Origin of the sequence: Pseudomonas sp. NBRC 111138 (assembly GCF_001320835.1) — a bacterium.
In the GTDB taxonomy this organism is placed as follows: domain Bacteria; phylum Pseudomonadota; class Gammaproteobacteria; order Pseudomonadales; family Pseudomonadaceae; genus Aquipseudomonas; species Aquipseudomonas paracarnis.
This window is the reverse complement of sequence record NZ_BCBO01000097.1, coordinates 1-56,607: the sequence shown is the minus strand read 5'-3', so window position 1 is coordinate 56,607 and position 56,607 is coordinate 1. Positions and strand designations below refer to the sequence as shown.

The 56,607-nt window shown below is 59.7% G+C and carries 49 protein-coding genes and 1 tRNA gene (1 of these 50 only partly in view); 18 read left to right on the top strand and 32 right to left on the bottom strand.

What is annotated here, in order from left to right:
- The 9 genes from pqqF to rpsU form a co-directional block, all read right to left on the bottom strand.
- Positions 1-2,279: the 5' portion of a pyrroloquinoline quinone biosynthesis protein PqqF gene (gene pqqF, locus APH41_RS18930; protein ID WP_082430470.1), read on the bottom strand. The gene continues 97 nt to the left of window position 1, outside the view; only the first 2,279 of its 2,376 coding nucleotides appear in the window; its start codon is at positions 2,277-2,279; its stop codon lies beyond the left edge, outside the window.
- Positions 2,280-2,327: 48 nt separating this feature from the next.
- Positions 2,328-3,122, bottom strand: a complete 795-nt coding sequence (locus APH41_RS18925) for a carbon-nitrogen hydrolase family protein (RefSeq protein WP_054896786.1) — start codon at positions 3,120-3,122, stop codon at positions 2,328-2,330.
- A 10-nt stretch (positions 3,123-3,132) separates the two neighbouring features.
- Complete coding sequence (locus tag APH41_RS18920; RefSeq protein WP_034128835.1) at positions 3,133-4,836, bottom strand: NAD(P)/FAD-dependent oxidoreductase; 1,704 nt, start codon at positions 4,834-4,836, stop codon at positions 3,133-3,135.
- A 147-nt stretch (positions 4,837-4,983) separates the two neighbouring features.
- Positions 4,984-5,430 carry an Lrp/AsnC family transcriptional regulator gene (locus APH41_RS18915; RefSeq protein ID WP_003194755.1) on the bottom strand — a complete coding sequence of 149 codons (447 nt, stop codon included), beginning with the start codon at positions 5,428-5,430 and terminating at the stop codon, positions 4,984-4,986.
- Positions 5,431-5,542: 112 nt separating this feature from the next.
- A tRNA-Ile gene (locus tag APH41_RS18910) sits at positions 5,543-5,619 on the bottom strand.
- 15 nt (positions 5,620-5,634) lie between these two features.
- Positions 5,635-9,378 (bottom strand): bifunctional diguanylate cyclase/phosphodiesterase, encoded by a 3,744-nt coding sequence (locus APH41_RS18905; protein ID WP_054920703.1) that lies wholly within the window; start codon positions 9,376-9,378, stop codon positions 5,635-5,637.
- A gap of 134 nt (positions 9,379-9,512) precedes the next feature.
- Positions 9,513-11,360, bottom strand: coding sequence for an RNA polymerase sigma factor RpoD (gene rpoD, locus APH41_RS18900; RefSeq protein ID WP_054896790.1), 1,848 nt, complete (start codon positions 11,358-11,360; stop codon positions 9,513-9,515).
- Between the two features lie 67 nt (positions 11,361-11,427).
- A complete protein-coding gene (dnaG, locus tag APH41_RS18895) occupies positions 11,428-13,398 on the bottom strand; it encodes a DNA primase (RefSeq protein ID WP_032895025.1) in 1,971 nt (656 codons plus the stop codon).
- Between the two features lie 442 nt (positions 13,399-13,840).
- Positions 13,841-14,056 (bottom strand): 30S ribosomal protein S21, encoded by a 216-nt coding sequence (rpsU, locus tag APH41_RS28345; protein ID WP_002551877.1) that lies wholly within the window; start codon positions 14,054-14,056, stop codon positions 13,841-13,843.
- A 203-nt stretch (positions 14,057-14,259) separates the two neighbouring features.
- On the opposite strand from rpsU, the gene tsaD reads away from it, so the two are divergent.
- Positions 14,260-15,285 carry a tRNA (adenosine(37)-N6)-threonylcarbamoyltransferase complex transferase subunit TsaD gene (gene tsaD / locus APH41_RS18885; RefSeq protein WP_003194748.1) on the top strand — a complete coding sequence of 342 codons (1,026 nt, stop codon included), beginning with the start codon at positions 14,260-14,262 and terminating at the stop codon, positions 15,283-15,285.
- 31 nt (positions 15,286-15,316) lie between these two features.
- On the opposite strand, the gene plsY is transcribed toward tsaD, so the two are convergent.
- Positions 15,317-15,886: a glycerol-3-phosphate 1-O-acyltransferase PlsY gene (gene plsY / locus APH41_RS18880; protein ID WP_034128830.1), complete on the bottom strand. Its 570-nt coding sequence runs from the start codon at positions 15,884-15,886 to the stop codon at positions 15,317-15,319.
- A 74-nt stretch (positions 15,887-15,960) separates the two neighbouring features.
- On the opposite strand from plsY, the gene folB reads away from it, so the two are divergent.
- On the top strand, positions 15,961-16,314 hold the full coding sequence (folB, locus tag APH41_RS18875) for a dihydroneopterin aldolase (RefSeq protein WP_054896792.1): 354 nt from the start codon (positions 15,961-15,963) through the stop codon (positions 16,312-16,314).
- On the top strand, positions 16,305-16,823 hold the full coding sequence (gene folK / locus APH41_RS18870) for a 2-amino-4-hydroxy-6-hydroxymethyldihydropteridine diphosphokinase (protein WP_054896793.1): 519 nt from the start codon (positions 16,305-16,307) through the stop codon (positions 16,821-16,823). Before folB ends, folK begins: the two co-directional genes overlap by 10 nt.
- A 134-nt stretch (positions 16,824-16,957) precedes the next feature.
- Here folK and APH41_RS18865 read toward each other — a convergent pair whose 3' ends face one another.
- The 11 genes from APH41_RS18865 to APH41_RS18815 form a co-directional block, all read right to left on the bottom strand.
- Positions 16,958-18,187 (bottom strand): multifunctional CCA addition/repair protein, encoded by a 1,230-nt coding sequence (locus APH41_RS18865; RefSeq protein WP_054920700.1) that lies wholly within the window; start codon positions 18,185-18,187, stop codon positions 16,958-16,960.
- Between the two features lie 63 nt (positions 18,188-18,250).
- Entirely contained in the window at positions 18,251-19,816 is a 1,566-nt protein-coding gene (locus tag APH41_RS18860) for a SpoVR family protein (protein ID WP_003194736.1), read from the bottom strand.
- Positions 19,813-21,084, bottom strand: coding sequence for a YeaH/YhbH family protein (locus APH41_RS18855; protein ID WP_034116083.1), 1,272 nt, complete (start codon positions 21,082-21,084; stop codon positions 19,813-19,815). Before APH41_RS18855 ends, APH41_RS18860 begins: the two co-directional genes overlap by 4 nt.
- 113 nt (positions 21,085-21,197) lie before the next feature.
- Positions 21,198-23,120, bottom strand: coding sequence for a PrkA family serine protein kinase (locus APH41_RS18850; RefSeq protein WP_003194732.1), 1,923 nt, complete (start codon positions 23,118-23,120; stop codon positions 21,198-21,200).
- Between the two features lie 285 nt (positions 23,121-23,405).
- Positions 23,406-23,735, bottom strand: coding sequence for a thiosulfate sulfurtransferase GlpE (gene glpE / locus APH41_RS18845; protein ID WP_034128825.1), 330 nt, complete (start codon positions 23,733-23,735; stop codon positions 23,406-23,408).
- 9 nt (positions 23,736-23,744) lie between these two features.
- Complete coding sequence (locus APH41_RS18840; protein ID WP_054896796.1) at positions 23,745-24,596, bottom strand: symmetrical bis(5'-nucleosyl)-tetraphosphatase; 852 nt, start codon at positions 24,594-24,596, stop codon at positions 23,745-23,747.
- Positions 24,596-24,976 (bottom strand): Co2+/Mg2+ efflux protein ApaG, encoded by a 381-nt coding sequence (gene apaG, locus APH41_RS18835; protein WP_003194726.1) that lies wholly within the window; start codon positions 24,974-24,976, stop codon positions 24,596-24,598. Before apaG ends, APH41_RS18840 begins: the two co-directional genes overlap by 1 nt.
- Before the next feature lie 232 nt (positions 24,977-25,208).
- Positions 25,209-26,021 (bottom strand): 16S rRNA (adenine(1518)-N(6)/adenine(1519)-N(6))-dimethyltransferase RsmA, encoded by an 813-nt coding sequence (rsmA, locus tag APH41_RS18830; RefSeq protein ID WP_034128823.1) that lies wholly within the window; start codon positions 26,019-26,021, stop codon positions 25,209-25,211.
- Positions 26,018-27,007 carry a 4-hydroxythreonine-4-phosphate dehydrogenase PdxA gene (gene pdxA / locus APH41_RS18825; protein WP_054920698.1) on the bottom strand — a complete coding sequence of 330 codons (990 nt, stop codon included), beginning with the start codon at positions 27,005-27,007 and terminating at the stop codon, positions 26,018-26,020. The genes rsmA and pdxA overlap by 4 nt, the downstream gene beginning before the upstream one ends.
- A complete protein-coding gene (locus APH41_RS18820) occupies positions 27,004-28,338 on the bottom strand; it encodes a peptidylprolyl isomerase (protein ID WP_136624693.1) in 1,335 nt (444 codons plus the stop codon). The genes pdxA and APH41_RS18820 overlap by 4 nt, the downstream gene beginning before the upstream one ends.
- Complete coding sequence (locus tag APH41_RS18815) at positions 28,319-31,159, bottom strand: LPS-assembly protein LptD (protein ID WP_054920695.1); 2,841 nt, start codon at positions 31,157-31,159, stop codon at positions 28,319-28,321. The genes APH41_RS18820 and APH41_RS18815 overlap by 20 nt, the downstream gene beginning before the upstream one ends.
- A 130-nt stretch (positions 31,160-31,289) precedes the next feature.
- On the opposite strand from APH41_RS18815, the gene APH41_RS18810 reads away from it, so the two are divergent.
- The 3 genes from APH41_RS18810 to APH41_RS18800 are packed head-to-tail and all read left to right on the top strand — an operon-like array spanning position 31,290 to position 33,755.
- On the top strand, positions 31,290-32,315 hold the full coding sequence (locus tag APH41_RS18810) for an aminoglycoside phosphotransferase family protein (protein ID WP_054920693.1): 1,026 nt from the start codon (positions 31,290-31,292) through the stop codon (positions 32,313-32,315).
- Positions 32,312-32,986, top strand: coding sequence for an N-acetylmuramate alpha-1-phosphate uridylyltransferase MurU (murU, locus tag APH41_RS18805; protein ID WP_054920691.1), 675 nt, complete (start codon positions 32,312-32,314; stop codon positions 32,984-32,986). The genes APH41_RS18810 and murU overlap by 4 nt, the downstream gene beginning before the upstream one ends.
- A gap of 1 nt (position 32,987) precedes the next feature.
- Positions 32,988-33,755 carry a TerB family tellurite resistance protein gene (locus APH41_RS18800; RefSeq protein WP_054920689.1) on the top strand — a complete coding sequence of 256 codons (768 nt, stop codon included), beginning with the start codon at positions 32,988-32,990 and terminating at the stop codon, positions 33,753-33,755.
- A gap of 168 nt (positions 33,756-33,923) precedes the next feature.
- On the opposite strand, the gene APH41_RS18795 is transcribed toward APH41_RS18800, so the two are convergent.
- Complete coding sequence (locus tag APH41_RS18795; RefSeq protein ID WP_054920687.1) at positions 33,924-34,898, bottom strand: alpha/beta hydrolase family protein; 975 nt, start codon at positions 34,896-34,898, stop codon at positions 33,924-33,926.
- A gap of 213 nt (positions 34,899-35,111) precedes the next feature.
- Here APH41_RS18795 and APH41_RS18790 point away from each other — a divergent pair, with 213 nt between their 5' ends.
- The 4 genes from APH41_RS18790 (at position 35,112) to trpE (ending at position 39,385) form a co-directional block, all read left to right on the top strand.
- Complete coding sequence (locus APH41_RS18790) at positions 35,112-36,260, top strand: iron-containing alcohol dehydrogenase (RefSeq protein WP_003194705.1); 1,149 nt, start codon at positions 35,112-35,114, stop codon at positions 36,258-36,260.
- An 84-nt stretch (positions 36,261-36,344) separates the two neighbouring features.
- A complete protein-coding gene (gene rpe / locus APH41_RS18785; protein ID WP_003194703.1) occupies positions 36,345-37,019 on the top strand; it encodes a ribulose-phosphate 3-epimerase in 675 nt (224 codons plus the stop codon).
- Positions 37,016-37,834 carry a phosphoglycolate phosphatase gene (locus APH41_RS18780; protein ID WP_044269436.1) on the top strand — a complete coding sequence of 273 codons (819 nt, stop codon included), beginning with the start codon at positions 37,016-37,018 and terminating at the stop codon, positions 37,832-37,834. The genes rpe and APH41_RS18780 overlap by 4 nt, the downstream gene beginning before the upstream one ends.
- A 69-nt stretch (positions 37,835-37,903) precedes the next feature.
- Positions 37,904-39,385, top strand: a complete 1,482-nt coding sequence (gene trpE / locus APH41_RS18775) for an anthranilate synthase component I (protein WP_034128814.1) — start codon at positions 37,904-37,906, stop codon at positions 39,383-39,385.
- Between the two features lie 122 nt (positions 39,386-39,507).
- Here trpE and estP read toward each other — a convergent pair whose 3' ends face one another.
- Positions 39,508-41,430, bottom strand: a complete 1,923-nt coding sequence (gene estP / locus APH41_RS18770; protein WP_054920684.1) for an esterase EstP — start codon at positions 41,428-41,430, stop codon at positions 39,508-39,510.
- A 411-nt stretch (positions 41,431-41,841) separates the two neighbouring features.
- On the opposite strand from estP, the gene APH41_RS18765 reads away from it, so the two are divergent.
- The 4 genes from APH41_RS18765 to APH41_RS18750 all read left to right on the top strand — a co-directional run bounded on the left by APH41_RS18765 (position 41,842) and on the right by APH41_RS18750 (position 45,161).
- On the top strand, positions 41,842-42,435 hold the full coding sequence (locus APH41_RS18765) for an aminodeoxychorismate/anthranilate synthase component II (protein WP_032895052.1): 594 nt from the start codon (positions 41,842-41,844) through the stop codon (positions 42,433-42,435).
- A gap of 9 nt (positions 42,436-42,444) precedes the next feature.
- The gene (gene trpD, locus APH41_RS18760) at positions 42,445-43,494 is read left to right on the top strand and encodes an anthranilate phosphoribosyltransferase (protein WP_003194694.1); all 1,050 of its coding nucleotides are present in this window, start codon (positions 42,445-42,447) and stop codon (positions 43,492-43,494) included.
- Positions 43,491-44,327 (top strand): indole-3-glycerol phosphate synthase TrpC, encoded by an 837-nt coding sequence (gene trpC, locus APH41_RS18755; protein ID WP_054920682.1) that lies wholly within the window; start codon positions 43,491-43,493, stop codon positions 44,325-44,327. The genes trpD and trpC overlap by 4 nt, the downstream gene beginning before the upstream one ends.
- Before the next feature lie 138 nt (positions 44,328-44,465).
- Positions 44,466-45,161 (top strand): lipoate--protein ligase family protein, encoded by a 696-nt coding sequence (locus APH41_RS18750; protein WP_054920679.1) that lies wholly within the window; start codon positions 44,466-44,468, stop codon positions 45,159-45,161.
- On the opposite strand, the gene crp is transcribed toward APH41_RS18750, so the two are convergent.
- On the bottom strand, positions 45,158-45,802 hold the full coding sequence (gene crp, locus APH41_RS18745) for a cAMP-activated global transcriptional regulator CRP (protein ID WP_054920677.1): 645 nt from the start codon (positions 45,800-45,802) through the stop codon (positions 45,158-45,160). The two genes, APH41_RS18750 and crp, sit on opposite strands and share 4 nt — an antisense overlap.
- A 247-nt stretch (positions 45,803-46,049) precedes the next feature.
- On the opposite strand from crp, the gene APH41_RS18740 reads away from it, so the two are divergent.
- Complete coding sequence (locus APH41_RS18740; RefSeq protein WP_054920675.1) at positions 46,050-46,472, top strand: OsmC family protein; 423 nt, start codon at positions 46,050-46,052, stop codon at positions 46,470-46,472.
- Between the two features lie 47 nt (positions 46,473-46,519).
- Here APH41_RS18740 and coq7 read toward each other — a convergent pair whose 3' ends face one another.
- The 6 genes from coq7 to hemJ form a co-directional block, all read right to left on the bottom strand.
- Entirely contained in the window at positions 46,520-47,167 is a 648-nt protein-coding gene (coq7, locus tag APH41_RS18735) for a 2-polyprenyl-3-methyl-6-methoxy-1,4-benzoquinone monooxygenase (RefSeq protein WP_054920673.1), read from the bottom strand.
- Positions 47,168-47,252: 85 nt separating this feature from the next.
- A complete protein-coding gene (locus tag APH41_RS18730) occupies positions 47,253-47,591 on the bottom strand; it encodes a histidine triad nucleotide-binding protein (protein ID WP_003194682.1) in 339 nt (112 codons plus the stop codon).
- A gap of 45 nt (positions 47,592-47,636) precedes the next feature.
- Entirely contained in the window at positions 47,637-48,425 is a 789-nt protein-coding gene (locus APH41_RS18725) for an SDR family oxidoreductase (RefSeq protein ID WP_054920670.1), read from the bottom strand.
- Between the two features lie 61 nt (positions 48,426-48,486).
- Positions 48,487-49,443, bottom strand: a complete 957-nt coding sequence (locus APH41_RS18720) for a DUF805 domain-containing protein (protein WP_054920668.1) — start codon at positions 49,441-49,443, stop codon at positions 48,487-48,489.
- Positions 49,444-49,511: 68 nt separating this feature from the next.
- Positions 49,512-50,474, bottom strand: a complete 963-nt coding sequence (locus APH41_RS18715; protein WP_054920666.1) for a nitronate monooxygenase family protein — start codon at positions 50,472-50,474, stop codon at positions 49,512-49,514.
- A gap of 24 nt (positions 50,475-50,498) precedes the next feature.
- A complete protein-coding gene (gene hemJ / locus APH41_RS18710) occupies positions 50,499-50,927 on the bottom strand; it encodes a protoporphyrinogen oxidase HemJ (RefSeq protein ID WP_003194674.1) in 429 nt (142 codons plus the stop codon).
- A 134-nt stretch (positions 50,928-51,061) separates the two neighbouring features.
- Between hemJ and argC the strand changes: the two genes are divergently transcribed.
- Positions 51,062-52,096, top strand: a complete 1,035-nt coding sequence (gene argC, locus APH41_RS18705) for an N-acetyl-gamma-glutamyl-phosphate reductase (protein WP_034128805.1) — start codon at positions 51,062-51,064, stop codon at positions 52,094-52,096.
- A gap of 165 nt (positions 52,097-52,261) precedes the next feature.
- Positions 52,262-52,612 carry an iron-sulfur cluster insertion protein ErpA gene (erpA, locus tag APH41_RS18700; protein WP_003176443.1) on the top strand — a complete coding sequence of 117 codons (351 nt, stop codon included), beginning with the start codon at positions 52,262-52,264 and terminating at the stop codon, positions 52,610-52,612.
- 64 nt (positions 52,613-52,676) lie between these two features.
- Here the strand turns inward: erpA and APH41_RS18695 are convergent, their stop codons facing one another.
- The gene (locus tag APH41_RS18695) at positions 52,677-53,768 is read right to left on the bottom strand and encodes an anhydro-N-acetylmuramic acid kinase (RefSeq protein ID WP_054920664.1); all 1,092 of its coding nucleotides are present in this window, start codon (positions 53,766-53,768) and stop codon (positions 52,677-52,679) included.
- Between the two features lie 3 nt (positions 53,769-53,771).
- Positions 53,772-55,184 (bottom strand): peptidoglycan DD-metalloendopeptidase family protein, encoded by a 1,413-nt coding sequence (locus tag APH41_RS18690; RefSeq protein WP_054920661.1) that lies wholly within the window; start codon positions 55,182-55,184, stop codon positions 53,772-53,774.
- 209 nt (positions 55,185-55,393) lie between these two features.
- Here APH41_RS18690 and tyrS point away from each other — a divergent pair, with 209 nt between their 5' ends.
- A complete protein-coding gene (gene tyrS / locus APH41_RS18685) occupies positions 55,394-56,599 on the top strand; it encodes a tyrosine--tRNA ligase (protein WP_054896812.1) in 1,206 nt (401 codons plus the stop codon).
- Positions 56,600-56,607: the final 8 nt, after the last annotated feature.

Below are 56,607 nucleotides of genomic sequence, written 5' to 3'. Positions count from 1 at the left end.
ACATCCTCGCGTGTGCACGCTTGGATCAACTGTTGAAGCTGATCCAGATAACCCGACGAATGGCCTGCCAGGTGCGCATGCCAGAGCAAGTCGGCAGCTTCGTTGATAGGCAGCGTCTGGGCCGCGAACTGCTGTGCGAGGGCCTGGTTACCCAAGTCGGGACTGCGCTCGATCAACGACGGCAGTTGCCCCAGGAAGGCCCGCAACTGTTGGACGATGCCGTCTAGGGAGAGGGTGGGCGACTGCACCCCAAACAACAGGCCTGTTTGGCCATTGATCTGTCGGATGCCGCTGAACACGGCGTAGCCGATTTGCAGTTCGACTCTCAAGCGCTGGTAGAACGGCCCCTGGAGCACGTGCCCGAGCAACCGCCAGTTGGCTTCATCGGCTAGGGATTGAGTCGGCGTCGGGCAGAATAACAGTAGCGCTGCTTCGCTTGATTCGGTGCTGACTGCGTGCCAGCGCTTTTGTCCGTCAAGGACGTGAGGTGTATAAGGCACGCTTGCCGGTTGCCCAGGCAGCCGGGCCGCTGCGGCTTTGTTCGCGGCTTCACAGGCGGTGGGCAGGCCAGCGCCCAGCGCCTGCCAGCGCGCGGTAGCCCATGATGCTGTTGTCTCCTGAGGCTGGGGCTGAACACCCGCGCAGCAAGCGGGCAACGCCTTGAGCAGTTCCCGGATGGCGATCATCGGCACGGGAGCGGTCGGTGGCAAAGGTTCATCCGAGTTACTCAGACACCGCGCCAACGCTTCGAGCACCGCCGGCATGGGCTCGTGGAGGCCGTGCATCTTCACCAGCCAGTCAGTGGCGATCGTTTCGCAAGACAACTCGACGCCCGCCTGCCGTGCCTGTTCGCGCAACGGCCGCAACAGGCTTTCCAGCCCGGTGGGTACCGCCGAGTCAAACCGCCAGCGCAGGTACAGCGCGCCTTCGCCAGTGTCATCCGCCAAAGCCTGGCTGAAGGTCAACGCTGACAGTTCCCGTCGGCCCCGTGAGCGATCCTGAGCAAAGGTACGCAAGCCACGGTGGGCGCTGGTTTGGCCGCGAATCAGGCCGGCGCGTTCTTCCTTGGCGGGCGCACGAAGCAAAGGGTTATTGGGCGGCAGTTGCCAAGGGTGCCGTGAGGCGGGCAGGTGCAGTGAGTCGAGCATGGCCTTGAGGACTGCGGCGCCTTGTTCCGACAGGTCTTGGGCATCGTTGCGCGCCAACGCCAGGGCGCCTTGGACCTGTTGCTGGCGAGCATTGAGTAAGGCGAACTCTTCGCGTAATGCTGTCCAGTCGCTGTGTGCGAAGAAACTCAGCCAGTCGTGCAGCAACTCTTCGATCGACGTGGCCGGTTCGCGCGCGCTGCCGAGAGTGAAGTGGATATCCAGCACGGCTTGATCCGCGAATTGGTACAGCACGGACGCCTGCAGCGCGGTGGCCAGTCGTCGTGCTTGCAGCTCGGCGAGCAACCCACCGGCGGCCGAGGCGTTGAGCCAGGTGCAGAGAAACGCCAGCGCTTCCCGTGGCGCGTTACAGGTAATGACCTGATGCAGGTGTTGGCCGGCGACGTGCTGATAACGGTGTGCCGGGCCATGCATCAAGGCCGGTGGAGCGGCCTGCGGGTGCAATGGGCCGGGCGTCAGTTGGTCACTGAACTGCTGGGCCAAGGCCTGCAGGTCGGCCAGCGATTGTGGACCGGCGAGGCTCAAGGTCATCTGCCCGCTTTGATAAAAGCGTGTATGGAACCCTCGCAAGGCATGCTGAAAGTCGTCGCTTTCCACCGGCAGGCTGTCGCGGTTGCCGGCATGAAAACCGCGCAAGGGATGATCCGCCGCCAAGCCTTGCAGCAGCGTCACTTGCTGTTGGGCCTTGGCATCCTGGGACCAGGCGATGAACTCCGCCTCCAGCACTTCGCGTTCACGTTGTTGATCGTCGAGGGCCAGGCGCGGGTGAGCCAGCATATCCGCCAAACGCGCCAGCCCGTCTGCAAAAACCGGCACCGGCAGTTCAAAGAAGAACTCGGTGGTGCGCTCACGGGTGCTGGCGTTGACCTGCCCACCGTGGCGCTGCACGTAGGCCATCAGCCCTTCGCCGGCTGGAAAACGCTCGGTACCGAGAAACAACAAGTGCTCAAGAAAATGCGCCAGCCCAGGCCAGGCCAATGGCACGTCATGGCTGCCGGCAGCCACGTGTAAAACGGCGGCGCAGCGTTTCAAGCGTGGCGCATGGCGCAGGCAAACCCGCAGGCCATTGGCGAGGGGCAGGTGAAGGGGATGAGGGTGAACCGGCGCAGGCATGGGCACTTCCGAGGCGTGGGAAGTGCCTATGCTAGCAAACCCAATGGGTCAGGGCTTGTGCAGTGCGCCGTAGAGTTCGGCGCGACGGTCTTGCAGGTAGTGGTTGGCGGCGCGGGCGTCGACAATAGATTGGCGATCCAGGGTGCCGACGATCAAGGCTTCATCCAGGCCGGCCTGGGCAATTCGCTGGCCGTCCGGCGCGGCAATGCTGCTTTGCCCGCAGTAGCGAATCTCGCCTTCGTGCCCGCAGTAGTTGGCATAGGCTACAAAACACTGGTTTTCAAAGGCTCGCGCCCGCACGGTGACGTCGGCAACAAAGTCGAACGGCACCATATTGGCGGTGGGCACCAGAATCAGTTCGGCACCGGCGAGGGCCAGGCGCCGGGTGTTTTCCGGAAACTCCAGGTCGTAGCAAATCAGCATGCCCACCTTCCAACCGTTCAATTCCACCACCGGAAAATCATCGGAGCCGGCGCTGAACATCGAATGGTCAAGATCGCCAAACAAGTGGGTCTTGCGGTAGTTGCACAGGCGCGTGCCCTGGGCGTCGATCAACTGCACGGCGTTGTAGACCTGGCCGTCTTCGGCCCGTTCCGGGTAGCCATACAGGATCGCCAGCCCGGCACTTTGCGCCAGTTCGGCAATCGCCTGCGCCGATGGCCCATCCTGTGCCTCGGCCAGTGCGCCAACGGCTTCGGCGCCAATGTTATAGCCGGTGAGGAACATCTCTGGCAGCACCAGCACATCGGCGCCGTGTGCCTCATGGGCCAGTTGATGCAGGCGCTGCAGGTTGGCGGCCACATCCAGCGGCAGCGGCGGGCATTGGTACAGGGCGACACGCATGCTCAACTCCTTATTCTGCCAGGGCGATTGGCCCTATTTCATCGAACACGTCGCCTGGGCCTGGGTTCTCCGGGTGGGTGCTGCCACCGAAGTGGTTCATGATGCCCCATACCGCGTTGAGCGAGGTTTGTACCGCGCCTTCGACCCAGGCAGGCGTCCACGATACATCATCACCCGCGATGAAGATCCCGCGTTGTTCGGCGGGCATATCCTTCTGCATGAAGTGCGCATACATCCGTTGGTTGTAACGATAGTGACCGGGCAAGGCACCTTTGAAGGCCCCGAGGAAATGCGGGTCGGCCTCCCAGGACACGGTGATCGGGTCGCCGATGATGCGCGCCTTGATGTCGACTTTGGGGTAGATCTTCTTCAGTGCATCCAGGGCCAGTTTCACCCGCTTGTCGATGGGCTGGGGCAGCATCTTCAGCGCGTCGCTCATCCACGAGTAGGACAGGCAGATCACCCCCGGCTTGTCGTCGCCGTTATCGAATAGGTAGGTGCCACGGGTCAGGCGGTCGGTGAGGGTCATGCTCATCAGGTCGCGACCGGTTTGCGGGTCTTTGTCTTTCCAGAATGGGCGGTCAACCATCACGAAGGTTTTCGAGGACTGCATGTAGCGAGTGCGATCCAGGGCCATCCACATTTTTTGTGAGAACAGGGTTTCGTCGCATTCGATCTGGGTGGTCAGCAACCAGCTTTGGCAGGTGGTCAGCACCGCCGCGTATTCACGGGTGTCGCCATAGTTGTCGGTAACGGCGAAACGGCCATCGGCGGCGTGGGCGATGCGCTTCACGCCGGCCCGTGGCGCACCTCTATGCAGCGAGCTCAGGCTGGTACCGGCCGGCCAGTGGGCGCAGCGTTCCGGCACATGGCGCCAGATGCCCATGGGCACTTGGGCCACGCCACCGACGATCAAGTGTTGATGATCATCGCAGTTGGTCATCACCACGCGGAAAATTTCCAGCATGGAGTTGGGGAAGTCAGAGTCCCAGCCGCCGGTACCGAAACCGACCTGGCCAAACACCTCGCGGTGGTGGAACGACAATTTGGCGAAGGCTTTGGAGGTGGCGACGAAGTCGTAGAAGGTACGGTCATCCCACAGCGGCACGAGCTTGTTCCACAACTCTTTGAGGCGCGGCACGTCGCGGTCGCGGATCGCCTGCTGGATATCGCCGAACTGCGAACCGGCCTCCAAGGCGTCGGCCCAGGCATCGGCGACTTCCTGGAACAGTGCCGGTAAATCGGAAAGTTTTTGCGCGTAGTGAGTCTGGCCTTCCAGATCGATCACAGTGCTGCCGGACGCCGGCGTCAGCGGGTTGGGAAAGGGCTTGGTTTCCAGTCCCAGCTTGTCCACGTAATGGTAGAACGCCGTGGACGACACCGGGAACCGCATGCCGCCCAGCTCGGCGATGATGCCTTCGGCGCCTTCAAAGGCCTGCGAGCGCAAGCGGCCTCCCATCTTCGAGGCTTCATACACCACGGGCTTGAGCCCGAGTTTCATCAGCTCGTAGGCCGCGACCAGGCCCGCGATCCCGGCGCCGACGATCGCCACTTCGGCGCCGTGATTAGCCGCAGGAATACTGCCCAGCCCGGCGGGGTGTTCGATCCAGTCATCAAAGGCAAACGGGAAATCCGGGCCGAAGATGGTGATGGGTTTCTTGCCATCGCCCGGGTGGCGATTGGGCTTGCTGAGAGTGCTGGACGGAATGCTCATGGCTGACCTTACTGACGGCTCGGCGGGAGGAGGGCCCGTTGAGTATAGGAAAAGATGGCAGCCAGTTTAGGGAACGTTACGCGCGTTAATAAGACGCAATCTGTCGTCGGATTGCGCTAGTTTTAGTCAATGTGACGAGCTAAGTGGTCAGATTGGTTGTCCGCGATCCAATTTGTTACTGAGGATGATCGAGGTGGTGGTTTTCTCCACGCCGTCGACACTGCCGATCTGGTCCAGCAATTGGTCCAGTTGCTCCGGCGAATCGGTGCGCAGCCAAGCCACGTAATCGAACTCCCCACTCACCGCGCACAGCTGCTGCACTTGCGCCATGGCGCTCAGCCTGCGCAACACCTCTTTGCCGGAGCGGGGTTGCACGGTAATGCCCACGTAAGCCTGCAACCCACCATCCGCAACGCGCTGGCCCAGGCGCACGCCGTAACCGGTGATGACCTGGGTTTTCTCCAGGCGGGCCAGACGCGACGTGACGGTGGTGCGGGCGATGCCCAACTGCCTGGCGAGCATGGCCACGCTTTCACGGGCGTTGAGCTGCAGGGCGGCGATCAGTTGGCGGTCGATTTCGTCTAGGGCGGGCAAGGGGAGAGCTCCAGTGCGGGAGGGCAATGGGCAAGCATGGTACAGGCTTGGCCTGGCTGAAAGAACCGTGATGCCAGATACGCAAAAGCCGCGCAGTGCGCGGCTTTGAGTATGGTGGGCCCAGTAGGACTCGAACCTACGACCAAGGGATTATGAGTCCCCTGCTCTAACCAACTGAGCTATAGGCCCTCAGTAGGTCGCGGATTATAGCGATGGTTTGTTCACTGTGCCATCCGAAAAATCCTTGTGCCGTGTACGAAGGAAGCTGGCGGCAAAAAGCTCCGGCGGCAGGGGCAGGCTGACGATGTAGCCTTGCATCTGTTCACACCCCTCGCTTGCGAGGAATGCTTGTTGTGCCGGGGTTTCTACGCCTTCGGCGATGATGGTGAATTGCATGCTGTGGCCAAGGGCGATGATGGCGCGCACGATGGCTGCATCGTGAGGGTCGTCGGGCAAGCCGCGGACGAAGGATTGATCGATCTTGAGGAAGTCCAGCGGCAGGCGTTTGAGGTAGCTGAGGGACGAGTAGCCGGTGCCGAAATCATCGATTGCCAGCTGTACGCCCAGGCGCTTGAGTTGGTGCAACACCGCCAGTGCTTCTTCGGCTTGGCTCATGATGAAGTTTTCGGTGATCTCCAGCTGCAGGCAGCCGGGTTCGAGGTGGTAATCGCGCAGCAGTTGTTCGATGCGTGACAGCAGGTTGGGGTGACGCAGTTGCGCGCCTGCGAGGTTGACCGAGAGGGGGCCGAAATCCTCGAAAGCCGCTTGCCAGGCGTGCAGCTGCCGGCACGCCTGTTCCAGTACCCAGTCTCCGATTTGCAGGATCATGCCGTTCTCTTCGGCCAGGGCAATAAAGTGTTCGGGCGGGACCTCGCCCAAGGTCGGGTGGTGCCAGCGGATCAAGGCTTCGGCACCGATCAGTTGTTGGGTGACCAGGCTGCGTTTGGGTTGGTAATACAGGCTCAATTCTTCACGTTCGATGGCGCGGCGCAGTTCGTGCTCCAGCGCTACGCGTTCATTGGCCTGGGCGGTCAGGTCGCGGGTGTAGCGCTCGACCCGGTTGCGCCCCTTGGCTTTGGAGCGATACATCGCGGCGTCGGCATTTTTGACCAGGGTGGCGACGTCGGTACCGTCTTGCGGATACAGACTGGTGCCGATACTCGCGCTGATGAAGAACTCATGCTCGCCGGCCTGGAATGGCGGGGTAAAACAGTCGAGCAGTTTGTTCGCCAAGTGCTGGGCGTCGCTGGCCTGTTGCAAGCCGGGCAGCAGGATGATGAATTCGTCGCCGCCCAGGCGAGCAACGGTGTCCACGTCCCGCAACTGCTCCTTGAGGCGTACGGCGATGTCTTTGAGCAGCAGGTCGCCGACCGGGTGGCCGAGGCTGTCGTTGATGTGCTTGAAGCGGTCGAGGTCGAGAAACAGCACCGCGCCCTGTTTACCACTTTCCTGCTGGCCGTTGAGTGCGGCCTGCAGCCGGTTTTCAAACAGGGTGCGGTTGGGCAGGCCAGTCAATGGGTCGTGGTGGGCCTGATAATCCAGGCGGGCCTGGGCCAGCTTGAGGCTGGAGATGTCGGCAAACACAGCAACGAAGTGCGTGACCAATTGCTCGCGGTTACGCACAGCGCTGATGGTCAGCCAGCTCGGATACACCTCGCCGTTCTTGCGGCGGTTGGAGATCTCTCCTTGCCAGTGGCCATGGCTCGTCAACTGGTGCCACATCGCCGCATAGAACGCGCTGTCGTGCAGGCCGGAGGCGAGCAAGCGCGGGGTATGGCCAAGGGCTTCAACCTCGCTGTAGCCGGTTATCTCCGTGAAGGCGCGGTTGACGGCGCTGATGTTCTGTCGTGTGTCGGTGATCAAGACGCCTTCGGCGGTGCTTTCGAACACCGTGGCGGCCTGCTGCAGTTTTTCCTGCATCAACTGGCGTTCGGTGATGTCCCGGGCGATGGTCAGCATGCAATCTTCGTCGCCAATCGGCAGTGGGCGGCTGGACACTTCGCACAGGCGAATCTGGCCGTCGGCACGACGGATATGACAGATGAAATCGCGGACAAAGCCGTCGCGTTGCATCAATTCCAGCATGTGCTTGCGTTCGTTGAGGTCGACCCAGATGCCCAGGTCCAAGGCAGATTGGTCGAGTGAAGAGGCGCTGGTGAAGCCGGTCAGGTGGCTGAAACCTTCGTTCACTTCAATCAGCAGGCCATCCCTTTGGCGACTCAGTAGTAAACCGTCGGGGGAAGCATGGAATGCCTTGGCGAATTTCTCTTCGGAGGTTTGCAACTGCTGTTGGGTTTCCTTGAGCTCGGTGATATCGCGCACCACCACCACTAGGGCTTCAGTGGTATCGAGTTGGAACGGCTCAGCTGAGATCAGCCCGGTAAATGCCTGACCATTGCTGCGCAGAAAGGACATTTCCAGGTTACGGATACTGGTGGTCTGTACCCGCTGCAGCAAATCCGGACCGACGCCCTGAATGCCCCATATATTCAGATCTGAGGCGGTTTTTCCTACCACCTCGTCGGCGCGCAGCCCAATCTGGTCCTCGAATGCCTTGTTGACCTCCAGCAGGCAGCCATCAGACATCCGGGCAATCACCAGGATGTCCGGGCACTGCTGAAACACCGAGGCAAATTTCTGCTCGGACAATTGCAGGGCTTCTTCGGTGCGCTTGGCTTCGCTGATATCGATCATCAGGCCGCGCAGCACTGGCTCGTGGCCGTGTTCGATCAGGCTGACAATGTCACGTACCCACAGGCAGCGGCCATCAGCGGTGATGACCCGGTAATCAATACTGTGATCACGGTTGGCACGAGTTTCCCGATAGCAATAGGCCTCGGCGCGGGTCAGGTCAGCGGGATGGATGATGTTGCGCCAGAAGCCTGGAATCAGCCAATGGGCGCGGGGATAGCCAAGTAGGTCTTCGGCATGGGGCGACACATAGCTGTAGGTGAAGTCGCTGATGCTTGCTTCCCAGGCGATGGCGGACAAGCTCTCCACCAAGCCGCGATAGTGGTACTCGCTGCTTCGCAGTTCTTGCTCAAGGGCGACCCGACGGGAAATTTCCGAGCTGAGCCGGCGATTGATCCGAATGACGATCGCCAGCACCGTACTCAACAGCAGCACCGCTGGCAGGCCGTACGTGAGCAGGTCAGCCCAGAAGGTACGGTGATCGGTGAAGCTGCCGACCCAGTGTTGCTGGATCGCATCAGTTTCCGCTGAACTGAGATCGGCGAGGACTTTGTCCAGGATGCCCACCAGGATTTTCTCATCCCGCGGCACGCCCATCGCCAGTTGGTAGCGGTAGGGCGTTTCGCCGCTAACGTACAGGCCGTCGAGCTTGAGTTGGCGCAAGCTCCAGACGCTGGAGGCGAGGTCGCCGACCACGGCATCCACTTCATCGGTGGCCAGGGCTTGCAGCGTCGAACTGACGTTGGGCAGGGCGACCAGATTCAGGTCCGGATGGTGGGTGCGGAGCAATTCATGGGGGGCGTAGTTCTCCACCACGGCAATTTTCAGCCCGTACAAATCCTTGAGGCTGCGTGGTTTCGCGCCGCCTTCATGGGCCAGGATGACGATGGGAAAGTCGAGATAGGGGCGTGTGAAGGCCAGGAAGTTTTGGCGTTCGGGGGTGGACATAATGCCCGGCAGCAGGTCGAGCTGATTATTGCGGGCTTGTTCAAGCACTGCGGTCCAGTTAACCGGTTCGATCAGTTTGATTCGCACACCCAGGCGGTCCTGGAGCAGGCGTACGTAATCGGCTGCCAAGCCCTGATATCGGCCATTTTCATCGCGATATTCAAAAGGTGGCCAAGACGCATCCACGCCTAGGCGCAGCTCCTGATGGTCCGCCAACCAGCTACGCTCATCATCCGTAAGAGTCAACGCGCCAGCCGTTGCGGTCCAGGTCAGCAGCGACAGCAGTATCACGGTCGGCAATCTGGGCATAACGGTCTCGTTATGGCACGGGGAATGTCTCGAGTGTAGACGGGCATTGCGAGGGTGGGGTGGTGCGGGGCAGTTAATCTGTCAAAGCAATCGGTAGAAAGCAAAACCCCCGGCCTGGGCCGGGGGTTCTGGTATCACTCGTCGAGGAAGGAGCGCAGATGCTCGCTTCGCGTCGGGTGGCGCAACTTGCGCAGCGCCTTGGCTTCGATCTGACGGATCCGCTCACGGGTCACGTCAAACTGCTTACCGACTTCCTCAAGGGTGTGGTCGGTATTCATGTCGATGCCGAAACGCATGCGCAGTACCTTGGCTTCACGGGCAGTGAGGCCGGACAGTACGTCGCGAGTCGCTTCTTTCAAGCTCTCAACAGTGGCGACATCGATTGGCGACTGCATGGTCGAGTCTTCGATGAAGTCGCCCAGATGGGAGTCTTCGTCATCACCAATCGGCGTTTCCATGGAGATCGGCTCTTTAGCGATCTTCAATACCTTGCGGATTTTATCCTCAGGCATTTCCATGCGTTCGCCCAGCTCTTCCGGAGTCGGTTCGCGACCCATTTCCTGCAACATCTGCCGGGAAATTCGGTTGAGCTTGTTGATGGTCTCGATCATGTGCACCGGAATACGGATGGTGCGGGCCTGGTCGGCGATCGAGCGAGTGATCGCCTGACGGATCCACCAGGTGGCATAAGTCGAGAACTTGTAGCCGCGACGGTATTCGAACTTGTCCACCGCCTTCATCAAGCCGATGTTGCCTTCCTGGATCAGATCAAGGAACTGCAGGCCACGGTTGGTGTACTTCTTGGCGATGGAGATCACCAGACGCAAGTTCGCTTCAACCATCTCTTTTTTCGCGCGGCGGGCCTTGGCCTCACCGATCGACATGCGACGGTTGATGTCTTTGATTTCTGCAATCGTCAGGCCGGTTTCGGTCTCAAGCGCGGTCAGCTTCTGCTGGCAACGGATGATATCGGGCTGCAGGCGACCTATGGCTTCGGCGTATTTCGCCTTGCCCTTGGCCAGTGCGTCGCTCCAGCTTTCGTCAACTTCGTTGCCCGGGAACTGGCGCAGGAAATCGGTACGCGGCATGCGCGCATCACGCACACAGAGCTGCATGATCGCACGCTCTTGGGCACGCAGACGCTCAAGAGCACTGCGAACACGCTCAACCAGGCCTTCGAATTGCTTGGGCACCAGCTTGATCGGCATGAACAGCTCAGCCAGAGCCACCAGCTCGGCAATTGCCTGCTTGTTGCCGCGACCGTGCTTCTTCAGGGCCTTGCGGGTGATTTCCATTTGATCGGAAACCGCACCGAAGCGCTGGGCCGCGATGACCGGGTCTGGACCGCTTTCGGCTTCTTCTTCGTCGTCGCTGCTTTCAGCTTCGTCGTCGTCGGAGTCGTCGTCCGCTTTTGCGGCTTTCGCATCAACAGGCGGCGGTACTTCGGCGGCAGGCGGCGCAATGCCGTCGTCCGGGTCGATATAACCGCTCAGGACGTCGGACAGGCGGCCACCTTCGGTGGTGACGCGGGTGTACTCGGCGAGAATGTGGTCAACCGTGCCAGGGAAGTGCGCAATGGCGCCCATCACTTCACGGATACCCTCTTCGATACGCTTGGCGATTTCGATCTCGCCTTCGCGTGTCAGCAGCTCGACGGTACCCATTTCGCGCATATACATGCGCACAGGGTCTGTCGTGCGGCCGATATCGGTCTCTACTGCAGCCAGCGCGGCAGCAGCTTCCTCAGCGGCGGCCTCGTCGGTATCAGCGTCGGCCAGCATAAGGGAATCCTTATCTGGCGCGACTTCGAATACGTTGATCCCCATGTCGTTAATCATGCGGATGATGTCTTCCACCTGCTCAGGATCTGAAATATCCTCAGGCAGGTGGTCGTTGACCTCCGCGTAAGTCAGGTAACCCTGCTCACGACCAAGAAGTATCAACTCTTTGATACGAGACTGCTGTTGCGCTTTTCCGGACATAACACCCTATCCACTGAAGGTCTTGGCGGGCAAAAAACAAGCCGAGGATTATACCCGAGCTATGACCTCACACGCCAGCTGAGGTCGGGTTTGATGCGTAAACATTCTGTTTTAAGAGGTCGCGCATCTGTTTTGCTATCTGAATCTGCTCTTCAGCCGATAATCCCGGCTGCCTTGCTCTCTTGATAAGTTCATCGAGGGTCTGAGTGTGTTGACCCGCGGATAACCTATTAATGGTGTCTAAAAACTGTTGTTCAAGGTTGTCGCCGTCAATTAGCCACTCCTTTTCCGCCAGTGCCCGCAATAAACGGCCCTGTTCCGTGCCATGCCAGCGAGCCATCAACTGGATTGAGTTTAGCTTAGGGTTTTTCTGCACGGCTTCGATCAGTGCGATAAGCACCTGAGCATAGGTATTGCTCTCGTTGGCAAAGTGGTCGGCACTTTCAACCTTACCGGCCAATTGCGGGTGATGAATCAGTGTGCGCAGTGCAATCAATGTGGGGGCTTCCACCGCTACGGGCGTGCGTGGTGCGTAGGCTTCATCGCGATCACCGCGTTTGCCGTTTTTGCTCCAGGGCTTTTTGTCCCACTTCTTGCCGCCGGCGCCGGGCTTCTTCGGCGTCCATTCCTGTTGGGGGGCGAAGGCCTCCTGAGGTTGGTGGAAGTCGGCATAGTCCGGCATGGCGTCGTAATCCATGCCGGGGTCGTAGGCTGGCGGTGCATCCTGCGGGGCGCTGTGCACCAGCTGGCTTACGGCTTCACCGCTTAAACCAGTGATCTCCAGCAGGCGCTGGCGCATCAGCGTGCGCAAATTAGCGCCCGGGACTTTGTCGATCAGCGGCGCCGCGAGGGTGGCCATATGGGCCTTGCCTTCGAGGGAGCGCGGGTCGGCTTCTTCGGTCAGCTGCTGGAAAAAATAATCCGCCAGCGGCTGCGCATGTTGATTGATACGTGCGCGGAACGCGTCGGTACCTTCCGAGCGCACCAGGGTGTCCGGGTCTTCGCCTTCAGGCAGGAACAGGAAGCGTGCGCGGCGCCCATCCTGCAGGCTCGACAGCGTGGCTTCGAGCGCGCGCCAGGCGGCGTTGCGGCCCGCCTGGTCGCCGTCGAAGCAAAACAGCACGCTGGGCACGACGCGGAACAGGCGCTTCAAATGTTCTTCGCTGGTGGCGGTGCCGAGGGTCGCGACCGCGTTGCGCAAGCCTTGTTGGGCCAGGGCGATCACGTCCATATAGCCTTCAACCACGATGATCTCGTCGAGGTTGCGGTTGTTCTTGCGCGCCTCGAACAGGCCGTAGAGTTCCTGGCCCTTGTGGAACACCGGGGTCTCCGGAGAGTTCAGGTACTTGGGCTTGTCGTCCCCGAGTACACGGCCGCCGAAGGCGATGATGCGGCCACGGCTGTCGCGGATCGGGAACATCACCCGGTCGCGGAAGCGGTCATAGCGCTTGCCGGTCTCGGCGTTTTCCACCAGCAGGCCGGCATCGATCATGGCCTTTTGCTGGAGGGTGTCGCTGCTCAGGTGTTTATACAGATTGTCCCAGCCCGGCGGAGCGAAGCCGAGGCCGAAGTCCCGAGCGATTTCGCCGGTGAGGCCGCGCCCTTTAAGGTAATCGACAGCGGCCTTGCGCTGCGGATGGCTCTTGAGTGCCTGGCGGTAAAAGTCGGCAGCAGCGGTGAGCAGCGGATACAGCGGCGAATCGGTGGGTTGCCGCGGTTTGTGCGGCCGGCCACTTTCTTCGCGGGGCACTTCCATGCCGGCGGCTTTCGCCAGGTCCTCGACAGCCTGGGGGAAGTCCAGGTTGTCGTGGTCCATCAGGAAGCCCAGGGCATTCCCGCCCGCCCCGCAACCGAAGCAGTAATAGAACTGCTTGTCGGGGCTGACGCTGAAGGATGGGGTTTTTTCTTTATGAAAAGGGCAGCAGGCGGTGTAGTTTTTGCCGGCTTTTTTCAGCTGTACGCGTGAGCTGACAACATCGACGATGTCGGTGCGGTTCAGAAGGTCGTCAATAAAGCTCTGGGGAATCAGCCCGGCCATGGCGTTCTCGTCATCACTGCGTGTAAATGAGGGCCCGTGACGTGTTCAAGCGCACGTAAGGAGTGCTCGATCATCATCGTCTGCATGGGTCATCAGGGAGTGTATCTGCCGAATATTTACTGAGGATAGTTTCTGATCAGTCTTCGGCATGGAAATGTTGCCCGGGCGTCCGGTCTAGGCCAATGGCGGCCTCGGAAACGCATCGTTGGGCACAGCCGATACAGTTGATCGTCTGTTTGAAGAATAGGTGTGCTCGTCAGTAGCCTTGTTAGGCTCGTCAGAAGAGACGTGCACCGCTGGCAAAAGAGCCAGCCCTGACGTGTGAAGCAGTGTCTCGGTCGCATGTGCGGCGTCGACGGTGAAGCATCAAGCGATATCCGCAAATGCCAACAGCCCGGCTGAGGGCCGGGCTTGGCAGAAGCTTGCTACGAACGTCTGTGTATTAGTACAGACGAACGGCGCGGCGCTGTTCGCGCTGAACTTTCTTAGCGTGACGCTTAACAGCGGCTGCTGCTTTGCGCTTACGCTCAGAAGTTGGCTTCTCATAAAATTCGCGGCTACGAACTTCAGCCAGAACACCGGCTTTTTCGCAGGAGCGCTTGAAACGACGCAGAGCTACGTCGAAGGGTTCGTTCTCTTTTACTTTGACGGCTGGCATCCAGAGCTACCTTCTTTCATTACCGGGAATCAACGTTCTCGTCGCAAAAAATTCGCGGCTGAGGTCGTCGGTTTTTAAGGGTTGCGGATGTTAACCCCTCATTGCCCGGAATGCAAAGCCTCTGATCGAAAACCGCTAGTCGGGAGGGGGAGTGGCGACTATTATGCGCGCCTTCGAATTCAGCCTCTACAAGGCGCAAACCCATGCTAGTACTGGGACTTGAAACCTCCTGCGACGAAACCGGAGTCGCACTATACGACAGTGAACGCGGGCTTTTGGCCGATGCACTGTTCAGTCAGATCGACCTGCATCGCGCCTATGGCGGCGTGGTGCCGGAGCTTGCCAGCCGCGATCACGTCAAGCGCATGCTGCCGTTGATCCGCCAGGTGCTGGATGAAGCCGGCTGTGTGGCAACCGAGATCGATGCCATCGCTTACACCGCCGGCCCCGGATTGGTCGGAGCCCTGCTGGTTGGGGCCTCTTGCGCCCAGGCGTTGGCGTTTGCCTGGGGTATTCCTGCCCTTGGTGTGCACCATATGGAAGGCCATTTGTTGGCGCCCATGCTGGAAAAAACACCGCCGGAGTTCCCGTTCGTCGCTTTGTTGGTTTCGGGGGGGCATACGCAGCTGGTTCAGGTGGACGGGATCGGCCAATACACACTGTTGGGCGAGTCGCTGGACGATGCCGCCGGTGAAGCGTTCGACAAAACCGCGAAGATGATGGGACTTAATTATCCGGGTGGTCCGGAAATCGCCCGCCTTGCCGAGAACGGCGTTGCCGGTCGCTACACCTTCCCGCGGCCGATGTGTGATCGTCCTGGCTTGATGTTCAGTTTCAGCGGCTTGAAAACCTCTGCCTTGAACACCTGGCAGCAGAGCGTCAGCGCCGGGGACGACGGCCAGCAAGCCCGTTGCGACATCGCGCTGGCGTTCCAGCAGGCTGTGGTGGAGACTTTGACCATCAAGTGCAAGCGCGCCCTGAAACAGGCGGGCATGAAGCGGCTGGTGATCGCAGGCGGCGTCAGCGCCAACAAGGCGTTGCGCAGTTCCCTGGAAAAAATGCTCGGCGACATGAATGGCAATGTGTTCTACGCACGCCCTGAGTTCTGCACTGACAACGGCGCAATGATCGCCTATGCCGGTTGCCAGCGCTTGCAGGCCGGACAGCACGAAAGCCTGGCGATCAGCGTGCAGGCGCGCTGGCCGATGGAACAATTGCCGCCGTTGTAAGGTTCAAGGGCGCCGAGTCCAGGCGGGATATTTAAAAATGCCGTTCGCGCCCGGCAAACAGGTCGCGTAGATTGCCGCGGTGGCGCCAGACGATCAGCAGTGTCAGCACGCTCATCGGTAACAGCGCTTGCGGTTCCTGCCAGGCCAGCAACGGCAGGGTCAGCGGCGTAGCAATCAGCGCGGCCAGCGAGCTGGTACGGGTCAGGTAGAACGTCAGCAGCCAGGCGAGCATGGCCAGTAACGCCGCAGGGGGGTAAATACCCAGCAGCATGCCGGCCGCCGTGGCTACGCCCTTGCCGCCGCGAAAACGGAAGTACAACGGGAACAGGTGGCCCAGGACGGCACATAGGCCCACCCAGGCTTGCTGCTGCAAGCCAAGGCCGACGAGGCTGGCGATCAGCACGGGCAGCAGGCCCTTGCAAACGTCGCCCAGCAAGGTCAGGACGGCGAGTTTCTTGCCGGCCAGGCGCAACATATTGGTGGCGCCGGCATTGCCTGAGCCACTCATTCGCGGATCGGGGTTTCCCGTCAAGCGGCTGAGCAAAATGGCGAAGGACAGCGAGCCGAGCAGGTAGGCGAAAATCGCCAGTGACCAAAACATGCTAACTATTCCGGGCGAGGACGCCCTGATTCTAACGGGGCATCGCGCCCTTGTCGTGCTGCGGAGAAAAGTGCTTGGACAGAGTGTTTATCGAAGGCCTGGAAGTCGACACCGTGATCGGGGCTTACGACTGGGAGCGCGGAATCCGGCAATGCCTGCGCCTGGACCTGAGCTTCGCCTGGGATAATCGCCCAGCTGCGGCCGGTGATGACCTGACCCTGGCACTGGATTACGCCAGGGTGTCTGCGCGTATCCAGGCCTTTGCCGAGCAGTCCCAGTACCAACTGGTGGAAACCTTTGCCGAGCGTCTGGCCGAAGTGCTGATGAGTGAATTCCAGATTCCCTGGCTGCACCTCAAGTTGACCAAGCCCGGCGCGGTGCCGGCTGCCAAGGGCGTGGGCGTGGAGATCGAGCGCGGATGTCATTGACTCAGGTTTACCTCGGGCTTGGCAGCAATATCGACCGCGAGGCTCGTCTATGTGCCGGCTTGGATGCGTTGGCCGGTTTCTTGACGGATATGCGCTGTTCGGCGGTGTTCGAAAGCCAGCCGGTGGGGATCAAAAGTGGGCCGTTTTTCAATCTGGTGGTGTCGGCTTATACCGACCTGCCGTTGATGGAGTTGGATCGTCGTTTGAAATCCATCGAGGCTGACAATGGCCGCTACGCGCCAGACCGCAAAGGCCTGCCGCTGGATATCGATGTGTTGTTGTATGGCGATCTGGTGGGCAATTTCGATGGCTTGATCTTGCCGCGAGCCGAAATCCTGAAAAACGCCTTTGTGTTGTGGCCGCTGTCGATGATGGCGCCGGACCGTATGCACCCTGAGGCTGGCAGGACAATGGCCGAATTATGGCGAGACGCGCAGATTGATCAGGTATTGGCACCGGTTGCGTTCGAATGGCAGGGTCAGCCACTCACGCCACGAGCTGTTTTGTAGGAGCCGAGCTTGTTGTGGCGAGGGAGCTTGCTCCCGCTGGGCTGCGCAGCAGCCCCATTATCTTGGGAGCGCTTCGCACTGGAGCGCCAGCCCGGTCCCGCGGGAGCAAGCTCCCTCGCCACAACGGCCATCGCCTAAGGAGAGGGGTTTTCCTTGTAGGCTTTCAATGCGCTTAACCGTTCGCGCTTGAGCGCATCGCCCAGTTCGGGACCTTTGAAACCCTTTTCTAGCAGCGGCGCGACCGGCACTTCGCGTGCAGCCTTTGCCGCTCCGCGCAAATAATCGGCCTGTGGATAACTGCGCTGTTCAAAACCCTTGCGGCCACGAGCGTCCATTTCGCAGGCCACCACGAACTCCTCAAAGCATTGCGGCCGACGGTACACGTCGAAGCTTTGCAGCAACTCCAGCAATGTCGAGGCCTTGAGTTCAAGCGCTCGATGCCCGTGAGTATGATATTGCCCCACCAGCAAGGCCAACTCCTGGCAATCCCTCGGCACCTTGAAACGCTCGTTCACCGCTTTGATCAGCTTCAAGCCGCGATGTTCGTGGGCAATGTGCTGCGGCAACTTATCCACAGGTGTCAGGCCTTTGCCCAGGTCGTGCAGCAGGCAGGCCCAGCGCACGCTCAGCGGTTGCTTGTGCAGGGCAGCTTGTTCCAGCACGCTCAAGGTGTGCACGCCGGTGTCAATTTCCGGGTGGTGAGCTGCGGGCTGCGGCACGCCGAACAGCGCATCCACCTCCGGCATCAAGGTTTTCAGCGCGTGGCAGTCACGCAGTACATGGATAAATACCTGGGGTTGATCTTCCATCAGCGCCCGTGAGATTTCCTTCCAGCTACGCTCGGGGGTAAGGGCCTCCAACTCGCCGGACTCACTGAGTTGGCGCATTAACTCCAGGGTCTCAGGGGCGACTGTGAAGCCAAGAGGCGCATAGCGCGCGGCGAAACGCGCAACGCGCAGTACACGGAGGGGATCTTCGGCGAACGCCGGAGAAACATGCCGTAAAATATGCGCTTCAAGGTCGCGTTGGCCCTGATAAGGATCGGTCAGGTTACCCTCGTCGTCCTCCGCCATGGCGTTGATGGTCAGGTCACGCCGAATCAGGTCTTCTTCCAGCGTAACGTCGGGGCTCGCATGGAATATAAAGCCGCCGTAACCCCGGCCATTCTTGCGTTCGGTGCGAGCAAGGGCGTATTCGTCACCGTTCTTCGGGTCGAGAAATACCGGGAAATCGGCGCCTACCGGTTTATAACCCTTGGCGAGCATCTCTTCGGCCGTCGCGCCAACGACGACGCGGTCTATATCGGTGACCTTGATGCCCAGTAGGCGATCACGCACGGCGCCGCCGACTTTGTAGATTTTCATGAAAAAGCCTCCATTAGCGGCACAGGATAACGCCTGAGCTTGGCCAATGGAGGCTTTGCTGTTTCAGAGATGAACGACGGCCATGTCGAGGCGGCCGTAGTCGTTGTCGTTATGATCGCTGCGCGGTGGCACATGATGGGTTTTCATCACTTGGTCGCCCTGAAGGGTTTCCAGATGAATATCAAAGCCCCAGAGCCGATGCAGATGCTTGAGCACTTCCTCAGTGGATTCGCCCAAGGGTTTGCGGTCGTGCTGCTGGTGACGCAAGGTCAGCGAACGGTCGCCACGCACATCGATGCTGTAGATCTGCACGTTAGGTTCGCGGTTACCGAGGTTGTATTGCGCGGCCAGGGTTTCGCGAATGATGCGGTAGCCGGGTTCGTCGTGGATGGCGGGTACGACCAGATCGTCCTTGAGGTCGTCGTCCAGGATACTGAACAGCTTGAGGTCGCGGATCACCTGGGGCGACAGGTACTGCAGGATGAAACTCTCATCCTTGAAGCTGCTCATGGCGAACTTGATGGTCGAGAGCCAGTCGCTGCCGGCGATTTCCGGGAACCAGCGGCGATCTTCCTCGGTGGGGTGCTCGCACATGCGGCGGATATCGCGGTACATGGCAAAACCCAGTGCATAGGGGTTGATGCCGTTGTAATACGGGCTGTCGAAGCCTGGCTGGAAGACCACGCTGGTATGGGACGTGAGGAACTCCATCATAAAGCCGTCAGTGACCAGGCCCTCGTCGTACAGGTCGTTCATCAGGGTGTAATGCCAGAAGGTTGCCCAGCCCTCGTTCATCACCTGGGTTTGGCGCTGTGGATAAAAATATTGCGCGATCTTGCGTACGATCCGCACGATTTCACGCTGCCAGGGCTCCAGCAGCGGTGCGTGTTTTTCCAGGAAATACAGGATGTTTTCCTGAGGTTCGGCGGGGAAGCGTGCATTGTCTTTGTCGCTGTTCTTGTCGGCGCGCTTGGGGATGGTGCGCCACAGGTCGTTGATCTGTTTCTGCAGGTGCTCCTCGCGTTCCTTCTGGCGCAGGCGCTCCTCTTCGGCGGAAATCGGATAGGGGCGTTTATAGCGGTCAACGCCGTAATTCATCAGCGCATGGCAGGAGTCCAACAGGTCTTCTACCGCATCGATACCGTGGCGCTCCTCGCACTGCATGATGTATTGCTTGGCGAACACCAGGTAATCAATGATCGAACTGGCATCGGTCCAGGTTCGAAACAGGTAGTTGCCCTTGAAGAAACTGTTATGCCCATAGCAGGCATGGGCTACTACCAGCGCCTGCATGCAGATGGTGTTTTCTTCCATCAGGTACGCGATGCACGGGTCGGAGTTGATCACGATCTCGTAGGCCAGGCCCATCTGGCCGCGTGTGTAGGACTTCTCGGTACTGAGGAAGTGTTTCCCGTAGGACCAATGGTGATAGCCCAAGGGCATGCCCACCGAGGCATAGGCATCCATCATCTGTTCAGCGGTGATGACTTCTATCTGGTTGGGGTAGGTGTCCAGGGCATAACCCGCCGCGATACGGCTGATTTCCCGGTCATAGGCCTGGATCAGTTCGAAGGTCCACTCGGAGCCAGTGGAAATGGGTTGGCGCTTGTTCTCTTTTTTGGCGGTCATGTCACTAACCTGCGCTGGAAGAGTTCACGGAAGACCGGGTAGATATCGCCGGCCGAGACCAGTTGCTGCTGGGCGAACGTGTCGGCAAAGGCTTCGCCGATGCGCTCGTATTCGAACCACAGGGCCTGGTGCTCACGGGGGGTGATTTCGACGTAAGTGTAGTACTGCACGAACGGCATGATCTGGTTGATCAAAATGTCCCGGCAGATTGGGGAGTCGTCGTTCCAGTTATCGCCGTCGGAAGCTTGGGCGGCGTAGATGTTCCAATCGTTGGCGGGGTAGCGCTCGGCCATGATCTCCTGCATCAGCTTCAGTGCGCTGGAAACAATGGTGCCGCCAGTTTCCCGCGAGTAGAAAAACTCCTCTTCGTCCACCTCTCGCGCGCTGGTGTGATGGCGGATGAACACTACGTCAATCTTGTCGTAGTTCCGTTTCAGGAACAGGTACAGCAGGATAAAGAAGCGCTTGGCGATGTCCTTGGTGGCCTGGGTCATGGAGCCGGAAACGTCCATCAGGCAGAACATCACAGCCTTGGAGCTGGGGTTGGGTTGCTTGACCAGCAGGTTGTATTTCAAGTCAAAGGTATCGAGGAACGGCACGCGGTGGATGCGCGCGCTGAGTTTTTCGATTTCCGCCTCTATTTCCTGGATATCGCCGAAGTTGTCCGGTTCTTCGCGCTTCAAGCGTGCCAACTCTTCCTTGGCCTGCTTGAGTTTGGCGCGGCTGCTGCCGGACAGGGCGATACGCCGTGCATGGGCTGAGCGCAGGGTGCGGATGATGTTGATGCGCGACGGGTTGCCCTCGTTGCTGATCCCTGCGCGTACGGTCTTGAAGGTATCGGTGCCGGTCAGGTTGCGTTTGACCAAGTTGGGCAGTTCGAGGTCTTCGAACATGAATTCGAGGAATTCTTCCTGAGTGATCTGGAATACGAATTCATCCATGCCTTCGCCAGAGTTGCCGGCTTTGCCCGGACCTTTGCCGCCGCCACCGCCTTGTGGGCGCTGGATATGTTCGCCGGTGGTGAATTCCTTGTTGCCGGGATGCACCACGGTCTGTTTGCCGCCGCGGCCATGGTGAAGCACCGGTTCGTCGATGTCCCGTCCGGGAATGCTGATTTGTTCGCCATGCTCCATATCGGTGATGGAGCGGCGGCTGACGGCCTCTTCTACCGCCTTTTTGATGTGGTCACGGTAACGCCGCAGGAAACGCTGACGGTTTACCGTGCTCTTGTTCTTGCCATTGAGGCGTCGGTCGATCACATAGCTCATGGGGAGCCCTCCGGGCAGCTTCACGTTACAAGCTTCAAGCCGCGGGCTGGAAGCTTAGAGACAAGCGGTCAACTGCCAGGCCGGATGCCTGGCAGTGCGCGCTTGCCGCTGCCTTACTGCGATTTGCGAACCCGCAGGTACCACTCGGAGAGCAGTCGTACCTGTTTGTCGGTGTAGCCTCGCTCGACCATGCGTGTGACGAAGTCGTTGTGTTTTTGCTGATCCTCCTTGCTGGCCTTGGCGTTGAAGCTGATGACGGGCAGCAGGTCCTCGGTGTTGGAAAACATTTTCTTCTCAATGACCACCCGCAGCTTCTCGTAGCTGAGCCAAGTGGGGTTCTTGCCGTTGTTGTTGGCACGGGCGCGCAGTACGAAGTTGACGATTTCGTTGCGGAAATCCTTCGGATTGCTGATGCCGGCGGGTTTCTCGATTTTTTCCAGCTCTTCGTTGAGGGCCACGCGATTGAGGATTTCGCCGGTTTCCGGGTCGCGGTATTCCTGATCCTGGATCCAGAAATCTGCGTACAGCACGTAGCGGTCGAAGATGTTCTGGCCGTATTCGCTGTAGGACTCCAGATAGGCGGTCTGGATTTCCTTGCCGATGAACTCGATGTAGCGCGGCGCCAGGTATTCCTTGAGGAAGCGCAGGTAGCGCTCACGGGTTTCGGCCTGGAACTGCTCTTGTTCAATCTGCTGTTCCAGCACGTAGAGCAGGTGCACCGGGTTGGCGGCAATCTCGTGGGGGTCGAAGTTGAAAACCTTGGACAGGATCTTGAACGCAAAGCGCGTCGACAGACCGTTCATGCCTTCGTCTACACCCGCCGTGTCACGGTATTCCTGGATCGACTTGGCCTTGGGATCGGTGTCCTTGAGGTTCTCGCCGTCATACACCCGCATTTTTGAGTAGATGTTCGAGTTCTCCGGCTCCTTGAGGCGCGACAGCACGGTGAACTGGGCAAGCATCTTCAGAGTGTCCGGCGCGCAATGGGCCTTGGCCAGGGAGCTGTTGAACAGCAGTTTGTCGTAGATCTTGATTTCGTCGCTGACCCGCAGGCAGTACGGCACCTTGACGATATAGATCCGGTCGATGAAGGCTTCGTTGTTCTTGTTGTTGCGGAAGGTATGCCATTCCGATTCGTTGGAGTGAGCCAGCAGGATCCCGGTAAACGGAATCGCCCCAAGGCCTTCGGTACTGTTGTAGTTACCTTCCTGGGTAGCGGTGAGCAGTGGGTGCAGCACCTTGATCGGTGCCTTGAACATCTCCACGAATTCCATCAGGCCCTGGTTGGCCCGGCACAGTGCGCCCGAATAGCTGTAGGCATCGGCGTCGTTCTGCGGGAATTCTTCCAGCTTGCGGATATCGACTTTGCCCACCAGCGCAGAAATGTCCTGGTTGTTTTCATCGCCTGGTTCGGTCTTGGCCACGCCGATCTGGTTGAGGATCGACGGGTAGAGTTTCACCACGCGGAACTGGCTGATATCACCGCCGAACTCGGCCAGGCGCTTGGTGGCCCAGGGCGACATGATGGTGTTGAGGTAGCGCCGCGGGATACCGAAGTCTTCCTCGAGGATCGCGCCATCTTCCGTGGCGTTGAACAGGCCCAAGGGGGACTCGAAGACGGGCGAGCCCTTGATCGCATAGAAGGGCACCTTTTCGATCAATTGCTTGAGTTTTTCCGCCAGGGACGACTTGCCGCCGCCGACCGGGCCAAGCAGATAGAGGATCTGCTTCTTCTCTTCCAGGCCTTGGGCGGCATGGCGGAAGTAGGAAACGATCTGGTCGATGCATTCTTCCATCCCATGGAAGTCTTCAAAGGCCGGATAGCGGCGGATCACCTTGTTGGAAAATATCCGCGACAGGCGCGAATTATTGGCGGTTTCCACCAGTTCTGGCTCGCCAATCGCCAGTAGCAGGCGTTCGGCGGCAGAGGCGTAGGTGCTGCGGTCCTGCTTGCACAGCTCGAGATACTCCTGAAGCGTGAGTTCTTCCTGCTGTGTGGACGCGAAGCGTTGTTGGAAGTGGCTAAAGATACTCATGACGTCGTCACCTCGCTCGATACGTGGAGCCGACGCCGGATCAATCAGTCGATGCTGGCAGTCATTGACGCACGCCAATGGCTGTTTTCCCCCCAGAACACCCTGAAACGTTACCGATGACCCGTACGCCGGTGTACCGGCTCTCCCCTGATTCGGATGGCCTGCGCTTAAGGATAGTTCGGAATCCGGGAGGTCAAGGCGCGATGCGCAATTAGTTTGGCTGCGCCGTTCGTCAGAAACGGCGCAAGCCCAAGCGTCACGCGGGGTAGCGGGGTGTGAAAAAAATTATTGCGAATCGCCTGAAGAAATTTCCGCAGGATAGGTCGTACGCCACAGCTCAAACCCGCCGTCCAGGCTATAGACGTCAGAGAAACCCTGGCTGATCAAGTACGCGGCTGCGCTCTGGCTGGAATTGCCGTGGTAGCAGGCGACGATCAACGGCGCATCGAGGTCGGCGGCGCGTATGAAGTCGGCGATGTTGACGTTGTCCAGATGCTGCGCGCCGCTGATGTGGGCGGCGGCGTAAGTAGGCTGGTCGCGGATGTCGACGACTACAGCACCTTGCTCGCGCAGGGCCTGGGCTTGTTCGGGGGGGATACGTTTGAATTCGGTCATGGCGGGCTCCTATGGCTTGGTGGCGGCCGGCTGGGTAATGGAAAGGGGGGATTCGCACTGGCAGTCGTGGCGCTCGCCCGTGTCGATGTTCATCAGGGTCATGGCGCCGCCCCACACGCAACCGGTGTCGAGGGCGAACACGCCGGGCTCATCGCACTTGCCTTCCAGTGCGGCCCAATGACCAAAGATGATCTTCGTGTCACGGGTCTTGCGTTCCTTGTAGGCGAACCAGGGCTTATAGCCGGGGAGGGCGCTGTCGGCACCTTCCTTGCTCTTGAGGTCCAGTTTGCCTTCGGCCGTGCAGAAGCGCATGCGTGTGAAATAGTTGGTGATCACTCGCAGGCGGGCGACGCCGGTGAGCTCGTTGTCCCACTTCACCGGGTCGTTGCCATACATGCCGTCGAGGTAAGCGGTGTACAGGTTGTCATCGGCCAATGCACTTTCAACTTCGGCGGCGCACTTGAGGGCTTTTTTCAGCGTCCACTGCGGCGGGATACCGGCATGCACCAAGGCCATGTTGCGGTCCTCGTCGTAGTGCATGAGTTTTTGCCGGCGCAGCCAGTCGAGCAGTTGAGCACGGTCCGGAGCTTCGAGGATTTCCCGCAGGGTGTCGCCTTTTTTGAGGCGCTCGATATTGTTGCCGGCCGCAAGCAAGTGCAGATCATGGTTGCCCAGCACGCACACCAAAGAATCACGCAGGCTATAGAGGTAGCGCAGGGTTTCCAGGGACTGCGGGCCGCGGTTGACCAGGTCGCCCACCAACCACAAGCGATCATTTGCGGGGTCGAAGGCTACGCGATCCAGCAGGCGCTTGAGAGGGGCCAGGCAGCCTTGCAGGTCGCCGACAGCGTACGTCGCCATCAGTGCAGGGCTCCTGGCACGGCCAGGCGGAAGGGCTTGATGATTGCATCGAACAGTTGGCCGTCAGTGGCCTTCATTTGATACGAGCCTTGCATGGTGCCGACCTTGGAGGTCATCACCGTGCCGCTGCTATAAGTGTGACTGGCGCCGCTGTCGATCAACGGTTGCTGGCCGACAACACCTGCCCCGCGCACTTCCTCGACCTGGCCGTCGCCATCGGTGATGACCCAGTGGCGCGACAGCAGCTTGGCCGGCACCAGCCCGTTGTTCTTCACCGTAATGGTGTAGGCAAAGGCGAAGCGGTTATGTTCGGGTTGCGATTGGTCCGCCAGGAAGCGGGTGACGACGCTGACGTCTATCTGATAGCGAGGGTCGGACATGCAAGAGGCCTTAAAAGCGAAGGACAGCAGATGCGGGTCAGTCTAGGCCAAGAGGAGGGCGCTAGGCCAGACATGTGTCGGGCAGCCGGCAAGCGTTATCGGTATAACGCGGAGCAAATGTGAGAGCGGGCTTGCTCGCGAAGGCGGTGCATCAGTTACACATTTGGTGACTGATACTGCGCATTCGCGAGCAAGCCCGCTCCCACATTGGATTGCATCGAGTTCTTACGGCCTATTCCACTACGGATGCAGGCTGGATGGCAAGTTGGTCGGCCAGGCGTACGAACGCGGCCAGGTCCAGTTGCTCGGGGCGCAGGCTTCCATCAACGCCGGCAGCTTCGATCTCGGCATTGCTCAGCAGGGCCTTGAGGGTGTTACGCAAGGTCTTGCGGCGCTGGTTGAACGCTTCCCGCACCACTCGTTCCAGCAGTTTGTGGTCCTTGGCCGGGTGCGGCAGCACGGCATGCGGCACCAGGCGCACGATGGCCGAATCGACCTTCGGCGGCGGGTTGAACGCGCCCGGACCGACGTTGAACAGGTGCTCTACGCGGCAGTGATACTGGACCATGATCGACAAACGACCCCAATCACCACCGCCAGGGCCTGCGGCCAGGCGCTCCACCACTTCCTTTTGCAGCATGAAGTGCATGTCGCGGATGATCCCGGCGTTGTTCAGCAGGTGGAAAATCAGCGGCGTGGAAATGTTGTACGGCAGGTTACCCACCACCCGCAGGCTGTTGGGCGCAGCGCCAAGGCTGTTGAAGTCGAACTTCAGCGCGTCGCCCTGGTGCAGGTTGAAGTTGGCTTTGCCGGCGAACTGCTGGTTGAGGATCGGGATCAGGTCCTTGTCCAGTTCCACGACGTCTAGTTGTCCGCCGCTGGCCAGCAGGCCCTGGGTCAGCGCGCCCTGGCCCGGGCCGATTTCCAGCAGGCGGTCTTCTGGCTTGGCGTGGATTGAGCGCAGGATGCGATCGATCACGCCAGCGTCATGCAGGAAGTTCTGCCCGAAGCGCTTGCGCGCCCGGTGTTGGTAATGCTCAGTCATATACGGGTCTCGGCCATCTGATAGGCGGTTTCCAGGGCCACGTGCAGGCTGCCGGTATCGATCTTGCCGCTGCCTGCGAGGTCCAGGGCGGTGCCATGGTCGACGGAGGTGCGGATGATCGGCAGGCCCAGTGTCACGTTGACTGCGGCGCCGAAGCCTTTGTATTTCAGCACGGGCAGCCCCTGGTCGTGGTACATCGCCAGCACTGCATCGCAGTGCTCCAGATATTTGGGGGTGAACAGAGTGTCTGCAGGCAATGGGCCGCGTAGGTCCATGCCTTCTTGGCGCAGGCGCTCTAGTGTTGGTTCAATGATGTCGATTTCTTCATGGCCCAAGTGGCCGCCTTCACCGGCGTGGGGGTTGAGCCCGCAGACCAGGATGCGCGGTTGGGCAATGCCGAATTTGTGTTGCAGGTCGCTATGCAGGATGCGCGTGACACGCTCCACACGCTCGGCAGTGATGGCATCGGCGATTTCACGCAGCGGCAAGTGGGTAGTCACCAGCGCCACACGCAGGCCACGGGTGGCGAGCATCATCACCACTTGAGCGGTATGGGTCAGTTCCGCTAGGAATTCGGTATGGCCGGAAAAGGCGATGCCGGATTCGTTGATCACGCCTTTGTGCACCGGTGCGGTGATCATGCCGGCGAAGTCGCCGTCGATGCAGCCTTGGCCCGCACGGGTCAACGTCTCCAGCACAAATGCCGCGTTGGCCGTATTCAACTGCCCGGCAACCACTTTGGCTTGCAGCGGGGTGTCCCACACATACAGGCTGCCGGCGGGGGCCGGCAGGTCGGGCCAGTTGCCTGGCCCCACGTCCAGCAGGTTGACGGCCACACCCAGCTGCGCGGCCCGCTCGAGGAGCAGGTCGCGGCTGGTAATGGCAATCAGGGGGTGTGGCTGGGGTTGCGAGGCGAGCAGCAGGCACAGGTCTGGACCAATGCCGGCCGGCTCGCCGGGTGTCACCGCGAAACACTGGGGTTTCACTGGGTTGCCTGGTCGGTGCCTGTTTGCTCGGCGCCTGGCAGCTTGTTCTCTACATAAGCTTCGTCACGGATCTGACGCAGCCAGGTTTGCAGCTCTTCGTCGTATTTGCGGTTACGCAACACGGTCAGGGCTTGCTGCTCGCGCGCCTGGGTGGTGTTGTCAGTGGCGCGACGGCCAAGGACTTCCAGGACATGCCAACCGTATTGGGTCTTGAACGGCTTGGACAATACACCTTGTGGCGTGTCGGCCATGACCTGCTGGAACTCGGGCACCAGTGCCCTCGGGTCGATCCAGTTCAGGTCGCCGCCGTTAAGGGCAGAGCCTGGGTCTTCCGAGAAGCTTTTAGCCAGGGTGGCGAAGTCTTCACCGCTTTCAATGCGGTCATAGATCTTCTGGGCCAGTTCCTTGGTTTGTGCTTCGGTGCGGATTTCGCTCGGTTTGACCAGGATGTGACGAACATGAACTTCGTCTTTCAACGAGGTTTCGCCGCCGCGACGTTCCAGCAGCTTGAGGATGATAAAACCACCCGGGGTGCGGGCTGGCTGGGTAATGCCGCCGACTTCCATGGCGCTCAATTCGCGATCAAACGGAGGTGGCAATTGAGCGGCTTTACGCCAGCCCATATCACCGCCTTCGAGGGCGTTATCGCTGCCGGACTGAGCAATGGCCATTTGGGCAAAATCTGCACCCGCTTTCAGGCGCTCGTAGATCGCCTGGGTTTTAGCGGCAGCGGCATTGAGCTGCTCCGAGTTGGCTCCGTCCGGGGTTGGAATCAGGATATTGGCCAAGTGCAACTCTTCGGAGAGCTGCATCTTGCCCAGGTCCGAAGCCAGGAAGTTCTTCACTTCCTGCTCGGACACCTGAACCCGTTCGGCCACACGGCGCTGGCGCACACGGCTGATGATCATTTCGCGCTTGATCTGGTCACGGGCGTCCTCATAGGACAGGCCATCGTGGGCCAGGGCGGCGCGGAACTGATCAATGCTCATGTTGTTGCGTTGAGCAATGGTGCCAACAGCCTGGTTCAGTTCTTCGTCCGAAATACGGATGCCGGAACGTTCGCCAATCTGCAGTTGCAGGTTTTCGACGATCAGGCGTTCCAGTACCTGAGATTCCAGGACGCTGGTCGGTGGCACCCCACCGCCACGTTTGGCGATGGTCTGCTGAACTTCCTTGACCCGCTGGTCCAGCTGGCTCTGCATGATCACGTCGTTGTCGACGATGGCCGCTACTTTATCCAGCTGTTGAACTGCGGCGTGTGCCGAAACAGTACCCAGGAACAGCGCGCCCAGCACTAGCGGGCGCAAACACTCAGAAAGCTTTGTCTTCACGTTCACGATAACCTTCAATGCCTTTGTCGAGGAAGCTCTCTACCTTGGCGCCGGTCAGGCCGCCGAGTCCTTTGAGGACGATCTGGAAGAAGAGCCCGTGGTCACCCTTTTCGTTGAGCGGGGCGATCTGGCTGTACTCGTCGTTGGAAACCCAGTAGCGGTTGATGACGCGCAGTTTCCAGCAGCAGTTGTCGTACTCGAAACCACCGAAGGCTTCCAGGGTGCGGTTGCGTGCATAGTCATACTGCCAGCGAGTGATCAAATTCCACTGCGGAATGATCGGCCACATCATCGAGAAGTCGTGTTGCTGGATTTTGTAGTAATCCTTCACGTAGTTCTCTTGACCTGGCGTGCCGTAGTCCCCACCGAACTGCCATTTGCCGGTCAGTTGGTTGTAGACCACTTGGTCATTGCGGTAGCGATAGCCGAGGTTGACGACCTTGTTCGGGTTGTCTTCTGGCTGATAGTGGAACATCGCACTACCGGAGCGTGGGGCATGGCTTTCGGTGTCCCAGTTGTAGTCGGCCGTGGCGCGCCAATCGCGGTTGAAGCGGAAAGCGTATTCCAAAGCGATAGGCGAGACATCTGTTTGGGAGTCATCTCGGTCAGCGGCCAGGACTCCTGGCAGTTGAACCTCGCGATCCTTGAAGTACAGTGCTTGACCCACGGAAACACGCTGGCGTTCAAAGCCATTTTCTTCGATCCAGCGGCTGGTTACGCCCAGGGATAACTTGTTCTCGTCTCCAATCCGATCGTTACCGGCAAAGCGGTTATCACGGAATAGAGAGGCATAGCTGAACGAATATTCACTGGTGTCGAAAACCGGAATATCGCTTTGGTCTTTGTTCGGTACGTAGAGGTAGAAGGCTCGCGGCTCAAGGGTCTGGTTATAGTCTTTACCGAACCAGTTAGTTTTGCGGTCGAAGTACAGCCCGCTGTCGACGCTCGCGATAGGAACAGCGCGATCTTGCGAACTCTTGAACACTCCGCCAGCGTAAGGCGCTGCGCCGGGCCGGGTAGCGGCCAGTTGCGCGGCGACAATGTCATCCTTGCCTTTGCTGTCCAGGTCAAGATCATATTTGGTATAGACGTATTTGAGCTTCGGCGTAATAAAGCCATAGCTCCAGTTCATTGGGTACTCGACAGCGGGAGCTACGTTCAAGCGTGTTCCGTTTGCACGGGTCAGGCCGTTTACGTAGGTGTCCAGGCGTCGTTCACCTATAGTGCCATCAGGATTGAACGGCCCGCCGTCTTCGTTAACCACATTACCGTTTCGAAGGTCTCGGTCAAATCTTACGGCTTCAGTCTCGTAGGAGAAGTTGAGCCCCCCCGGATGGTACGGCAACTGACCATTGAAGGTGATCTGCGGCAAACGGTCATACGGAGTGATCTGCGAAATCGTCGCCAGTTGATATGACTGCAGGTTCACGCGAGCTTGATAGTTATCACCATTATAGGTCACGGAGCCCTGCTGGTTCAGGAAGTCCTGGCTCTGGATGCCTTCCTGATACGACTTCAAATCCTGGAAGTAGAACGGATCACTGATCTTGGTGTAATCGACCTGGGTCGTCAGACGCGAATCCAGCCCACCTTTATGCTGCCAATTGAGCATATAGCGGGTCTTTTCGTAATCAGTCTGCTTCTTCCGCTCGTCGCTATCATCATTGAGATACGCCCCACCAAACTGCCCTTCACTCGACTTGGTCAGATAGCGGAATTCGCCCTCCATCAACAAGCCGCGCTTGGTCATGTACTGCGGGTACAACGTGGCATCGTAGTTCGGTGCCAGGTTGAAGTAGTACGGCGTTACCAATGTAAAGCCAGTCTCACTGCCGGTGCTGAAGCTCGGCGGCAGGAAGCCGGATTGACGACGGTCATCGATCGGGAAGTAGATGTACGGGGTGTACAGGATCGGGATGTTCTTGACCCGCAACGTCGCGTTGGTCGCCGTACCGAAACCGGTGGCCGGGTTCAACGTAATGTTGTTGCCCTTGAGCTGCCAGGCGTTGCTGTCCGGCTCGCAGGTGGTGTACGTACCGTCCTTGAGACGGATGATCGCGTTTTCTGCACGCTTGGCGTACAGCGCGTTACCGCGGATGCGTGACTTGTGCATCACGTATTCGGCGTTGTCGATCTGGGCGGCACCGGTGTCGAGCTGGACCTGGGCATGGTCACCCACGATCAGGGCGCCGTTATCGCGCAGGCGCACCTTGCCATTCAGTTCGCCACGGTTCTCCGCCTGGTACAGGCTGGCTTCGTCCGACTCCAGCTGCATGCTGCCCTGGCGCATGACCACGTCACCGGCCAGGGTAGCGACCTGCTGCTCCTGCTCGTAACGAGAAGCCTTGGCGCCGATGAAGGTCGGCGCATCGCTCTTGTTCGTCTTGTCGTTCATGCCAGGACGAGTCGGCTCGATGTAGGCGCCGCCGCAGTAAGGGCCGGTTTCGGCCAGCTGTGCTGCGGTCAGCTTGTCGCGAGGTACCCAGTCAAGGTGGCTGTAGTCGGCACTGCGCGAACGCAGGCCACGGCCCTTGGCTTCGGTGACCAGCATGGTCTTGGGTTCGGCGTCGACGCTGCCGCCAGCTTTGCCTTGCGGCGTGCTGTTGGCCGAGCTGACGGCAGCACCGTCATGCACCGGGCGCGGTGGCAATGGGGCGGCGGCGGTCTTCGGCGCGCAATCCCAGGCACCCGAAGCAGAGACTGAGCAGTCATACTGTTCCGCGGCGACCACGAATGAGGTGGCGAAAGGTTGCAAGGCCAGCAGACTGCCGGTTACCAGCAACGGAAATTTTCTACGAAACGCGGGGGATTTCAATGCCATCTTATTAGTCCGGGCTTCCTGCGTGCCATCTGCCCGCGGTTTGGGCCGCACGCCTCTCGATGGTCTGAAAAAGATGCGTGATAATAAAGCATGCCCCGCTTGACGGCTAGCGCCGTCGGAGACCCTTGTAATGCCCGAGCAAGATCTACGTTTACAACAGCTGGAAGTCTGGCTGGATGAGCAGTTGCCGATCCTCTTCAACGCTCAGGACTGGGGCCCCGTGCCCCCGGCCACATTGACCGCGGCCAGCAGCGACGCGAGTTTCAGGCGTTATTTTCGATGGGAGGGCGGTGCCCATACGTTCGTCGTCATGGACGCGCCACCCCCCCAGGAAAACTGCAAACCTTTCGTCGATATTGCGCATTTGCTCGCGAAATCGGGAATAAATGTGCCAAAAATTTATGCAGAAGATCTGCCCCGTGGCTTTCTTTTGCTCAATGACCTGGGCAGAAAAACCTATCTGGACGTGATTGACGGTGAAAATGCCGATCAATTATTTGCTGATGCCATCGACGCGCTGCTGGCTTTCCAGCAATTGCCGATGGATGCGCCGTTGCCCAGCTATGACGTGGCCTTATTGCGTCGCGAGCTGGAACTGTTCCCGGAATGGTACGTGCGTCGTCACCTGGGCATCGACCTCGACCCTGAGCAACAAGCCCTCTGGCAACGTGCCAGCCAGCAGTTGATCGACAGCGCGCTGGCCCAGCCCAAGGTGCTGGTGCACCGCGACTACATGCCGCGCAACCTAATGGTCAGTGAGCCAAGCCCCGGCGTGCTGGACTTTCAGGACGCGGTCTACGGCCCAGTGACCTACGACATCACCTGCCTGTTCAAGGACGCCTTCCTCAGTTGGCCCCAGGCCCGCGTGCGTGAATGGCAGCGCGGCTATTGGCAGCGCGCCGGGCAGTTGGGGATTCCCGTACAGGACGACTTTGAAGAGTTCCTGCGTGCCAGCGACCTGATGGGCGTGCAGCGTCACCTCAAGGTTATCGGCATTTTTTCGCGTATCTGCCACCGCGACGGCAAGCCACGCTACCTGGCCGACGTGCCGCGTTTCTTTGCTTATATAGAAGCGGTGCTGGCCGACCGACCTGAGTTGAGTGACCTGGGCGAATTGCTCGCCAGCCTGCGCGAACCTGCTGAGGCCAGCGTATGAAGGCGATGATCCTGGCGGCGGGCAAGGGCGAGCGCATGCGCCCGCTCACCCTGCATACGCCCAAGCCGCTCGTGCAAGCCGGCGGCAAGCGGCTGATCGAGTATCACCTTGAAGCCTTGGCGAAGGCCGGCTTTACCGAGATCGTGATCAACCACGCCTGGCTCGGCGAGCAGATCGAAAGCTACTTGGGCGACGGTGCCCAGTTCGGTCTGCGCATCCGCTACTCCCCGGAGGGAGAACCGCTGGAAACGGGGGGCGGCATATTCCAGGCATTGCCGCTGCTGGGCGACGAACCGTTTCTGGTGGTCAATGGCGATATCTGGACTGACTACGATTTCACCCAGCTCAAGCAGCCGATCCGGGGCCTGGCGCACTTGGTGATGGTCGACAACCCTGCGCACCACCCGTCGGGCGGGGATTTCTACCTGGATCACGGTGTGCTTCATGATGCCGCGCCCGGTGCCGATAACCTGACCTTCAGTGGCATTTCAGTGCTCGACCCCAAGTTGTTCGCGGGTTGCAGCGCCGGTGCCTTCAAGTTGGCCCCGGTGTTGCGCGAGGCCATCGCCAAAGGTCTGGTAACGGGGGAGCACATGGCAGGACGCTGGGTGGATGTGGGGACGCTGGAGCGACTGGCGCAGGTCGAAACCTTGCTGACAAAGGGACGCTAGGATGTTGTGGCCAGGGACGCTGATCGGCGCCGGGGCTGGCTTTGCCATTGCCAGTATTCCGGGGGCTTTGTTGGGGGCATTGCTGGGGCAGGCCTTGGATCGTCGCTTGCAATTGCACAGTTGGGCGCAGTTACGTGAGCGCCTGGGTGGGCGTCCGGCCTTGCGCAACGACGAGCTGTTGTTCGTGCTGCTGGGACGCCTGGCCAAGAGTAATGGCCGGGTTGTCGATGGGCATATCCAGCAAGCGCGCCAGGAAATGCGCGCACTGGACATGAGTGAGCCGGCCCAGCGCCGCGCGATCAGCGCCTTCAACCGTGGCAAGTCCGGCAGTGACCGTGTACGCAGTTACCTGCGGGTGCTCAAGACGCAGCCCCATGCGGCGGAAGGCGTGCTGCGCGCCTGTTGGCGCATGGCGTGGGCGGACGGTCGGGCGGATGCTGCCGAGCGCGACCTGATCGACCAGTGGGGCAAGTGGCTGGGCTGGACGCCGCAGCAGCTGCAGGCATTGGCGACCGATTACGCGCCGGAGCGCAAGCCAGTGGCCAATCGTGGGGGGGCCTATCAGGAGGCGTTGCGTATCCTGGGGGTGACGGCAACCACTGAGCCTTCGGTGATCAAGCGCGCCTACCGCCGCCTGCTCAGCCGTCACCATCCGGACAAGATCGCCGGCACGGGTGCCAGCCCCGCGCAAGTACGGGAGGCGACTGAACGAACCCGTGAATTGCATAACGCCTATGCGTTGATTCGTGAGCGGCGCGATTTTCGCTGAGGCTATAGTCACTCAACTCTATGTGGCAGTGGCAAGCCCTGATTGGAGGAGCGAGCTTGCTCGCGAAAAACTCCCAGGGGCCGCGTTTATTCAGGAAGCACGCATTATCGTTGACGTTTTCGCAAGTTCGCTCCTACAGAAAGCGATGTTGCCCCCGATAGCGGAGTGTCAGTCTGCGCCGCCCTGTGGGCTCAACCAGCCGCGAACCCTGCGGTATAACTGCTCTTGCTCTGCCGCGCTATTACCGGGCAACGCCGTGAGCGACACCTGTTTATAGCTGTCATTCTTCGAGCGCTTGGCCGCCTGGCGTCGCTCCTGAGCGTTTTTGCGGTCCTGGGCGTCTTCTTGATAGAACACATCCGCCGTGGGCACCTTCAAGACCGGCGCCAGTTGTTGCAGGTCTGGTTGGCGAGCCGCAGGCGTCTTGCCGGCCACCATCACCAACCTCTGCACCTGGGAGGGTTGTTTCTCGCTCAGGTAGCGTGCCGCCCACCAGGCCCCGGTTCCATGGCCGAGCAACACCACACTGCGGGCGCTTTGGGTCTGGGCGAAGGCGACGGCGGCGTCGATACGGTCGAAGATGCGCTTGGCGTCGGTCTTGTCCTGCTCATCCGCCCCCGGCACCACCGCCGGGTCAGTGCCTTCGGCCTCGGCACTGGCGGCCTGTTCGACCGGCTTGGCAGCGGTGCTGCCTTCCTTGCTGCTGGTATCGACCGCCGCTTTCGGCGGTTCGATGAGCCGTGGCGGCAGGGTATCCACACTGACGTCAGGCAATGACAGGCTGAGGGTGCCCCAGGCGGCGTCCGGCAACTTACGCCGCAGAGGCGCGATTGCTTGCGGCCAGTCCGCGTTCTCCCCAGCACCTGGTATGAGGATCACCACACCCTCGGCTTCGGCGCTGTTGGCGGGTTTCCACAGCGCCAGGAACGACTCGCTACCCGCCTGCAATTGCTGTTGCTCTTGCAGCGGCACCTGCCGTTCGAGCGCACTGGCTTCTTGTTGGCTACGCTCGGACAGTGGCTGGCGTTCAGCCGGTTTTTCGACGGCAGGCGAGGGCGCATCCTCGGCCTGAACAGGCAAGACACTGGTAAACAGGAGTGACAGGCACAGTGCTGGCAGTGCCGAACGGTGAAGAAAAAGCATCGTTGATTCCCGGCCAGAAGTGATTCCAGCAGCCTAATGGGTTGGTCGGTATTTGTCAGGGGTATGAGGCGCGGTTCTCATTACCAACAGATTATCGGCGGTTTGTTGGCTGCCTTGATGGGCGCGGTGCGACCATTCAACCAGTGAATGGCAGACAACACGCCAGGTGCGGCTATTCTTGTGCCAGCCCATCATTCATAAGAGGCCGCGCACATGAGTACTTCCTCATTCAAGATCGCCCACAAACTGCTGACCGGCGCAGGTGCCATCGAACAACTGGCTGCCGAACTCACGCGCCTGGATGTGGATAATCCGTTGATCGTCACCGACGCCGCGCTGGTCCAGTCCGGCACCGTGGCGCTGGCCCTGGAGCATCTGGGTGATCGAGCCTACGAAATCTTCGACCGTGTGCTGCCCGATCCGGAAATTGCCATCGTCGAAGACTGCATGCGTGCGTACCGCGAAGGCGGGCATGACGGCCTGATCGGTGTGGGCGGCGGCAGTGCCATTGACATCGCCAAGAGCGTGGCGGCCTATGCCGGTTATCACGGCGCGCTGGCGGACTTGTTTGGCGTCGATCAGGTGCCGCGCAAAGGCCCGCCGTTGATCGCCATCCCCACCACCGCCGGCACCGGCTCGGAGGTGACCAACGTGGCGATACTGTCCGACAAGGCGGCGCAGCTGAAAAAAGGCATCGTCAGCGATTACTTGCTGCCGGACGTTGCGCTGATCAGCCCGCAAATGACCTTGACCTGCCCACGCGGTGTCACGGCCGCCAGTGGCGTGGACGCCTTGGTGCACGCCATCGAGTCCTACCTGTCGCTGAATGCCTCGCCGATTACCGACGCCCTGGCCATCGGTGCGATCAAATTGATTGCCAGCGCGTTGCCTAAGGCTTACGCCAATCCGGCGAACCTGCAGGCCCGTGACGACATGGCCACCGCCAGCCTGATGGCCGGCATGGCCTTTGGCAACGCTGGCGTCGGTGCCGTGCATGCGCTGGCGTACCCGTTGGGTGGGCGCTTCAACATTGCCCATGGCGTAAGCAACGCGCTGTTGTTGCCGTATGTGATGCACTGGAACAAATTGGCCTGCGTCGAGCGCATGCAGGACATCGCCCAGGCCATGGGCGTCAATATCGCCGGGCTGAGTGTGAATGACGCTGCTGACCAGGCTGTAGCGGCGATGACGCGGCTGTGTGCGGCGGTGGAGATCCCGTCCGGCCTGCGCAGTTTCGGCGTGCCCGAGGACGCCATCCCGGCCATGGCCAGCGAAGCCGCAGGCATTGAGCGCTTGATGCGCAACAACCCGCGCAAGCTCAGCGCCGCCGATATCGAAAAAATCTACCGCGCAGCTTACTAACCGTTGAGATAGGTCACGGTGCGCGCAGCAAAGCATGAGGTATACAATGCGCGCCATCGTGATTTAGCTCAAAAAAGGTGCGTCATGCAGCCCTTCGTCATTGCTCCATCGATTCTCTCTGCCGACTTCGCCCGCCTGGGTGAGGAAGTGGACAAGGTGTTGGCCGCCGGTGCCGACTTCGTGCACTTCGATGTCATGGACAACCACTACGTACCCAACCTGACCATCGGCCCGATGGTGTGCGCCGCGTTGCGCAAGTACGGCATCACTGCGCCGATTGATGCGCACCTGATGGTCAGCCCGGTAGACCGTATCGTCGGTGACTTCATCGAGGCGGGTGCGACTTACATCACCTTCCACCCTGAAGCCACGCTGCACGTTGACCGCACACTGCAACTGATCCGCGAAGGCGGCTGCAAGGCGGGCCTGGTATTCAACCCGGCTACTCCGCTGAGCGTGCTTGAGTACGTGATGGACAAGGTCGACATGGTCTTGCTGATGAGCGTCAACCCAGGCTTCGGCGGGCAGAAGTTCATCCCTGGCACCTTGAACAAGCTGCGTGAGGCCCGTGCGCTGATTGATGCGTCGGGGCGTGACATTCGCCTGGAAATCGACGGCGGGGTCAACGTCAACAATATCCGTGAGATCGCCGCAGCGGGCGCCGATACCTTCGTGGCCGGCTCTGCTATCTTCAACGCCCCGGACTACCAGGCCGTCATCGACAAGATGCGTGCCGAACTGGCGCTGGCGCGTCCATGAGCGGTTTTGAGCAGTTGTTCCCCGGCAAATTGCCACGGCTGGTGATGTTCGATCTGGACGGTACCTTGATCGACTCGGTGCCTGACCTGGCGGCCGCGGTGGACCAGATGCTGCTCAAGCTGGGGCGCAAGCCGGCAGGGATCGAGTCGGTGCGCGAATGGGTTGGCAATGGCGCACCGATGTTGGTGCGCCGGGCCCTGGCCAACGACATCGATGCCACGGGTGTGGATGAGGTCGAGGCAGAACATGCCTTGGAACTGTTCAATGCCGCTTATGAAAGCAGCCACGAACTGACCGTGGTTTACCCCGGTGTGCGCGATACCCTCAAGTGGTTGAGCAAGCAGGGCGTGGAAATGGCCCTGATCACCAACAAGCCGGAGCGCTTCGTTGCGCCGTTGTTGGACCAGATGAAAATCGGTCGCTACTTCCGCTGGATCATCGGCGGCGATACCTTGCCGCAGAAAAAACCCGACCCGGCGGCGCTGTTTTTCGTAATGAAAATGGCCAATATTCCGGCGTCTCAGTCGCTGTTTGTCGGCGATTCACGCAGTGATGTGCTGGCGGCCAAGGCGGCGGGCGTGCAGTGTGTGGCCTTGAGTTATGGTTACAACCATGGCCGGCCGATTGCGGAGGAGTCCCCCGCGCTGGTGATTGATGACCTGCGACTGCTAATCCCCGGTTGCTTGGGCGCTGGCGCTGAGATAACGTTGCCCGACATTGATTCGTCCCCTTCTGGAAATTCCATCGTGGTGGTCACTCGCAAACTCTGGATGAAAGTCATCAAGGCCCTGGCCCGCTGGCGTTGGCGCGCCTGACTGATCCTGGCCGCGTTTGCGGCACGTTTGCCTACCTGACTGTTTGACCCTCACACCACGAGGCACCTCATGACCCGCGAAGAATTCCTGCGTTTGGCCGCTGCCGGCTATAACCGTATCCCCATGGCTTGCGAAACCCTGGCCGACTTCGATACGCCGCTGTCGATCTACTTGAAGCTGGCCGACGAGCCCAACTCCTACCTGCTCGAGTCGGTACAGGGCGGTGAGAAGTGGGGTCGTTACTCGATCATTGGCCTGCCATGCCGCACGGTGCTGCGGGTACACGACCATCATGTGAGCATCACCCATGATGGCGTGGAGATCGAAAGCCATGACGTAGAAGACCCGCTGGCTTTTGTCGAAACCTTCAAGGCGCGCTACAACGTGCCGACCATCGCTGGCCTGCCGCGCTTCAATGGCGGCCTGGTGGGGTACTTCGGCTATGACTGCGTGCGCTATGTGGAGAAGCGCTTGGGCAAATGCCCGAACCCGGACCCGCTGGGCGTGCCGGACATTTTGCTGATGGTGTCCGACGCGGTGGTGGTGTTCGACAACCTCGCCGGCAAGATGCATGCGATTGTCCTTGCCGACCCTGCCCAGGCTGATGCCTTCGAGCAAGGCCAGGCCAACCTGGAAGCGCTGCTTGAGAAACTCCGCCAGCCGATCACCCCGCGTCGCGGCCTGGACCTCAGCCGCCCACCCGCGGCCGACCCGGTGTTCCGCTCAAGCTTTACCCAGGATGACTACGAGCGTGCCGTCGATACCATCAAGGAATACATCCTCGCCGGTGACTGCATGCAAGTGGTGCCATCGCAACGCATGTCCATCGACTTCAAGGCCGCGCCGATTGACCTGTACCGCGCACTGCGTTGCTTCAACCCGACGCCGTATATGTACTTCTTCAATTTTGGCGATTTCCACGTCGTCGGCAGTTCGCCGGAAGTGCTGGTGCGGGTTGAAGACAACCTGATCACCGTGCGCCCGATTGCCGGCACGCGCCCCCGTGGCGCGACCGAAGAAGCCGACGTGGCGCTGGAAGAAGACCTGCTCAGCGACGACAAGGAAATCGCCGAACACCTGATGCTGATCGACCTGGGGCGCAACGACACCGGGCGTGTCTCGGAAATCGGCTCGGTGAAACTGACCGAGAAGATGGTCATTGAGCGGTATTCCAATGTGATGCATATCGTGTCCAACGTCACCGGCGAGCTGAAGGCCGGGCTGACGGCGATGGACGCACTGCGGGCGATTTTGCCGGCGGGCACATTGTCGGGGGCGCCGAAGATCCGTGCGATGGAAATCATCGACGAACTGGAGCCGGTCAAGCGTGGTGTCTACGGCGGCGCCGTCGGGTATTTTGCCTGGAACGGCAATATGGACACCGCCATTGCGATCCGCACGGCCGTGATCAAGGATGGCGAACTGCATGTGCAGGCTGGTGGTGGGATTGTGGCGGACTCGGTGCCGGCCCTTGAGTGGGAAGAAACCCTGAACAAGCGCCGAGCGATGTTCCGTGCCGTGGCATTGGCAGAGCAAACGCCACAAGACTGAAGCTGGAATAAAAAATGTGGGAGCGGGCTTGCCCGCGATGGCGGTGTGTCACTTGAGATATTCAGTGACTGATCCACCGCCATCGCAGGCAAGCCAGCTCCCACATTTGTTTTGCGCAGTATTTAGAAATCCAGACTGACCCCGACATTGATGCTTTGCTGGGTCAAATTGTCATCCTTCCTCAGGTTATACGCCGCGCGCAGTGCCAGGTCCTGAGTCAGCTTGTGGCTGACACCCAGGCTCAAGCGGTCAGAGTTACTGCGAGGCGTATAGCCGTCCAGCTTGAAGTCGATTCCCTGGACGCTGTTGAGCGAAATGTTCACCTTCTGGGTGTCATTTTCAAACTCATGCTCGTGTGCAACTTCGCCAAAAACCTGGGTTTGCGGCGCGATGCGGTAGCTGCCTTGCAGGCCGACGCCCAGGCGCTTGGAGTCGCGTTGTTGATCATCAAAGGTCAGGGCGGTGGAGCGGCTGTTTTTCTCCGAGTAACCATTGACTTCAACCCGCGCGTAATCGGCGCTGATGAACGGCGACAGGTGCCAGTCGCCGCCCGGTGTGGCGATGTCATACCCCACGCGGCCGCTCAGTGCCCAGAGCCAGCCATCGGTATCACCTTTCTCCGAGCCTTCACTGACACCCAGGGCGAACTTGCGCTTGAGGCTGTCGAAGTCCAGCTTGCCGCCGGTCAATGCGGCATCGGCCCACCAGTGATTTTGCTGATACTGAGCGAAAGCCGTGCCCATATAGCTGTTGAGCTTGTAGTCCGAATCATTGGCACCGGCTTCGAGGGTCTGCCGATACAGGCCAGCGGCAACGCCCACGCGCCAGTTTTCATCGAGCCGGTAGCTGCCACCGATATTCAGGTTGTAGCCGCTGCCGTCGCCACTGGCCGAGCTGCTCTGATCATCGAAATCCAGGCGTTGGCCGCCGCCGGCCACTATGGCGCGCCATTGGCCGACGGCTTGCCAACTGCCGTTGTCTGCTTGCCATTGGTTACGCAGCTCGTCCTGGTGGGCGCGCAATGTGCCTTGGGCCATTTCCGGCAGCAAGGTCAGTTCCCACGGCGCGGCGAGTAGCGAATAGGCGTAGTCGGCAATCAAGCGTTGCCCGGCCACAGTAGGGTGGACCGAGTCGTTGTAGATCAGCTTGGTCGGGTCCGGATTGGTACCGCCGATGCCGTAGGTTGGGTTGGCGGTGCAACTGTTGCCGCTGAAGCAGGTGCCGGTCAGGTTCTGGCCGGTGGCGAGGCCGAAGCGGGCCGGATCGGCGAAAGCCTCGTTCAACAACAGCGGGATGTTCAGCGGGATAACCTGCGCATCCACTTGTGACAGGCGCTGTACCAGGGACTGGTTGAAAATATTGCTCAGGGCCGAGGTCGCTGCTTGCTGTGGGGTGCCGTTGATGGCTGGCGTCAGCCCCAGGTCGGGTAGCATCCAGACCATGATGTAGCGTGCGCCGGCCTGTTGCAGAGCCTGGGCGCTGTCCGCCAGACGCCCACCTGCGGCGACCGCTTGAGCGGGGCTGAGTACCCGGCCTTGGAGGAAGTCGTTGCCCCCACCGGAAAGGAAGTAGAGCGCGTTCGGGTCAGCTCTCCCACCATTGGCCGGCAAATAGCCCTGCCGGCTGCGCAACACGGTGCCACCACCGGCATTGCCGGGGGGAATCGCAGCATCGGAGACTGAGGTAATAGAGTCGAGGATATTGTCGGTACGGTAACCACCCACTGCCCAGTTGTTCCCGTCTGGCAAACCTTGGGCTGCGCGAACGGGTGAGGTGGAGGCATTCAGGTCATTGGGGGCTACCCCCAATTTGGCACCCAATAGGGTTGAGGAGACCAGGCCGTACTCACCCTGGAAGTTCGCCCCGGTTCGATTGGTAAAGCGCAACGTGGCACCGGCCGAACCGTCGGGAAACTGGCCTGCATCAGCCAGGCTGTCGCCGAAAACCACCATAGTTGAATAAGGTGACGGGGCTGCGAACGCCTGGGCGCAGGCCAATGACAGGAGGCAGCCAGCAAGGGGCGTGAAAAACGCTGGTCTGAGCATGCAAGATTCCATTCGGTTGTTTTTATGTTGGAAGTGAAACACTAGCAAAATTTCTAGCATTTTCTGTAGGGATATGTGGAATCTGCCTACGTTGGCCCCCGTATTTGCGGCTCCATATTGCACCGCTGGCGAGCCTACGTTACTGTGCCTGAACGTATGAATGAGACCCTCCCCGTGTTGATCATCAGCAAACTCTTGATGCGAGTAGTCAAGGCACACGCCCGTTGGCGTTGGCGCGCCTGACATTTTTCTCTGCCGGCCTGGCCGGACCTGTACCGATTTGCCTTCTTCACCCGTTGCCTGACGCCCCTTGCCAACTCACCCTGGCAACCGGAACGTGCGTCTGGCAGCGGGTCACACTCTTGGAAGGCGGTCATTTGAAATCAGTGAATTCAAGAGGTTTGAACCCACATGTTGCTGATGATTGATAACTACGACTCCTTTACCTACAACGTTGTGCAGTACCTGGGCGAGCTGGGTGCCGAGGTCAAGGTGGTGCGCAACGATGAACTCACTGTTGCCGAAATCGCCGCGTTGAACCCCGAGCGCATCGTCGTCTCACCTGGCCCGTGCACGCCGACCGAAGCGGGCATCTCTCTGGAAGCTATCCAGTATTTCGCCGGCAAGCTGCCGATCCTGGGCGTCTGCCTGGGCCACCAGTCCATCGGCCAGGCGTTTGGCGGTGATGTGGTGCGCGCGCGGGAGGTCATGCACGGCAAGACCAGCCCGGTGTTCCATCGTGACCTGGGTGTGTTCCACGGCCTGAACCTGCCGGTGACCGTGACCCGTTACCACTCACTGGTGGTCAAGCGTGAAACCTTGCCCGAATGCCTGGAATTGACCGCCTGGACCCAATTGGAAGACGGCTCGGTCGACGAGATCATGGGCTTGCGTCACAAGACGCTGAACATCGAAGGGGTGCAATTTCACCCTGAATCAATCCTGACCGAGCAGGGCTACGAGCTGTTCGCCAACTTTCTCAAGCAGAGCGGCGGCACGCGCTAAGGACTTTTCATGGATATCAAGACTGCCCTGAGCCGTATCGTCGGCCATCTGGACCTTAGCACCGCGGAAATGAGCGATGTGATGCGCGAGATCATGACCGGCCAATGCACCGATGCCCAGATCGGCGCCTTTATGATGGCGATGCGCATGAAGAGCGAAAGCATCGACGAAATAGTCGGTGCGGTGTCGGTGATGCGTGAGCTGGCGGACAAGGTCGAGCTCAAGACTCTCGACGGCGTCGTCGATGTGGTGGGCACCGGCGGTGACGGTGCGAATATTTTCAACGTGTCGACCGCCTCATCTTTTGTGGTGGCCGCCGCTGGTTGCACCGTCGCCAAGCACGGTAACCGTGCAGTGTCTGGCAAGAGCGGCAGTGCCGACTTGCTGGAAGCGGCCGGTATTTACCTGAACCTCACGCCGGTGCAAGTAGCGCGCTGCATTGACAGCGTTGGTATCGGCTTCATGTTTGCCCAGTCCCATCATGGCGCAATGAAACACGCTGCCGGCCCGCGTAAGGACCTTGGCTTGCGTACCCTGTTCAACATGCTCGGCCCGCTTACGAATCCGGCCGGTGTGAAGCACCAGGTGGTAGGCGTGTTCAGCCAGGCGCTGTGCCGGCCGCTGGCCGAAGTCTTGCAACGCCTGGGCAGCAAGCATGTGCTGGTGGTGCATTCCAAGGATGGCCTCGACGAGTTCAGCCTGGCGGCGCCGACCTTCGTGGCGGAGCTGAAGAACGACGAGGTCACCGAATATTGGGTCGAGCCCGAAGACCTTGGTATGAAAAGCCAGAGCTTGCACGGCCTGGCGGTGGAAAGCCCGGCAGCTTCGTTGGAATTGATTCGTGATGCCCTGGGGCGTCGCAAGACCGAAAACGGTCAGAAAGCTGCGGAAATGATTGTGCTCAACGCTGGCGCAGCCCTTTACGCCGCCGACCATGCCTATAGTCTCAAGGAAGGTGTCGCCTTGGCCCACGATGCGCTGCACACCGGCCTGGCTCGTGAGAAGCTCGAAGAGCTGGGAGCATTCACCGCCGTATTCAAGATGGAGAATGAAGGATGAGTGTGCCAACCGTTCTGGAAAAGATCCTGGCCCGCAAGGCTGAAGAAGTGGCTGAGCGCCGCGCCCGTGTGAGCCTGGCCGAGTTGGAAGCGCGGGCGAAAACCGCCGATGCGCCACGCGGCTTTGCCAATGCCTTGATCGCCCAGGCCAAGCTCAAGCAGCCGGCCGTGATCGCCGAGGTCAAGAAAGCCTCGCCGAGCAAAGGCGTGATTCGCGAACACTTCGTACCCGCTGAGATCGCCGTCAGTTACGAGAAGGGTGGGGCAACCTGCTTGTCTGTGCTGACGGATATTGACTACTTCCAGGGTTCCGACTCGTTCCTGCAACAGGCGCGCGCTGCGTGCAAGCTGCCGGTGATCCGCAAGGACTTCATGGTCGACCCGTACCAAATCGTCGAAGCTCGTGCCTTGGGTGCCGACTGCGTTTTGCTGATTGTCTCGGCATTGGATGACGTGAAGATGGCGGAGCTGGCGGCCGTGGCCAAAAGCGTCGGCCTGGACGTGTTGGTCGAAGTGCATGACGGCGACGAGCTGGAGCGCGCATTGAAGACCCTCGATACTCCGCTGGTGGGCGTCAACAACCGTAACCTGCATACCTTCGACGTCAGCCTGGAAACTACCCTCGACCTGCTGCCGCGTATTCCGCGCGATCGCTTGGTGATTACCGAGAGTGGCATCGTCAATCGCGCCGATGTGGAATTGATGGAAATCAGTGGTGTGTACTCGTTCCTGGTGGGCGAGACCTTTATGCGCGCCGAGAACCCGGGGGCGGAACTGCAGCGTTTGTTCTTCCCGGAGCGCGGTACGACGATCAGCGGTTCGACACTAGACTGATTTGAAATACGCTCGGAACTGTAGGAGCTGGCTTGCCTGGATAGCGGCGGGTCAGCCAACCTCTGTGTAGCTGACACACCGCTATCGCAGGCAAGCCAGCACCCACATTGGTTTTGTGTTTATTCAGGTAGGTGTTCGATGCTCCAGCCCGTGATCATGACTGTCGAAGCTGGCCTTGCCGCCGAGCAAGACCTATTGGCAGCCGTTTGCGCGGGTGAGCAGGCATTCGGATTGCTGTTCTGGCAGCCCAGTGACCAAGCGCTGGTCATGCCGCGCCGTTTGAGCCGGCTGCCGGCATTCGCGGTGGCGAGCCAGGTCTCGGCCGATGCGGGTTGGCCGGTATTGCTGCGTGAAACCGGCGGTGAGCCGGTGCCGCAGTCCGGCGCCACGGTCAACATCGCCCTGGTCTATGCCCCACCGCGTAGCGAAGGCGACCAGGGGCGCATCGAAACCGGCTATCAGCGCTTGTGCCAACCGATCTGTGATCTGTTGATCGAGTTGGGTGGCGATGCGTCCGTCGGCGAAATTGACGGTGCGTTTTGCGACGGTCGTTACAACGTCAACCTCAATGGCCGCAAAATGGTGGGCACTGCCCAGCGTTGGCGGCAAAGCGGTGGCCGCCCGGTCGGGTTGGTGCACGGGGCGATGTTGCTGGAGAATGATCGTGAGGAATTGATTGCGGCGGTCAACCGCTTCAATCAAGCCTGCGGCTTGGAGCAGCGGGTTCGCGCCGATAGCCATATCGCACTGCACGAAGCGTTTCCCGCGCCGGACGCGATCCGTCGGCTCGACACGTTGTACCGGCAGATGCTGGCTGGCTTCCTGCCGCTCTAGCGAGTACCGAACACCACCATCGTCTTGCCTTTGACGTGCACCAGGTTGCGTTCTTCCAAATCCTTGAGCACGCGGCCGACCATTTCCCGCGAACACCCGACAATACGTCCGATCTCCTGGCGCGTGACTTTGATCTGCATGCCGTCGGGATGGGTCATGGCGTCGGGTTGTTTGCATAATTCCAGCAGGCAGCGAGCGACGCGGCCAGTGACATCAAAGAACGCCAGGTCGCCGACCTTACGCGTGGTGTCGCGCAGGCGCTGGGCGATCTGACCGCTCAGGGCGTACAAGATGTCCGGATCATGCTGGGCCAATTCGCGAAATTTCGCATAGCTGATTTCGGCCACTTCGCACTCAACTTTGGCCCGTACCCAAGCACTACGTTCCTGCTCTTTGCCTGCTTGTTCAAACAAACCCAGCTCCCCGAAGAAGTCTCCGGCGTTGAGATAGGCAATGATCATCTCACGGCCATCCTCATCCTCGATCAGGATGGTGACCGAGCCTTTGATGATGAAGAACAGGGTTTCTGAACGCTCGCCGGCGCAGATGATGTTGTGTTTGGCCGGATGACGTCGGCGCTGGCAGTGAAGCAGCAGCTTGTCGAGGTTCTTGATCTTGGATGTGGGAGTAAGAGCAACCATGGTTGTATCCCGAAAAAGACTGCGCGGTGTCGTTGGCGTTGTTTTTATCCAGCGGCATCTCATTGATACACGCCGTACAAGACATGGCAATGCGCCATTCATTTGGCGCCAGCTTACCAGACACCTTCTGTCGCGATTAGCCAATTTAGCGGGCAAACGCTGTCATTTATCGATTTTATGCAGGGCGCTGCTGTTTCAAGGCCCTGTGCTAAGCTGGCGACCCTTTTTTAGCAGTGGAGTCTGGGCGATGAAGGCACGCATCCAATGGGCGGGCGAAGCCATGTTCCTCGGTGAGTCGGGCAGCGGCCACGTGGTGGTTATGGATGGCCCGCCGGAAGCCGGCGGTCGGAACCTGGGTGTACGCCCCATGGAAATGTTGCTGCTGGGTGTGGGCGGTTGCAGCAATTTCGACGTGGTCAGCATCTTGAAGAAGTCCCGGCAAGCCGTGGAAAGCTGCGAAGCCTTCCTGGAAGCCGAGCGCGCCACTGAAGACCCCAAGGTTTTTACCAAGATCCATATGCATTTCGTGGTCAAGGGCCGGGCGCTGAAAGACGCTCAGGTCAAGCGTGCCATCGAGCTGTCGGCCGAGAAGTACTGCTCAGCATCGATCATGCTGGGGGCCGCGGGCGTGGTCATTACCCACGACTACGAAATCATCGAGTTGGGTTGATTGCAGCCGGCAAAAGAAAGGGCGCTTCGGGCGCCCTTTTTTTCGGTTCAGATTCGATAGGTGCTTTTGGTCATGACCTTGGCCAGCAGGCTCATGCCGAACCGTACCGGGGCTGGAAAGCGGAAGCCGCCCGCGTCCAGCGCGCTCTCTGCGTGGTGTTCTTCATCGATGCGCATCTGCTCAAGAATGGCCCGTGACTTTTCGTCTTCGGCCGGCAGTTGCTCCAGGTGTTCGTCCAGGTGCTTGCACACCTGATGTTCTGTCGCGGCCACAAACCCCAGGCTGACTTTGTCGCTGATCAGCCCGGCAGCCGCGCCGATACCAAACGACAAGCCATAAAAAAGTGGGTTGAGCACGCTGGGATGGCTGCCCAACTGGCGGATGCGTTGTTCGCACCAGGCCAGATGGTCGATCTCTTCCTCGGCCGCATGCTCCATCGCCGTGCGTACCTGTGGCAACTTGGCGGTCAGCGCCTGGCCCTGGTACAACGCCTGGGCACAGACTTCACCGGTATGGTTAATGCGCATCAGGCCAGCGACGTGACGGGTATCGGTGTCGCTCAGCTGTACATCCGGCTGCACGATGGCGGGCGAGGGACGGTAGGGCTGGCCGCTGAACGGCAGCAGGGTGCGCATGGCCGTGTCGGCTTGCAGCAACAGACGGTCAATCGGCGAGTAGTGACGTTGGGTAGTCATGCTGACCTCCGGGAAGAATCTCGGCGGCCAGTTTACCGCAAGAGAGCGTCCAGCGTTTGTGCTGAGTCAATTTGCCCTTGTGCACTCAGCCCGGTGGCCAGTTCATCTGGCGCTGACCCAGCACGTGCATATGGATGTGGTAAACGGTTTGCCCGCCGTCTTCATTGCAATTCATCACCACACGAAAGCCTTTTTCGCAGCCTTGTTCCACGGCCAGGCGTTGGGCGGTGAACAGGATATGGCCGGCCAGCGCCTTGTCGTCCTCGGTCAGGTCGTTGAGGGTACGAATGGGCTTTTTCGGGATAACCAGGAAATGCACTGGCGCCTGCGGGGCGATATCGTGAAAAGCCAGGACTTGGTCATCTTCATAGATGATCTTCGCCGGTATTTCCCTGTTGATGATCTTGGTGAACAGAGTATCCACAGCTGTATCTCCATCGTGAAAGGTGAGGTGAGTGTACGTAGGCCATCAGCGTGGGCAATAGGCCTTGTTGATGGCGCCGGCAATTTTGCGGGTGAGCCAGCGGGGGCTCAGGCGTGGGCTGAACGTCAGCCAACGATTGCGGCGCCCGGGAATGATGATGGCCTTGTTCTTTTCCAGCGCCCGCACGGTGTACAGCGCGACTTCTTCCGGGCTCATCAGTTGCTGGCTGCGGTCGAGTTTCGCCGTATCCATCTGCGCGGTGCCGAAGAATGCGGTGCGCGTGGGGCCGGGGCACAGCACTGAAACCTTGATGCCGCAGGTCTTCAATTCCTCGCGCAGCCCTTCGGAGAAGTGCAATACGTAGGCTTTGCTGGCGTAGTAGCTACTCATCCACGGCCCAGGCTGGAAGGCGGCGACCGAAGCCACATTGAGGATTTGCCCGCCGCCATGCAGGGCCATCGCATTGCCCAGTGCGTGGCACATGCGGGTCAAGGCCAGGATGTTGACCTCGATGAGGTCCTGCTCGGTCATCCAGTCCTGGGCCAGGAACGGCCCGCTGGTGCCGATGCCGGCGCAGTTGACCAGCAGGTCGATCTGTCGCTCACCCTCTTCGAGCTCCAGCAAAAAGCCGGACAAACGCAGCGGCTCGCCCAAATCACAGGCACGAAACAGCACCTCGACGCCGAAGCGTTGGGTCAACTCCAATGCAATGCTTTCCAACTGATCACGCTGGCGGGCCAACAGAATCAAGCTACGGCCGCGCCGTGCCAAGGCCTCGGCCAATGCCAGGCCGATGCCACTGGAGGCGCCGGTGATCAGAGCGTAACGGGTCATGCCTTTCTCCATCGCTACGCCACCGGCCTATGACAGTGCGTCACAGGCGGCGGGCGTTTCTTCACTGTTCTGGAGAGTCTACAGGTTCGGCTGCATCGTCAGCACTTTGCGCTTCGGCTTCGTCAACGATAGCGCTTTGATCGGCGTCTGCATCGGAGGTAATGGAGCTGCTTTCGTAGCTGCTGTCCATGTTGGCTTCAAGCTGGTCCAGGTAGCCATTCATACCCAGGGTGACGACGATGATGAGCATCAAGGGAATGAACGCCAGCCACAGCGAGGCCAGGATTTTCACCGCAGTGGAGTTGCGTGGTGGTGGCGCGCCGTATTGGTTGGCGCCCGTGTTGCCTGGCAATACCAGCAACAGCAACGGGAAAACACTGTTAACCAGCGGAACCAGGTTGAGCAGGTACAGCCAGCCAGACCAGCCCAGGTCATGCAGGCGCTGCACGCCGATTTGCACGCTCACCACTACCAGTGCCACAAACAGCGCGAAACCCAGCAGCGAGCCAATAATGATGGCGATGGTTGGCGAGGCTGTCGCCACCGCGAAGCCCACCGTACTGATGATGCCCGCTGCCACCAGCATCGCGACGGTCAGTGCCAGCGTCCAAGCCAGGTAGCGCAGGCGCCCGATGCGCCCGTGGATGGTGAATACCTTTAGGGTGGCGAACTCCGGCAGGTCGTCGCCAACTGCGGCGCGTGGCGGTGCATAAGGTGACGCAGCGGCGGGGTCAGAGGTTGACGAGTCCGTCTCGTGGGTTTCTGCAAGGTTGAACGCCACGGGTTGTTCGGCCTCGATGCGAGCGTCGATCCCGGCATTGTGCAGTGCCGTCAGGTAAGTTTGCGCGTCGGGCTGGGACAGGTCGCGCTTGAGCGCGACGGGGCGGCCGGTGAAGAGTTTTTCGATTGCTTCAACATCGCTTTTGAATAGTTCGGCGAGGTTCAGCTTGGCGGTGGTGCTTTCGACACCTGGGCGCAAGGCTCCGTCAAACACAATCTTGAAACGGCTGTCGCTCATGCGGGCATCCTTGTCACTTAATCAGGGAGAGTATGCAGGCCTGTCCAGTTGGCAGGCCCGGCAGTGGGTCAGCGTGGCCAGCGCAGTTGCGCGGCGTGCTCGCGTGCTTTGCGGTATTCGGCATCCAGGCGCGCTATGAGCTCATCCACAGTGGGTACATCATTGATCTCACCGACGCCTTGGCCAGCAGACCATACAGTTTTCCACGCTTTGGCCTCATCGCTCAATGGCTTGAGCTTGGAACCGAAATTGACTTCACCCTTGCCTTGAAGCGCAGCAAGGTCAAAACCGGCATTTTCCAGGCTCTGGCGCATAAAGCTTGCAGGTACGCCGGAGACTGCAGGAGTGTGCACGATGTCGGCAGCGCGGGATGTGAGCAGCATCTCCTTATAGGCATCCGGTGCCTGACTTTCGGTGGTGCCGATAAAGCGCGTACCGAAATATGCCAGGTCTGCCCCCAGCATCTGGGCGGCAAGAATTTCGTGCCCATGGTTAAGGCAGCCCGCCAGCAGCAGGGTTTTGTCGAAGAACTGGCGAATTTCGGCAATCAGCGAAAAGGGGCTCCAGGTGCCAGCGTGGCCACCCGCGCCAGCGGCTACGGCAATCAGGCCGTCTACGCCGGCTTCAGCGGCTTTTTCCGCATGGCGTCGGGTAGTAACGTCATGAAATACCAGGCCGCCGTAGCTATGAACCGCGTCCACCAGTTCCTTTACCGCACCGAGGCTGGTGATGACGATGGGCACCTTGTGCTCGACACAGATCGCCAGGTCGGCCTCCAGCCGCGGGTTGCTGTTGTGCACGATCAGGTTCACGGCATAGGGCGCAGGATTGTCCAGCAGCGCCAAGCCCGCTTCGATTTCTTCCAGCCAGGCCTTGAAGCCGCTGCTTTCGCGTTGGTTGAGCGCCGGGAAACTCCCCACTACCCCGTTGCGACAGCAGGCCAGGACCAGTTGCGGATTGGAGATCAGAAACATCGGCGCGGCCACCACGGGCAGGCGCAGACGTTGTTCCAGCAGAGCGGGCAGCGACATTGGAGGTTCCCCGAGTAATTGACGTTAGAACGGTTTGACCACGACCAAAATTACGATAGCCAGCAATATCAGAACCGGGACCTCATTGAACCAGCGATAAAAGACATGGCTGCGGGTGTTTTCGCCACGGGCGAAGCGTTTTACCTGTGCGCCGCACATGTGGTGATAGCCGATCAGCAGGACGACCAGGGTCAGCTTGGCGTGGATCCAGGCCCCCGACTGGAAAATGCCTGGGTTGAGGGCCAGCATCCAGATGCCGAAGACCAGTGTGGCAACCATCGCCGGGCCCATGATGCCACGGTACAACTTGCGCTCCATGATGCTGAAGCGCTCCTTGCTGACGGTGTCTTCGCTTTGGGCGTGGTAGACGAACAGGCGCGGCAGGTAGAACAGCCCGGCAAACCAGCAAACGATGCTGACGATATGGAAGGCTTTGACCCAAAGATAGAGCATTTTAGTTATTCCCAGGTTCACGGTAGCGAAGATAGTAGTGGCTCATGCGCCCGTACGTCACGTTGACGGTTGTCGCAGGACGATACGGCCCCTATTATCGACGGCTTTCCAGTGGGTTCGTTGAGGGCAGGTTTATGGTCAAGGTCGGTATCGTCGGCGGCACGGGTTACACCGGTGTCGAATTGCTGCGTCTGTTGGCTCAGCATCCGCAGGCTGAGGTGGTGGTCATCACTTCCCGATCCGAAGCCGGGCTGGCCGTGGCCGATATGTACCCGAACCTGCGAGGCCACTATGACGGTCTGGCGTTCAGTGTGCCGGACACCAAGACCCTGGGTGCCTGCGACGTGGTGTTCTTCGCCACGCCTCACGGTGTCGCCCATGCTCTGGCCGGTGAGCTGCTGGCGGCCGGTACCAAGGTTATCGACTTGTCGGCAGACTTCCGCCTGCAAGACGCCGATGAGTGGGCCAAGTGGTACGGCCAGCCCCATGGTGCGCCGCAGCTGTTGGAAGAGGCGGTTTACGGCCTGCCGGAAGTCAATCGCGAGCAGATCAAGCAAGCGCGCCTGATTGCCGTGCCGGGTTGCTATCCGACGGCGACGCAATTGGGCTTTCTGCCATTGCTGGAGGCTGGCTTGGCGGATGCGTCGCGCCTGATCGCGGACTGCAAGTCGGGCGTCAGTGGTGCGGGCCGTGGTGCGGCGGTAGGTTCGCTTTACTCCGAAACGTCGGAAAGCATGAAAGCCTATGCGGTAAAAGGTCATAGGCACTTGCCGGAAATCCGCCAGGGTTTGCGTCGCGCTGCCGGCCAGGATGTGGGGCTGACCTTCGTGCCGCACCTGACACCGATGATCCGCGGGATTCACTCCACGCTGTATGCGACCGTCACCGATCGCTCGGTAGACCTGCAGTCGCTGTTTGAAAAGCGTTATGCCAATGAGCCGTTCGTCGATGTGATGCCGGCCGGTAGCCATCCGGAAACGCGCAGCGTGCGTGGTGCCAATGTGTGCCGTATTGCGGTGCATCGTCCGCAGGATGGCGACCTGGTGGTGGTGTTGTCGGTGATCGACAACCTGGTCAAGGGCGCTTCGGGCCAGGCGGTGCAGAACATGAACATCCTGTTCGGCCTGGACGAGAAGTTGGGCCTGTCCCACGCGGGGATGTTGCCTTAACGCGGGATCACCGTTGCGCAAAAGGCCCTTTGATCGGGCCTTTTGCATTTTTAATGGTCGCTGGGCGGATTGATATACCGTAACAATAGTTGACCGCTTTTCTAGGAGAAGCGGATAATACCGGCCATTACGCATATGGCGGCGCTACGCCGGGAGATTATCAGCATGAGCGTTGAATCCTTCACCCCCACGGCTTTGCAATTCACCCACGGTGCTGCGCACAAGGTGAAGAGCCTGGTCGATGAAGAGGGTAATGATCGCTTGAAGCTGCGCGTATTCGTTACGGGCGGCGGTTGTTCAGGGTTTCAGTACGGTTTTACCTTCGATGAAGATGTGGCCGATGACGACACTATCGTTGAGCGCGAGGGTGTGAGCCTGGTCGTGGATCCGATGAGCTTCCAATACCTGGCAGGTGCCGAGGTGGATTATCAGGAAGGTCTGGAAGGCTCGCGTTTCGTGATCAAGAACCCTAATGCCACCACGACATGTGGTTGCGGGTCTTCGTTCTCGATCTGATCGGTAGCAGGTACAAAAACGCCGCTTGGCTTTTACGGGCCAAGCGGCGTTTTGCTGTCTGGGGTCAGGCGGGGTAGATCGCGCCAAGCACTCGAAGCCCACGTGCGCCAGTGACGCTGGGGCGATTGGCGGCGATGCCTTCCAGGCAGCAATGTGCCAGCCAGGCGAAGGCCATTGCTTCTACCCAGTCAGGATCTACGCCGTAGGCCGCTGTAGTGCTGACATGAGTGGAAGGCAGCAACGTTGTCAGCCGGCTCATCAGTGCCCCGTTATGGGCGCCGCCCCCGCAGATCAGCAAGGTTGTTGTGTCAGTCTGGGCGCTTTGCAGGGACTCGACGATGGTCAGGGCCGTCAGCTCCAGCAGGGTGGCCTGTACGTCTTGGGGTTCAAAGGCGGGCAAACGGCCAAGGTGCTGCTGCAGCCAGGCCAGGTTGAACACTTCGCGGCCCGTGCTTTTTGGGCCTTTGGTCATGAAGAACGGATCGCTGAGCAACGTATTGAGCAGTTGGGGTTGGACCTTGCCGCTGGCCGCCCATTGCCCGTTCCGATCAAAGTGTTCGCCGCGCTGCAGGTTAATCCAGGCATCGAGGAGGACGTTCCCCGGGCCGCAGTCGAAACCGGCGACAGGCTCGCCCGTCTCGATCAGGCTGAGGTTGCTGAACCCGCCGACATTCAATACCGCGCGATTGCCCGTCTGCTCGCCGAACAAGGCTTCATGAAAGGCTGGAACCAATGGAGCGCCTTGGCCGCCGGCAGCGACATCGCGGCTGCGGAAGTCGCTGACGACCGTGATGTCTGTCAGCTCGGTGAGAAGGGCAGGGTTGCCGATCTGAACGGTAAAGCCTCGGGAGGGTTCATGGCGAATCGTCTGGCCATGGCTACCAATCGCCCGAATGTCCTGAGGCTTGAGGTTCTGTTGATCCAGCAAGGCGTGGATGCCTTGCGCAGCGAGCGTTACCCATTGTTGCTGTGCAATTGCCGAGCGGGCGATTTCATCCGGGCCACTGGCGCATAGGCTCAGCAGTTCTGTGCGCAAGGCGTCAGGCATCGGGATGTAATGAGTGGCGATCAGATTGACCGCCGCGCCTTGTTCGATAAGGGCGATATCCAGGCCGTCGAGGCTGGTCCCGGACATCACACCGATATAGAGCGGCATACCTTAACGCTTCGCCGAAGCCAGCATGGTGGAGCGCTCTTGATCCATGCGTGCCATCAGCGGCTGGCTCTGCTGCATGAAGCGCGCGCGTTCGGCCTTGGCAATCGGGTCAGCCATCGGCAGCTTCTGGCCCAATGGGTCGACGTGTACGCCGTTGACCTGGAACTCGTAATGCAAGTGCGGGCCGGTGGAGAGGCCGGTAGTGCCGATGTAGCCGATCACTTGCCCCTGTTTCACGTTGCCGCCAGTCTTGACGCCCTTGGCAAAGCCTTGCATGTGGCCGTACAGCGTGCGGTAAGTGTTGCCGTGCTGGATGATCACCGTATTGCCGTAACCACCACGGCGCCCTGCCAACAAGACCTTGCCGTCGCCCGCCGCTTTGATTGGCGTGCCACGCGGCGCGGCATAGTCGACGCCCTTGTGTGCGCGAATTTTGTTCAGAATTGGATGCTTGCGGCCCATGGAGAAACGCGAGCTAATACGAGCAAAGTCAACGGGGGTACGGATGAAAGCCTTGCGCATGCTGTTGCCATCAGCTGTGTAGTAGCTGCTGTTGCCTTGTTTGTTGGTGTAGCGCACGGCGGTGTAGGTTTTGCCGCGGTTGGTGAAGCGTGCAGACAGGATGTTACCAGTGCCCACGACTTTTCCGTTGGCTACTTTCTGCTCGTAGATCACGTCGAACTCATCGCCTTGACGGATGTCCTGGGCGAAGTCGATGTCGTAGCCAAAAACGCTGGCCATGTCCATGGTCATGCTGTGCGACAGGCCCGCACGCGCGGCCGATTGCGACAGGGAGCTGTTGATCACGCCATGTACGTAGGCGGAACGCATGACGGGTTTGGTGGTGATTCGGTTGAATGCGAAGCCTTTGGCGCCTTTGCTCAGGCTGATGCTTTCCAGGTCGCTGATACTGGTGTGCAGGTTGTTCAGCTGGCCGTCTGGCGTCAGCTCAAACTCGAGCTTTTGGCCACGTTTGAGCTGAGTGAATTGCTTGGCTTGCTTATCGCTGGCGAGCACTTCATTTACAGCAGCGGCAGGCAATCCAACCTTTTCGAACAGGGTAGATAGTGTGTCGCCTTTGCCCACGATGACTTCGCGGTGCTGGGGATTCTTGGCTGCGGCTGCCGCAGGTGCTTCCTGGGTGGCTTGTTGAGTGTCTTCTGGAGCGCTTTCGATCTGTGCGAAAGGTGATTCGGCCGGAGCATTTGTGGCTTGTTGAGCGTCGGAAGCGTCTTGATCTTGTGTCAGTTGTTCAACTGGGCTTTCCAGATCGAGGCTCAGGGATGTTCGTTTGGCTTCAACGTCACTGGAAGGGAATACCAGCAGTGCCAGGCTGAGAAGGGCGGCGATACCACTTGCGGCGAGCAGGTGGGTCTTCGGGTAAAGCGGCGGCGCTTTAGACGGTTCAGTGGTCATAAGTAATTTTGACTTTGAAGATGAAATGGAAAAGATGAATGACATGATGAAGATGAAATAACTGTATAAAATATAACCAAATCATCTGTGGCGCAAGCTCGCGAACGCTGGGCTTGCTGAACGGTGTCCGTGCGCAGGGCAAAACTTGTAATTAGTCCCTGATCTTGTATGGTTGGTTCCCTTTTGAATCTGAGCCTTGCGGGTCTGTTATGAAGTCGGTTGAAGAGCAGCTAGCGCTGATAAAACGTGGTGCGGAAGAACTGTTGGTCGAGGCCGAGCTGATCGAAAAGCTCAAGCGTGGCCAACCCCTGCGTATCAAGGCTGGCTTTGATCCGACTGCGCCGGATCTGCACCTGGGTCATACCGTGCTTATTAATAAGCTGCGTCAGTTTCAGGAGTTAGGCCATCAGGTCATCTTCCTTATAGGTGACTTCACTGGGATGATCGGTGATCCAAGCGGCAAGAGTGCTACGCGCCCGCCGCTGACTCGTGAGCAGGTGCTCGATAATGCCGAGACCTACAAGACCCAGGTATTCAAGATCCTTGATCCAGCCAAGACTGAGGTGGCGTTCAACTCCACTTGGATGGACAAAATGGGGCCGGCAGATTTCATTCGTCTGACGTCCCAGTACACCGTGGCACGCATGCTCGAGCGCGATGACTTCGACAAGCGCTACTCGACCAATCAGCCAATCGCCATCCATGAGTTCCTCTACCCGTTGGTTCAAGGGTACGACTCGGTGGCGCTGCGCGCGGACGTTGAGTTGGGTGGCACCGATCAGAAGTTCAACCTGCTGATGGGGCGTGAATTGCAACGCGCCTATGGTCAGGAGGCTCAGTGCATTCTGACCATGCCGCTGTTGGAAGGCTTGGATGGCGTCAAGAAGATGTCCAAGTCTCTGGGGAACTATGTCGGTATCCAGGAAGCACCAGGTGTGATGTACGGCAAGTTGGTGTCTATTCCGGATGCGCTGATGTGGCGCTACTTCGAGCTGTTGAGCTTCCGCTCGATGGACGAGATCAATGCGCTGCGTGCGGATGTCGAGGCGGGCGCTAATCCTCGCGATGTGAAGATTAAGCTGGCTGAAGAAATCGTTGCGCGTTTCCATGGTGAGGAGGCTGCGGCCAGCGCTCACCGCGCGGCAGGTAATCGCATGAAAGACGGCGAGCTGCCTGACGATCTGCCGGAGATTGAACTGACTGCTGCCGAGGCGATGCCGATTGCGGCTGTGCTTAATAAGGCTGGCCTGGTGAAGAATTCGGCGGTCGCGCGTGATCTCTTGGGTTCGGGCGGTGTACGTATAGATGGTGAGGTGGTTGATCGCACCTTTATATACGAGCTGGGCGCGACTCACGTTTGCCAGGCGGGGAAGAAGGCATTTGCGCGTATTACGCTGAAATCCGAACAAGTCTGAAAATAGGT

What these genes read in the sequence shown, in the direction of transcription:
- APH41_RS18920 (WP_034128835.1), bottom strand. Translation starts at nt 4,836, where the DNA reads ATGAGCATTCCGTCCAGCACTCTCAGCAAGCCCAATCGCCACCCGGGC.
- APH41_RS18840 (WP_054896796.1), bottom strand. Translation starts at nt 24,596, where the DNA reads ATGGCGACGTACGCTGTCGGCGACCTGCAAGGCTGCCTGGCCCCTCTC.
- dnaG (WP_032895025.1), bottom strand. Translation starts at nt 13,398, where the DNA reads ATGGCCGGGCTGATTCCCCAGAGCTTTATTGACGACCTTCTGAACCGC.
- APH41_RS18905 (WP_054920703.1), bottom strand. Translation starts at nt 9,378, where the DNA reads ATGCCCAGATTGCCGACCGTGATACTGCTGTCGCTGCTGACCTGGACC.
- APH41_RS18860 (WP_003194736.1), bottom strand. Translation starts at nt 19,816, where the DNA reads ATGACCGCCAAAAAAGAGAACAAGCGCCAACCCATTTCCACTGGCTCC.
- APH41_RS18720 (WP_054920668.1), bottom strand. Translation starts at nt 49,443, where the DNA reads ATGAGCGACAGCCGTTTCAAGATTGTGTTTGACGGAGCCTTGCGCCCA.
- murU (WP_054920691.1), top strand. Translation starts at nt 32,312, where the DNA reads ATGAAGGCGATGATCCTGGCGGCGGGCAAGGGCGAGCGCATGCGCCCG.
- APH41_RS18865 (WP_054920700.1), bottom strand. Translation starts at nt 18,187, where the DNA reads ATGAAAATCTACAAAGTCGGCGGCGCCGTGCGTGATCGCCTACTGGGC.
- APH41_RS18795 (WP_054920687.1), bottom strand. Translation starts at nt 34,898, where the DNA reads ATGCTTTTTCTTCACCGTTCGGCACTGCCAGCACTGTGCCTGTCACTC.
- rsmA (WP_034128823.1), bottom strand. Translation starts at nt 26,021, where the DNA reads ATGACTGAGCATTACCAACACCGGGCGCGCAAGCGCTTCGGGCAGAAC.
- folK (WP_054896793.1), top strand. Translation starts at nt 16,305, where the DNA reads ATGTCATTGACTCAGGTTTACCTCGGGCTTGGCAGCAATATCGACCGC.
- APH41_RS18715 (WP_054920666.1), bottom strand. Translation starts at nt 50,474, where the DNA reads ATGTCGCTGCCCGCTCTGCTGGAACAACGTCTGCGCCTGCCCGTGGTG.
- tsaD (WP_003194748.1), top strand. Translation starts at nt 14,260, where the DNA reads ATGCTAGTACTGGGACTTGAAACCTCCTGCGACGAAACCGGAGTCGCA.
- erpA (WP_003176443.1), top strand. Translation starts at nt 52,262, where the DNA reads ATGAGCGTTGAATCCTTCACCCCCACGGCTTTGCAATTCACCCACGGT.
- trpD (WP_003194694.1), top strand. Translation starts at nt 42,445, where the DNA reads ATGGATATCAAGACTGCCCTGAGCCGTATCGTCGGCCATCTGGACCTT.
- APH41_RS18750 (WP_054920679.1), top strand. Translation starts at nt 44,466, where the DNA reads ATGCTCCAGCCCGTGATCATGACTGTCGAAGCTGGCCTTGCCGCCGAG.
- APH41_RS18695 (WP_054920664.1), bottom strand. Translation starts at nt 53,768, where the DNA reads ATGCCGCTCTATATCGGTGTGATGTCCGGGACCAGCCTCGACGGCCTG.
- APH41_RS18740 (WP_054920675.1), top strand. Translation starts at nt 46,050, where the DNA reads ATGAAGGCACGCATCCAATGGGCGGGCGAAGCCATGTTCCTCGGTGAG.
- APH41_RS18925 (WP_054896786.1), bottom strand. Translation starts at nt 3,122, where the DNA reads ATGCGTGTCGCCCTGTACCAATGCCCGCCGCTGCCGCTGGATGTGGCC.
- APH41_RS18780 (WP_044269436.1), top strand. Translation starts at nt 37,016, where the DNA reads ATGAGCGGTTTTGAGCAGTTGTTCCCCGGCAAATTGCCACGGCTGGTG.
- APH41_RS18800 (WP_054920689.1), top strand. Translation starts at nt 32,988, where the DNA reads ATGTTGTGGCCAGGGACGCTGATCGGCGCCGGGGCTGGCTTTGCCATT.
- APH41_RS18790 (WP_003194705.1), top strand. Translation starts at nt 35,112, where the DNA reads ATGAGTACTTCCTCATTCAAGATCGCCCACAAACTGCTGACCGGCGCA.
- APH41_RS18725 (WP_054920670.1), bottom strand. Translation starts at nt 48,425, where the DNA reads ATGACCCGTTACGCTCTGATCACCGGCGCCTCCAGTGGCATCGGCCTG.
- hemJ (WP_003194674.1), bottom strand. Translation starts at nt 50,927, where the DNA reads ATGCTCTATCTTTGGGTCAAAGCCTTCCATATCGTCAGCATCGTTTGC.
- rpe (WP_003194703.1), top strand. Translation starts at nt 36,345, where the DNA reads ATGCAGCCCTTCGTCATTGCTCCATCGATTCTCTCTGCCGACTTCGCC.
- APH41_RS18810 (WP_054920693.1), top strand. Translation starts at nt 31,290, where the DNA reads ATGCCCGAGCAAGATCTACGTTTACAACAGCTGGAAGTCTGGCTGGAT.
- rpsU (WP_002551877.1), bottom strand. Translation starts at nt 14,056, where the DNA reads ATGCCAGCCGTCAAAGTAAAAGAGAACGAACCCTTCGACGTAGCTCTG.
- APH41_RS18850 (WP_003194732.1), bottom strand. Translation starts at nt 23,120, where the DNA reads ATGAGTATCTTTAGCCACTTCCAACAACGCTTCGCGTCCACACAGCAG.
- apaG (WP_003194726.1), bottom strand. Translation starts at nt 24,976, where the DNA reads ATGTCCGACCCTCGCTATCAGATAGACGTCAGCGTCGTCACCCGCTTC.
- crp (WP_054920677.1), bottom strand. Translation starts at nt 45,802, where the DNA reads ATGGTTGCTCTTACTCCCACATCCAAGATCAAGAACCTCGACAAGCTG.
- plsY (WP_034128830.1), bottom strand. Translation starts at nt 15,886, where the DNA reads ATGTTTTGGTCACTGGCGATTTTCGCCTACCTGCTCGGCTCGCTGTCC.
- estP (WP_054920684.1), bottom strand. Translation starts at nt 41,430, where the DNA reads ATGCTCAGACCAGCGTTTTTCACGCCCCTTGCTGGCTGCCTCCTGTCA.
- rpoD (WP_054896790.1), bottom strand. Translation starts at nt 11,360, where the DNA reads ATGTCCGGAAAAGCGCAACAGCAGTCTCGTATCAAAGAGTTGATACTT.
- coq7 (WP_054920673.1), bottom strand. Translation starts at nt 47,167, where the DNA reads ATGACTACCCAACGTCACTACTCGCCGATTGACCGTCTGTTGCTGCAA.
- trpE (WP_034128814.1), top strand. Translation starts at nt 37,904, where the DNA reads ATGACCCGCGAAGAATTCCTGCGTTTGGCCGCTGCCGGCTATAACCGT.
- APH41_RS18765 (WP_032895052.1), top strand. Translation starts at nt 41,842, where the DNA reads ATGTTGCTGATGATTGATAACTACGACTCCTTTACCTACAACGTTGTG.
- argC (WP_034128805.1), top strand. Translation starts at nt 51,062, where the DNA reads ATGGTCAAGGTCGGTATCGTCGGCGGCACGGGTTACACCGGTGTCGAA.
- APH41_RS18815 (WP_054920695.1), bottom strand. Translation starts at nt 31,159, where the DNA reads ATGGCATTGAAATCCCCCGCGTTTCGTAGAAAATTTCCGTTGCTGGTA.
- tyrS (WP_054896812.1), top strand. Translation starts at nt 55,394, where the DNA reads ATGAAGTCGGTTGAAGAGCAGCTAGCGCTGATAAAACGTGGTGCGGAA.
- trpC (WP_054920682.1), top strand. Translation starts at nt 43,491, where the DNA reads ATGAGTGTGCCAACCGTTCTGGAAAAGATCCTGGCCCGCAAGGCTGAA.
- glpE (WP_034128825.1), bottom strand. Translation starts at nt 23,735, where the DNA reads ATGACCGAATTCAAACGTATCCCCCCCGAACAAGCCCAGGCCCTGCGC.
- APH41_RS18690 (WP_054920661.1), bottom strand. Translation starts at nt 55,184, where the DNA reads ATGACCACTGAACCGTCTAAAGCGCCGCCGCTTTACCCGAAGACCCAC.
- APH41_RS18855 (WP_034116083.1), bottom strand. Translation starts at nt 21,084, where the DNA reads ATGAGCTATGTGATCGACCGACGCCTCAATGGCAAGAACAAGAGCACG.